Source organism: Lentilactobacillus farraginis DSM 18382 = JCM 14108 (assembly GCF_000583655.1).
Lineage (GTDB): Bacteria > Bacillota > Bacilli > Lactobacillales > Lactobacillaceae > Lentilactobacillus > Lentilactobacillus farraginis.
Window position 1 is genome coordinate 57,672 of sequence record NZ_BAKI01000005.1, and the last position, 51,211, is coordinate 108,882.

General features: G+C 40.7%; 42 protein-coding genes and 5 pseudogenes (1 of these 47 running past the window's edge). 20 read left to right on the forward strand and 27 right to left on the reverse strand.

What is annotated here, in order from left to right; all coding sequences use genetic code 11:
• Positions 1–483 carry the start of a metal-dependent hydrolase family protein gene (locus JCM14108_RS03335; protein ID WP_035178415.1) on the reverse strand. The gene continues 783 nt to the left of window position 1, outside the view, so 483 of the gene's 1,266 nt are visible here — the first part of the coding sequence; its start codon is at positions 481–483; its stop codon lies beyond the left edge, outside the window.
• A gap of 546 nt (positions 484–1,029) precedes the next feature.
• Here JCM14108_RS03335 and JCM14108_RS03340 point away from each other — a divergent pair.
• A complete protein-coding gene (locus tag JCM14108_RS03340) occupies positions 1,030–2,073 on the forward strand; it encodes a polysaccharide deacetylase family protein (protein WP_035178416.1) in 1,044 nt (347 codons plus the stop codon).
• Between the two features lie 82 nt (positions 2,074–2,155).
• Here JCM14108_RS03340 and JCM14108_RS03345 read toward each other — a convergent pair whose 3' ends face one another.
• Positions 2,156–2,965, reverse strand: a complete 810-nt coding sequence (locus JCM14108_RS03345) for a YhfC family intramembrane metalloprotease (protein ID WP_051995994.1) — start codon at positions 2,963–2,965, stop codon at positions 2,156–2,158.
• Between the two features lie 161 nt (positions 2,966–3,126).
• On the opposite strand from JCM14108_RS03345, the gene aroD reads away from it, so the two are divergent.
• Complete coding sequence (aroD, locus tag JCM14108_RS03350) at positions 3,127–3,882, forward strand: type I 3-dehydroquinate dehydratase (RefSeq protein ID WP_035178417.1); 756 nt, start codon at positions 3,127–3,129, stop codon at positions 3,880–3,882.
• Positions 3,883–3,964: 82 nt separating this feature from the next.
• Here the strand turns inward: aroD and JCM14108_RS03355 are convergent, their stop codons facing one another.
• From JCM14108_RS03355 to JCM14108_RS03380, 7 genes and pseudogenes are all read right to left on the reverse strand, one after another.
• The gene (locus JCM14108_RS03355; RefSeq protein WP_272944505.1) at positions 3,965–4,807 is read right to left on the reverse strand and encodes an MFS transporter; all 843 of its coding nucleotides are present in this window, start codon (positions 4,805–4,807) and stop codon (positions 3,965–3,967) included.
• Complete coding sequence (locus JCM14108_RS15765; RefSeq protein WP_272944506.1) at positions 4,774–5,232, reverse strand: MFS transporter; 459 nt, start codon at positions 5,230–5,232, stop codon at positions 4,774–4,776. The genes JCM14108_RS03355 and JCM14108_RS15765 overlap by 34 nt, the downstream gene beginning before the upstream one ends.
• Positions 5,233–5,629: 397 nt before the next feature.
• Positions 5,630–6,478: a transporter substrate-binding domain-containing protein gene (locus tag JCM14108_RS03360; RefSeq protein ID WP_035178419.1), complete on the reverse strand. Its 849-nt coding sequence runs from the start codon at positions 6,476–6,478 to the stop codon at positions 5,630–5,632.
• Positions 6,479–6,515: 37 nt separating this feature from the next.
• Positions 6,516–7,159: pseudogene (locus tag JCM14108_RS16190) on the reverse strand (amino acid ABC transporter ATP-binding protein).
• 88 nt (positions 7,160–7,247) lie between these two features.
• Positions 7,248–7,937 carry an amino acid ABC transporter permease gene (locus tag JCM14108_RS03370; RefSeq protein WP_035178420.1) on the reverse strand — a complete coding sequence of 230 codons (690 nt, stop codon included), beginning with the start codon at positions 7,935–7,937 and terminating at the stop codon, positions 7,248–7,250.
• Entirely contained in the window at positions 7,918–8,577 is a 660-nt protein-coding gene (locus JCM14108_RS03375) for an amino acid ABC transporter permease (protein ID WP_035178421.1), read from the reverse strand. The genes JCM14108_RS03370 and JCM14108_RS03375 overlap by 20 nt, the downstream gene beginning before the upstream one ends.
• Positions 8,578–8,942: 365 nt before the next feature.
• The gene (locus JCM14108_RS03380) at positions 8,943–9,707 is read right to left on the reverse strand and encodes an NADPH-dependent oxidoreductase (protein WP_420805523.1); all 765 of its coding nucleotides are present in this window, start codon (positions 9,705–9,707) and stop codon (positions 8,943–8,945) included.
• A 242-nt stretch (positions 9,708–9,949) separates the two neighbouring features.
• Here JCM14108_RS03380 and JCM14108_RS03385 point away from each other — a divergent pair, with 242 nt between their 5' ends.
• From JCM14108_RS03385 to JCM14108_RS03395, 3 genes and pseudogenes are all read left to right on the forward strand, one after another.
• Entirely contained in the window at positions 9,950–10,639 is a 690-nt protein-coding gene (locus tag JCM14108_RS03385) for a VIT1/CCC1 transporter family protein (RefSeq protein WP_035178424.1), read from the forward strand.
• Between the two features lie 33 nt (positions 10,640–10,672).
• Positions 10,673–11,379: pseudogene (locus JCM14108_RS03390) on the forward strand (VIT1/CCC1 transporter family protein).
• Between the two features lie 190 nt (positions 11,380–11,569).
• Positions 11,570–12,607, forward strand: a complete 1,038-nt coding sequence (locus JCM14108_RS03395; RefSeq protein ID WP_035178425.1) for an NAD-dependent epimerase/dehydratase family protein — start codon at positions 11,570–11,572, stop codon at positions 12,605–12,607.
• A gap of 867 nt (positions 12,608–13,474) precedes the next feature.
• On the opposite strand, the gene JCM14108_RS03400 is transcribed toward JCM14108_RS03395, so the two are convergent.
• The 4 genes from JCM14108_RS03400 to JCM14108_RS03410 all read right to left on the reverse strand — a co-directional run bounded on the left by JCM14108_RS03400 (position 13,475) and on the right by JCM14108_RS03410 (position 18,105).
• Positions 13,475–15,328 carry a dermokine domain-containing protein gene (locus JCM14108_RS03400; protein WP_081759839.1) on the reverse strand — a complete coding sequence of 618 codons (1,854 nt, stop codon included), beginning with the start codon at positions 15,326–15,328 and terminating at the stop codon, positions 13,475–13,477.
• A gap of 255 nt (positions 15,329–15,583) precedes the next feature.
• A complete protein-coding gene (locus JCM14108_RS03405; protein ID WP_035178426.1) occupies positions 15,584–17,278 on the reverse strand; it encodes an oleate hydratase in 1,695 nt (564 codons plus the stop codon).
• Positions 17,279–17,323: 45 nt separating this feature from the next.
• Positions 17,324–17,446: a hypothetical protein gene (locus JCM14108_RS15770; RefSeq protein ID WP_268872156.1), complete on the reverse strand. Its 123-nt coding sequence runs from the start codon at positions 17,444–17,446 to the stop codon at positions 17,324–17,326.
• Between the two features lie 83 nt (positions 17,447–17,529).
• Complete coding sequence (locus tag JCM14108_RS03410; RefSeq protein ID WP_035178427.1) at positions 17,530–18,105, reverse strand: TetR-like C-terminal domain-containing protein; 576 nt, start codon at positions 18,103–18,105, stop codon at positions 17,530–17,532.
• Positions 18,106–18,383: 278 nt separating this feature from the next.
• Between JCM14108_RS03410 and JCM14108_RS03415 the strand changes: the two genes are divergently transcribed.
• Positions 18,384–18,818 carry an Hsp20/alpha crystallin family protein gene (locus JCM14108_RS03415; protein WP_035178429.1) on the forward strand — a complete coding sequence of 145 codons (435 nt, stop codon included), beginning with the start codon at positions 18,384–18,386 and terminating at the stop codon, positions 18,816–18,818.
• Between the two features lie 112 nt (positions 18,819–18,930).
• Positions 18,931–19,365, forward strand: coding sequence for an Hsp20/alpha crystallin family protein (locus JCM14108_RS03420; protein WP_035178431.1), 435 nt, complete (start codon positions 18,931–18,933; stop codon positions 19,363–19,365).
• Between the two features lie 64 nt (positions 19,366–19,429).
• Here JCM14108_RS03420 and JCM14108_RS03425 read toward each other — a convergent pair whose 3' ends face one another.
• Both JCM14108_RS03425 and JCM14108_RS03430 read right to left on the reverse strand, forming a co-directional pair.
• Positions 19,430–21,223 carry an ABC transporter ATP-binding protein gene (locus tag JCM14108_RS03425; RefSeq protein WP_035178432.1) on the reverse strand — a complete coding sequence of 598 codons (1,794 nt, stop codon included), beginning with the start codon at positions 21,221–21,223 and terminating at the stop codon, positions 19,430–19,432.
• Positions 21,216–22,972 (reverse strand): annotated as a pseudogene (locus JCM14108_RS03430) (ABC transporter ATP-binding protein). The gene JCM14108_RS03425 and the pseudogene JCM14108_RS03430 overlap by 8 nt, the downstream one beginning before the upstream one ends.
• Positions 22,973–23,197: 225 nt before the next feature.
• On the opposite strand from JCM14108_RS03430, the gene JCM14108_RS15070 reads away from it, so the two are divergent.
• The 3 genes and pseudogenes from JCM14108_RS15070 (at position 23,198) to JCM14108_RS03445 (ending at position 26,254) form a co-directional block, all read left to right on the forward strand.
• Complete coding sequence (locus JCM14108_RS15070) at positions 23,198–23,542, forward strand: helix-turn-helix domain-containing protein (RefSeq protein ID WP_237745700.1); 345 nt, start codon at positions 23,198–23,200, stop codon at positions 23,540–23,542.
• 467 nt (positions 23,543–24,009) lie between these two features.
• Positions 24,010–25,386 carry a glutamate--cysteine ligase gene (locus tag JCM14108_RS03440; RefSeq protein ID WP_035178434.1) on the forward strand — a complete coding sequence of 459 codons (1,377 nt, stop codon included), beginning with the start codon at positions 24,010–24,012 and terminating at the stop codon, positions 25,384–25,386.
• A 128-nt stretch (positions 25,387–25,514) separates the two neighbouring features.
• Positions 25,515–26,254: pseudogene (locus JCM14108_RS03445) on the forward strand (gamma-glutamyl-gamma-aminobutyrate hydrolase family protein).
• Positions 26,255–26,299: 45 nt separating this feature from the next.
• Here the strand turns inward: JCM14108_RS03445 and JCM14108_RS03450 are convergent.
• A complete protein-coding gene (locus JCM14108_RS03450) occupies positions 26,300–27,631 on the reverse strand; it encodes a glutamate--cysteine ligase (protein WP_035178437.1) in 1,332 nt (443 codons plus the stop codon).
• A gap of 123 nt (positions 27,632–27,754) precedes the next feature.
• Entirely contained in the window at positions 27,755–29,128 is a 1,374-nt protein-coding gene (locus JCM14108_RS03455; RefSeq protein WP_035178439.1) for a glutamate--cysteine ligase, read from the reverse strand.
• Between the two features lie 150 nt (positions 29,129–29,278).
• On the opposite strand from JCM14108_RS03455, the gene JCM14108_RS03460 reads away from it, so the two are divergent.
• The gene (locus tag JCM14108_RS03460) at positions 29,279–30,136 is read left to right on the forward strand and encodes a fructosamine kinase family protein (protein WP_035178442.1); all 858 of its coding nucleotides are present in this window, start codon (positions 29,279–29,281) and stop codon (positions 30,134–30,136) included.
• Positions 30,137–30,199: 63 nt separating this feature from the next.
• On the opposite strand, the gene JCM14108_RS03465 is transcribed toward JCM14108_RS03460, so the two are convergent.
• The 5 genes from JCM14108_RS03465 to JCM14108_RS03485 form a co-directional block, all read right to left on the reverse strand.
• Positions 30,200–31,132 (reverse strand): DMT family transporter, encoded by a 933-nt coding sequence (locus tag JCM14108_RS03465; protein WP_035178445.1) that lies wholly within the window; start codon positions 31,130–31,132, stop codon positions 30,200–30,202.
• 300 nt (positions 31,133–31,432) lie between these two features.
• A complete protein-coding gene (locus JCM14108_RS03470) occupies positions 31,433–32,269 on the reverse strand; it encodes an energy-coupling factor transporter transmembrane component T family protein (protein ID WP_035178463.1) in 837 nt (278 codons plus the stop codon).
• Positions 32,247–33,980: an ABC transporter ATP-binding protein gene (locus JCM14108_RS03475; protein WP_035178446.1), complete on the reverse strand. Its 1,734-nt coding sequence runs from the start codon at positions 33,978–33,980 to the stop codon at positions 32,247–32,249. The genes JCM14108_RS03470 and JCM14108_RS03475 overlap by 23 nt, the downstream gene beginning before the upstream one ends.
• A 3-nt stretch (positions 33,981–33,983) precedes the next feature.
• Complete coding sequence (locus JCM14108_RS03480; RefSeq protein WP_035178464.1) at positions 33,984–34,547, reverse strand: ECF-type riboflavin transporter substrate-binding protein; 564 nt, start codon at positions 34,545–34,547, stop codon at positions 33,984–33,986.
• A 439-nt stretch (positions 34,548–34,986) separates the two neighbouring features.
• Entirely contained in the window at positions 34,987–36,057 is a 1,071-nt protein-coding gene (locus tag JCM14108_RS03485; RefSeq protein WP_035178447.1) for a M24 family metallopeptidase, read from the reverse strand.
• A 137-nt stretch (positions 36,058–36,194) separates the two neighbouring features.
• On the opposite strand from JCM14108_RS03485, the gene JCM14108_RS03490 reads away from it, so the two are divergent.
• Positions 36,195–36,776: an LOG family protein gene (locus tag JCM14108_RS03490; RefSeq protein ID WP_035178448.1), complete on the forward strand. Its 582-nt coding sequence runs from the start codon at positions 36,195–36,197 to the stop codon at positions 36,774–36,776.
• A 321-nt stretch (positions 36,777–37,097) separates the two neighbouring features.
• Here JCM14108_RS03490 and JCM14108_RS03500 read toward each other — a convergent pair whose 3' ends face one another.
• A complete protein-coding gene (locus tag JCM14108_RS03500; protein ID WP_035178450.1) occupies positions 37,098–38,093 on the reverse strand; it encodes a LacI family DNA-binding transcriptional regulator in 996 nt (331 codons plus the stop codon).
• A gap of 763 nt (positions 38,094–38,856) precedes the next feature.
• On the opposite strand from JCM14108_RS03500, the gene JCM14108_RS03505 reads away from it, so the two are divergent.
• From JCM14108_RS03505 to JCM14108_RS03520, 4 genes are all read left to right on the forward strand, one after another.
• Positions 38,857–39,384, forward strand: a complete 528-nt coding sequence (locus tag JCM14108_RS03505) for a hypothetical protein (protein ID WP_035178451.1) — start codon at positions 38,857–38,859, stop codon at positions 39,382–39,384.
• Between the two features lie 22 nt (positions 39,385–39,406).
• Positions 39,407–40,078: a response regulator transcription factor gene (locus JCM14108_RS03510; RefSeq protein WP_035178452.1), complete on the forward strand. Its 672-nt coding sequence runs from the start codon at positions 39,407–39,409 to the stop codon at positions 40,076–40,078.
• Entirely contained in the window at positions 40,075–41,109 is a 1,035-nt protein-coding gene (locus tag JCM14108_RS03515; protein WP_051995997.1) for a HAMP domain-containing sensor histidine kinase, read from the forward strand. The genes JCM14108_RS03510 and JCM14108_RS03515 overlap by 4 nt, the downstream gene beginning before the upstream one ends.
• Positions 41,110–41,227: 118 nt before the next feature.
• On the forward strand, positions 41,228–42,619 hold the full coding sequence (locus JCM14108_RS03520; RefSeq protein ID WP_035178453.1) for a DHA2 family efflux MFS transporter permease subunit: 1,392 nt from the start codon (positions 41,228–41,230) through the stop codon (positions 42,617–42,619).
• On the opposite strand, the gene JCM14108_RS16075 is transcribed toward JCM14108_RS03520, so the two are convergent.
• The 3 genes and pseudogenes from JCM14108_RS16075 to JCM14108_RS03530 all read right to left on the reverse strand — a co-directional run bounded on the left by JCM14108_RS16075 (position 42,616) and on the right by JCM14108_RS03530 (position 46,341).
• Positions 42,616–42,762: a DUF5776 domain-containing protein gene (locus JCM14108_RS16075; RefSeq protein ID WP_369385522.1), complete on the reverse strand. Its 147-nt coding sequence runs from the start codon at positions 42,760–42,762 to the stop codon at positions 42,616–42,618. The two genes, JCM14108_RS03520 and JCM14108_RS16075, sit on opposite strands and share 4 nt — an antisense overlap.
• Positions 42,763–42,893: 131 nt before the next feature.
• Positions 42,894–44,859, reverse strand: a pseudogene (locus JCM14108_RS03525) (glycoside hydrolase family 127 protein).
• A gap of 57 nt (positions 44,860–44,916) precedes the next feature.
• The gene (locus JCM14108_RS03530) at positions 44,917–46,341 is read right to left on the reverse strand and encodes an MFS transporter (protein ID WP_035178454.1); all 1,425 of its coding nucleotides are present in this window, start codon (positions 46,339–46,341) and stop codon (positions 44,917–44,919) included.
• A gap of 387 nt (positions 46,342–46,728) precedes the next feature.
• Here JCM14108_RS03530 and JCM14108_RS03535 point away from each other — a divergent pair, with 387 nt between their 5' ends.
• The 4 genes from JCM14108_RS03535 (at position 46,729) to JCM14108_RS03550 (ending at position 50,085) form a co-directional block, all read left to right on the forward strand.
• Positions 46,729–47,679, forward strand: coding sequence for an AraC family transcriptional regulator (locus tag JCM14108_RS03535; RefSeq protein WP_035178455.1), 951 nt, complete (start codon positions 46,729–46,731; stop codon positions 47,677–47,679).
• Positions 47,680–47,723: 44 nt separating this feature from the next.
• A complete protein-coding gene (locus JCM14108_RS03540) occupies positions 47,724–47,921 on the forward strand; it encodes a hypothetical protein (RefSeq protein ID WP_035178456.1) in 198 nt (65 codons plus the stop codon).
• A 73-nt stretch (positions 47,922–47,994) separates the two neighbouring features.
• The gene (locus tag JCM14108_RS03545) at positions 47,995–49,152 is read left to right on the forward strand and encodes a GH25 family lysozyme (RefSeq protein WP_035178457.1); all 1,158 of its coding nucleotides are present in this window, start codon (positions 47,995–47,997) and stop codon (positions 49,150–49,152) included.
• Between the two features lie 222 nt (positions 49,153–49,374).
• A complete protein-coding gene (locus tag JCM14108_RS03550) occupies positions 49,375–50,085 on the forward strand; it encodes a GH25 family lysozyme (RefSeq protein WP_035178458.1) in 711 nt (236 codons plus the stop codon).
• A 104-nt stretch (positions 50,086–50,189) separates the two neighbouring features.
• Here JCM14108_RS03550 and JCM14108_RS03555 read toward each other — a convergent pair whose 3' ends face one another.
• Positions 50,190–51,101, reverse strand: coding sequence for a metal ABC transporter solute-binding protein (locus JCM14108_RS03555; protein WP_035178459.1), 912 nt, complete (start codon positions 51,099–51,101; stop codon positions 50,190–50,192).
• Between the last annotated feature and the right edge of the window lie 110 nt (positions 51,102–51,211).

Consider the following 51,211-nt stretch of genomic DNA (forward strand, 5'->3'; position numbering starts at 1 on the left):
GCCATCAACTTCATAACTGCTCAGTGAGTCGTGACCGCCTGTAATTGAAAATGACCGCCCGGAAGTCATGACCTTTGGACCTTTGATCCAGCCCTTTTCCTGCATTTTTTTAATTTCAATATCAATATCAAATTCCGCACCGACATTACGAATATAGGTAACGCCATTTGCGATTGCATCTGCCATATTACGAATGGCAAACATCGTGCACATTTCGCGGGAGTCCGGATGACGTTTTTCCTTTCCACTCTGCCACCAATAAGTCGGCATATCCGTGATATGCGTGTGAATATTCATCAGCCCCGGCATTACAAACTGACCGTGAAAGTCAACAATTCGGTCATAAGATCGACTGGTCGCACTGCCACTACCAACTTCAATTATTTTACCGGTCTCTTCATCAACAACAATGTGCTGATTAAATACAAAATCCTGTTTATCATGATTGTAGACTGCCGCGTTTGTATAATTAATAACTGTCATTATCCGTCTCCCCTTCAATAGGTTTTCTCTTTTTCAACTCACCCATTAGCCATTCATTGTCAGTACTGCGATTACTTTATCAAGCAAAAAAGCGCCCATCAGAAAATAATCTGAAAGGACGCTTTTACGCGGTACCACCTCACTTACGGAATTTAAATTCCGTCTCTCACGTACGCCCAAAATACTTGGGATAACGTTGACGCTATAGTGGGCGTACCCGGATATGCCGACGACATCTAACTCGTCAAGTTGACTTTAAACAGTTAAGAAACCATGTCTTCTCAGATAACGACACTCTCTTTAGGCTTCTTAAAGTTGACTTCTCAACTTTTAAGCATTTATTTATCGTTTTTTAATGTTGGTGGTACTTTAACTCAAAAAAATCAGTTTGTCAATTCATTACAATGATTTATTGTCTTCTCTGTTTTGACAATGACCTCTCAAAGCCAATTAGCGTTCTCGTTGACATCCCGTGACTGACATGTGAAAATAAAAACGAACTTGAAAACGGCGTAATCATCAATTTACGGATTCGGGGGTTTTAAAATGAGTCAAAAACACGCACTATTTCAAATTGGAGCCGCGGTACTATTAGGCTTGACACTTGGGTTAATCAGTCAACCAACATTTTCTTCGGCGGCAGCGACACCTAAAAAATCTGCCAAAGCAACAAAGCATTTAACATACGGTGATCTGACAAACCATAATCTAAACCGGCTGGGGACGATTCGTCAATTAACCAGATCGACACTGGCAGAAACCCATAAATTATCCGGAAAGCAAGTCCAACGTTTGGTATATCTGCCGCTACCCAAACGATTAACAGCGAAAAACTTTACGCTTAGTCAGCGTTATTTAACCATTCATTTGACTAAAAACGAATATGGCGTAAAAAATGTTCCGATCCCGCTGAATAAACTGACCGGTATTATTTTAAACAGATACCTACCTGCCAAATATGATTTCACCAAACCCAAAACCGCTAAAAAAGTCGTAGCGCTAACATTTGACGACGGGCCCGATCCAACTTTAACACCCAAACTATTAAAAACATTAAAAAAGTATCACGTACCGGCTACCTTTTTTGAGGTTGGCAGCAGTGTCATTAAATATCCTAGTATCAGTCGATTGGTTCTTAAATACGGCAACCAGATTGGTAACCATTCTTGGAATCACCCGCAACTGACTTCTCTCAACAATTCAAAAGCGCTGCGTCAAATTTCATTAACCGATGCTGCTATTTACAAAGCTACCGGCACGATTCCTTATTACATCCGACCGCCGTACGGAGACGTTAACTCACGAATTGGCAACCTGTATGACCGACCAATTATCCGCTGGTCAGTTGATTCAAGAGACTGGTCCTACCTAAATACAGCCAAAACCGTTAGTCACGTTCTTTCAACAACTACAAACGGTTCGATTATTTTAATGCATGATATTCACGCAACTTCTGTTGCCGCAGTGCCACAAATTATTCGTTCGCTAAAAAAACGTGGCTATACGTTCGTGACATTGGCCCAGTTAAATCAAAAACCATTATTAGCTAATCTACAATATTTTGGCAGAAATGACTTTCGTGGCTTCTAAAAAACAATCCGATTTTGACAACGATTTCGACCGCACTTTCAAAGTGATCGTCGATAGCGTCAAAATCGGATTGTTTTTTAACTTAGTTCAATAAGGAGCTGCCCTTTTCCAATCTGCCAATATAGAAGTAGACAAACAGACCTAATAACAGTACACAGAGCCAGAGTAACGCATTGACAATTAGCTCATTTGAAATAAGTCCCGCTTGAAACATTGCTGAGGGAACGTCCACTATTGCATGCAATCCAATAGCCAGCGGATAAAGCCAGCTTTTTTGAACATAATTGACAGCAGCCCAGACAATTATTGACAAGAAAATCTGAATTGCAAAGGCCCCCAGCCGCTCGAAGAAAATATTTGCGGTTGTAGAACCAGCATGATTCATCAGTGATTGGATTGCCTCATTCGGCAGTCTTGATAAGATCGCTGAATCCTTAGCATTGATAGCAACGCTGATAACAATATAATTCACCATTCCCATCGCACCAACTAAAATCATCTCAACCCCACCGTGACCAATGCCATAGGCCAGTGCCGTTTGAATCCCGGAAACTCGCTTTTTTAAATATCGAAAAGCTAAAAAACGACCCGTTTCTTCAAATATGCCAGCAGCTAAAGCGCCGTAAATAACATACCAAAACGGATAACGGCTTGCCAACGCAATTGTGCCATCTGCGGACGGGTGAAGCACAACTGCATGTAAAATCCTTTCCAAAACCAACACAGCAATCACAAAAACAACGACCCCAACCCAAACCGGTTTGGAGATTAAATGATACCGTTTTTTTAACCACCAATAGGTGCCAATTGGAATAAAAAGTAACCCTAATCCAACAACCGCCATTATGATAATCATGCCACCAGAAATCGCCATAGTACCCGCTTTTTCCATATCAACCCACTCCTAACCAATCGATAGAAATCCCCTTTAATTTAATCCCAGCATACTACTAAAAAAACAGTCGTGGCATCTTTTTTATTAAATTCAATTGTTTTTATACAACCTCCTTGCTAAACTTAGAGCAATTATAGTCATCAGTAAGGAGTCTTTTCATGACGAAAAAAATCGTTCACGTCAAACACAAAACTTTTGAAACCGGAAAAACAAACATCGCGGTTCCCGTTACCGGCACGACCCAATCAGAAATTATCAATCAGGCAACCCGGGCACTTAAATACCAGCCTGATGTTTTGGAATGGCGAATTGACTATTATCAATCGATACTTGACCATTGTGACTACCTCGAAATCGTTAAGCAACTCAGACCACTCTTAAAAGAAACGGTGCTTTTAACGACCTTTAGAACTTCTCATGAAGGTGGCGTTTCCCAAATGATAGACACTGACTACTTTGCCATTTATCGCTGGATCGTGGAAAACAACTTAACCGACATGCTGGATATTGAATTAAACCGTGATAAACGGTCCGTCGATACTTTAATCAGCCTCGCCCACCACCAAAACATTTCAATTATTCTGAGCAATCACAATTTTCAAACTACTCCCAGTGCTACTGATATTTTTAAAACGCTCCACACCATGCAGAAGCGAAATGCTGATATCGGTAAAATTGCCGTTATGCCACGCAGTACCGCAGATGTTTTAACTCTGCTAAACGCAACCGAAAAAGCAAACCGCGAACTTCAGATTCCATTAATTACGATGTCAATGGGCGATTTGGGAAAAATCAGCCGGATCAGCGGGCCCCTACTTGGATCAACTTTATCATTTGCGACTGTTGATAAAGCATCAGCTCCTGGTCAGCTCACGGTTACGGCAGTCAGACAGATTCTAGCCACCTTATTTTAAAGAGTCGCTGCAATTCGAAACGCCAAAAAGCCGGATACAATCCATATCCGGCTTTTAACCACCACAATTATTTTTAAATTAATTAATTATCCTTCGTTTGATCATTGGAAACGATACCTGCCCCCAGCCGGCTTAAACCGACGAGCATTCGGCGAGCAGCCTGTACAATGCCCTTGGAGCTTAACGATACGGCTGCTAAAATTACCAGTGCTGTACCAACCAACTCAATCATAACATCAAAGTTCATTACCAACTGAATGTTGGTTTTCGATAACCAGCCCGTTACAATTGGAATGGTAAAAGTTGCAATGCTGCCAAAAGTAAAATACGTTCCCGTAATAATGCCTTTATGCTTTGGAAACATCTTCAACAAAACATTTAAAGCAATCTGCATTACACCACCGGCCGCCGTAAAACCAAACGCAAACGCGGCAATCAGTGTCACCAAGACTGCTGTAGAATGACTGACAACAAAAATTGCAAGTAGGGAAAGACTATTCATCACTATCAGCAACCTAGTTTCTGATATTTTCATTTTTAATAAGCCAAAGTTAAAAATTACACCGCTGATTGAACCGATACTGTAAAGAGACAGCAATCCGTGTGAAACCAGCGAACTGTACCCCAGGTTATCGGTGGCAAACATACTAATCCATTGCGTAAACAGAATCATAATGGCCATCGTTGTATAACCGTAAATTGCCAACGAAATTGTCGCCATCACTTTTCGTCCTCGGGACACTTTTTCATGACTCTCAATAAATGCTTCGTCGACATGGTTTATTTCCGGGAAAGTCACACCCCGCAAAATAAACAGGTTTGCTACCAATACCAATAACGTCCCGATAAATGACCAGCCAAACCATAAGCTTTTAGTTTCCAACATGGCAATTACCAATGGCAGAATAAATTCGCCAAGGGACATGAACGCTTTAATAAAAACATTGGAAGCACTTGACTGCCACCCATTTCAACAAAGGTCGGGTACGTTCCGGAATCAAGAGCCGAATTGGCCACACCGGCAATAATTGCGAAACCATAGGCGACTGCAATATTATGTGTAAACGGAATCCCAATAAAGAAAATCATATAACTAAAAACGCCGGTCAGAACCAGTTGTCGGCGACCAAACCGATCCGATAAGTATCCAAATAAAAAGTACGCAATTAATTTACCAATTCCAATTCCTGAAATAACGTAGGAAACCGTTGCAATCGGTACTTTCCAGAAATTTCCCAACGCCTGCATGTTTTGCGTTAAGATAATCAAGCCGATTCCATGGACCAGGTAGTTTAAGTAAAGACTGATTGACAGCCTTCGTTTATTGGACTTTGTCATCGTATTTGCCATTGTGTATCACATTCCTCTCGAAGTATTAAAAAAACCAGCCGGATTCAAATATCCAGCTGGCTAATTTTCTACTCGCGTAAAAGAATTATCCTATCCAGCCAGACCCGAACGTCCAGCTGGCAACAACCAATAACGGCTTTGCGGGTCAGACGCGAACGCGGCAGCGCCCGCATCTAAACGGGCGCTATCTAAACCAGGCATAGCCGTAATAGTACGCATTAAGTTGTTGAACAATTTTTGTCATAGTGAAATTCCTTTCTGTTTTATGTTGAACCTATTAAAACACATTAGAAAATATTCGTCAACATTAAAATTATCTTATTTTAAACAAAAAAATCGAGAACCAATTTGATAGGTTTTCAAATGGGTTCTCGATTAATGATTTATGCATCCAAAATTATTTGGTTGGCAATACAATGTCGGAAGGTTTAACTTCTTTACCAAAATATGGCTTTAACTCTGTATTATAATCATTTACAAAGAAACTTTTTTTCGTTAATTTGGTAATTTCCTTATTTGTCCAATTAAGAAGCGACTTGTTGCTCTTCTTCACAGCTGGTGCAATATAGGATTTAGGCCCGATACTCTTGATGCCGACCGTGTATTTTGGATTGCTCTTGGACCAAGCATACAGATACGAGTTGTCATCTGCTAATGCAACACCCCGACCATTCTTTAAAGCGTTAAACTGTTGCGTCTTTGAATCAAATTTTAACAGTTTAACCTTTGACTGCTTGGAAGTGAAATAATTCTCAGCCGTTGTTCCCTTGGTGACAATTACGTTCTTATTTTGTAGCTGACTAACTTTGGTAATCGGTTTATTCTTGGGTGAAACGACCCCGACTGAAACCTTCATATATGGTTTGGCAAAACTAATAACCTGTTTTCGTTCCGGTGTTACCGTAAAGTTGGCTAATACCAAATCAACTTTATTCGAATTCAGGGCATCAACCCGGTTATTGGCATTGACTTGCACAAATTTTACCTTAACTCCCAAGTCCTTGGCGACTTGATGGGCTAATTTTACATCATAGCCAACCCGCTTGCCATCCTTGTTAACCCAGCCATATGGTGGCAGATCGCCAAATACTGCGATACGAATGGTGCCCTTTTTCTTAATCTGGGCAACCGAGCTGGGATTATTGCTGGAACTGCTCTTGCTGTTCCCACAGCCTGCCAGGACCAAAAGTAAGGTTGCCAATACACCAATAATCGTAACTAACTTCGTTAACCAACTTTTTTTCATTATAATGCTCCTCCTCAAAATAACCCTTATTGATTAATCAAAAATCCATGCTGTCTAGAAATACCTTCGCGCGATCCGTTTGAGGATTGGTGAAGAACTTTTCTGAAGGCGTTTGTTCCAGAATTCGACCATCCTGCAGGAAAAGAACCCGGTCGGCGATCTGCTTGGCAAAGTTCATTTCATGGGTCACAACAATCATCGTCATGTTTTCCTGGTTAGCCAGGTTTTCAATAATCGTCAGTACGCCACGAACCATTTCCGGATCCAGTGAAGCCGTCACCTCATCAAACAGCATAAAATCCGGATGCAAAGCCAACGCCCTGACGATGGCTACCCGTTGCTTTTGACCGCCGGAAAGTTCCCTTGGATAAACATTTGCATAATCCGCCAAATCAACGCTTTTAAGCAGTGTTTCCGCCTCAGAACGGGCAGTCGTTCGATCCTGTTTTTGAACCTTTGTTGGACCAAGTAAAATATTGTCCATTACTGTCAGATTAGGAAATAAATCGTAACTTTGAAAAACCATTCCTATTTTTTGACGAATTTTCTGCCAATTTTTTTCGGTTGGCACAATCTTTTTCCCCTCAAAAGTGATTGTGCCTTTTGATAGGGTTCCAATCCGTTTAAACAGCGAATCAGCGTACTTTTCCCGGAACCGGATGGGCCAAGAAGCGTTACCACTTCCCCCTGTTCAACGGAAAAATTAATATCATGCAAAACGTGTTTCTTTCGATATGATTTTTCCAAATGCGCAACCTGTAAAACTTTCTCAGCCATTTGTCCGCTCCAATCTCCTTTTCTCCAATCGCTTTGCCCACCAGGATAATGGATAGTCGATTAGGAAATAAAATAAAAATATCAAACCATAAACCCAAAAGACACCCGTTGGATAAGTGTGGTTATTAGCCTCAATTATCTGCTGTCCGATATTCACCACGTCCATAACTGAAATCAACAGCAAAATCGACGTCGTTTTGATTACTCGGGTGGCCAGATTAATAGTAGCCGGTAATTCCAAGCTAATCGATTGGGGAATTAAAACATATCGATAAAGCTGAAGGCGACTTAATCCAATTGCCTTACCAGATTCAACTTGGTGACGGGGTACTGAAATTAGCGCCCCACGGACAATATCACTCATTTCCGCGCCGACCCACAATGCGAATACCAAAGTTGCCAGTTGATCAGCCGGCAAATTGAAATTCATCTGCCTTGGCAAAATATAATAAAATAAAAATAATAGGACCACTGTTGGGACTACCCGGAAAAATTCCAAATAAAGTCGTAACACTGCCCGAAGTAATCGGTTTTTAAACGTCCTTAAGACTCCCAAAACAACCCCAAGAATAATCCCCAAAATCAACGCAACTGCCGCAATTTTAACGGTTACCCAAAGTCCGCCAAGCAAGCGCATAAAGTTTGTGCCTTCAAATAAAACACTAATTCCCGAATGAGCCATAACGAACCCTCTTTTCCAATAACGTCAAAATAATTGATAACGGAATTAATATAATGGCATAGCCAATCACCAGAACAAATAAATATTCATTAGATCGGTAATACATCCCGATTAAATCCAGCGCCGTATTCGTTAATTCCGGAATTGCAATCACAGTAAAGATTGAGGTTTCCTTTATTAAAAAAATAATATTGGCAGCCATTGCCGGAACACTCAATGAAAATCCCTGTGGAAAAACAACGTATCTGGCCAATTGCCATTGATTTAATCCGATTGCTTTACCGGATTCCAGCTGACTTTTGGAAACACCGTTAAAGCCACCGGTGAAGCCTTCCGCCATGTAACTACCACCTAAAAAGATCAGGCCGATTATCCCACATAACTCGGCACCAAATTTAATGCCGAAAACCGGAAATGCGTAATATAAAAAGAATAGCTGAATCAAAAGCGGGGTATTCCGTGATACTTCAACATACACCGAAGCAATTTGGTGAAAAACCGGTACCTTAAAGTATTGAAGTAAACTGCAAACCAAACCAACAATAATTGAGCCGATAATCCCGATAAAAGACAACCAAATTGTTAATTCAAACCCCTTTGCAAACATCGGTAGGCTTTGTTGGATAATAGTCCAGCTCATTAAAAATCATCCCCTATCCATTTGAAATCATTTTACCGATTGACAAACCACCATATCACATAAAACGTCCCTGCTACCTTGGACTAAGCCAAAATAACAGGGACGTTGTTAACGTGGTTCCACCCTTATTCATGCTCAAAATAAGCACCTTCATTTGGAACTATAAAACTGGTTATAATATCCTTTTAACTTAGAGCGCACTTCAATCAAGACGATTCCATTCTTCCACTATCAATGGTCGCTGTCTAATCGTTACTCGAATTACTCTTCTCTTAGCGTTAAAGAAAAACTGTCAATCAATTACTTATAAATGTATAGTCAAACAGCCAAAAAGTCAACTACTATTCTCATTGTTTTGTAATGTATCACATTTTCGATCCGGTTTGATTAATCAAAAAGCCCTGACTTTTAATATTGTCAAGCAGATCAGCCCTAACCTGATGTGGTCGTCCCAACTCGGCAACAATGTGATGACTAAAAGTTTCAGTTCGGCGATTGGTTCCCCGTTTCTGATAGTATGCTGCCAACAGCTTATTATAACGATCTAATTGAGCATCATCTTGTGGTAACTGATAACGATTTTCAAAATGCATTTCTGATTGTGGCATTCTTGGTTTTAATTCCGGTTGGTCATCTGGATATCCGATCGCAATTCCCAAAAGTGGGAATGTCAATTTTGGCAGATTCAATAATTCGATCATCTGCATGGAATCATTTAAAATGCTGCCCATAATGGTCGCTCCCAACCCCATACTTTCGGCAGCTACCATTATATTTTCAGTCGCAATTGCAGCATCAAATACAGATGCTAAAAATTTATCGGTTGTATGGAGAATAAACGGATCAGCACCCTGTTTTTGCGCAATCTGCAAATTCCGATATTGATCAGCAATAACGACAAAATAGTGCCCACTGTCCAACAGCCATGGATGTCCAGTAATGGTTGCAATTGCTTTTAAAGTTTTCGGGTCTGTCACACTTATAATACTGTATTGCTGCGAAAAAGTACTGGTTGAGGCGTGTTGGGCAACGCTCACCAGTTTTTTCACCTGTTCAGTCGTTAAAGCTCGCTTTTTGAAGTGGCGAATACTTCGGTGTGTCAGCAGTTGATCCAGTACAGAATCGTTCATTGATACCATGTGATTGCCTCCTAATAAATAATAACAACTATCCGATGTTAAAAAAGTTATCAGTTTTAATAAAGCTTTTCCGGATAGACTATGTATTTAAGCAAATTTAAGTTAAAATTAAGGCGTGCCAAAATATTCTTTACATATTATTTCGCATTTTGATTTACATTTGTAGTAATTTGAGCTACAATAATAATCGGTATTAGATAAGAATCATTATAAATTAGAAAGCCGGTGTAATAATGGCACAAAACGCCAAGAAGAAAACTTTAGCCCAAAAGATCAACGTAATGCGGGCCGCTGTGATGGGTGCCAACGATGGTATCGTATCAGTTGCCGGAATCGTTATCGGTGTTGCCGGTGCTACTTCGAATAACTTTGCAATTTTTATTTCCGGTATTTCCGGAATGTTGGCCGGGACCGTCTCAATGGCCATGGGAGAGTTCGTTTCTGTTAACACACAAAAGGATTCCCAACGAAATGCCATCAGCCAACAAAGAGAAGCCCTTGCCAAATCATACGACCATGAGTACGGTGCGGTTCGTCAAAAACTAGTTTCGGATGGTATTTCTACCGAACTGGCAGAACAGGCTACCAAAGAAATGATGACGCGCGATCCGTTGAAAACATCCGTTCGCCAAAAATACGGCTTTAACGTTGGTGAGTTTACCAACCCGCTGTCGGCAGCCATTGCTTCGATGATTTCATTTCCAACAGGTTCTATTTTACCACTTGTTGCGATTACGATGTTTCCAAAATCAATTCGAATTATTGCAACGGCAATCGCAGTTGTCATTGCCCTCGCAATTACTGGTTATACTGCTGCGAAATTGGGGAATTCCAACACAAACCGTGGTATGCTCAGAAATGTGGTTTCCGGCATTTTAACTATGGCGGTTACTTATATAATCGGAACTTTAATCGGGTCATAATCTTAACACTATTTAATCGGGGGAAGAGAAAACATGATGAGTATTCGTTCTAAAAAGAAAGAAAAATCATCCCAAACAATGGATGAAAAACTGAACTCCCTGCGAGCCGGTGTTCTGGGTTCCAATGATGGGATCCTAACGGTTGTCGGGGTTCTGTTCAGTGTCGCTGTTGCCACTACTAATCAGTTCACTATTTTTATTGCCGGACTTTCGGATTTACTAGCCTGTGCTTTTTCAATGGCTTCTGGGGAATATGCCTCTGTTAGTACTCAAAAGGATACCGAACAATCCGTTGTAATGAAAGAAAAAGAACTCTTAAAAACAAACAGCAAGCAAAATTTACAAACCGTTTCTGATTACTACGTTGATCAGGCGTGACTAGAAAGACGGCCGATAAAATTGCGGCAGACTTGATGAAAAAGAAGCCTTTGGAAACCATCATTAACATTAAGTATGATCTTCAATTAGGACACTATATGAACCCTTGGGACGCTGCTTTTTCATCACTCTTTTCAGCAGCTGCCGGCGGAATTTTCCCGCTGGTAGCCATGACGCTGACCCCGGTTGCCTATCAATGGCAGGCAACTATTTTAGCAGTCTGCCTGTCGGTTGCCTTAACCGGTTTTATGAGTGCTAAACTTGGTAATGGCCTGGTTAAGACTGCTATGATTCGAAACGTACTGGTTGGTATTATTACGATGATCATTCACTATTCTTTGGGGATTTTACTTCAAGCTTAGTATAATAAAACAAGTAGTCTAAAAAGCCGGTCGATTATTGACCGGTTTTTCTGTTTCCTAACCTTAATGCGAACCAATAATACTTTATTATGCAACATCTTCAATTAGTTAATGGCGTTATCATTATTGACAAATTATACAAAAAGCAGTATATTTCGGCTAATGGAAAGACTAAAGGGGAAATTGAAAAATGAAGACAATCGTTGTTACTGGCGGCTCGGGATTCATTGCCGGCTGGGTTATTCGTGAATTATTGATACATGGTTATAAAGTTCGCACTTCGATAAATGATATTTCTAAAAAGGATGAAATTGGCGCTGCAATTATGACCTTGCAGCCAACAGCCCTTTCAAAAAATCTATCGTTCTTTGAAGTTAATTCCAGCAATCCCAACAACTGGAATGAAACGATGACGGGTGCTGATGGGATTATCTGCATAGCGTCAGAATATGGCCGTGGTTCTGAACCTAACAAGGCCACGATCAATGCCGCAAAAGATAAGATTCTGGCCGTGTTGCAGGCTGCTGCTAATAACCATATAAAGCGGGTAATACTAACCGGCTCGCAAGCAGCTGTTACACCATCTGCCAACGTAGGTCATAAAACCATTGATGAAGATTTTTGGCCTGATGTGAAAAATCCAGAAACAAATTCCCAAAGTATTGCCCAAGTGACAATCGAAAAAGCTGCTTGGCAGTTCGCAAAAGACAACCAACTCCAACTAACAACAATTTTACCAGGAACGGTTCTGGGGCCAATTCTTTCGCCTGATCATCTCGGCGACAACAAAATCCTCTTGGAACTTTTAAATAATGATCGACGAATGATTCCAAAGGCACCTTTAGTAATCAATGACGTTCGCGACTTGGCCGTCCTACATCAACTTGTACTGGAAAAAGATACTGCCATTGGTCATCGAATATTAGCGGCTGATCAAAAAATGACCTTGGCAGAAATTGCGCAGATTTATCAAAAACAATATGCTCGTTTAAATCTTAAATTTACTTACCTGCCTGATTGGGTAACTGTTCTTGGAGCTAAGTTCTCGCCGTTTCTACGCCAATTTACACCATTACTTAAGCAAAAGAATTATCAGTATAAAACTGAATTTGCCCAAAAGCAATTGGGCTGGCAATCACATCCAATTAACAAAACGCTAATCAACGCTGCTGACTTATTGATTTTTAACAAGTTAGTGAAAAATGTTCCAGAAAAAACATATCGTTAAAATTAAGTACTTAATTGCTACACATTTTTGAATGAGCCTTAGGAGTCTTAGTAGATCCTAAGGCTCATTTTTTGCTTTTTCTAAGTCGATCCCAGCCATTTGAAAAATATTTTCAGTCAAAGACAATTAGGTCTTACCATTGCAAACTGGAAACTAGCTAGTTTGCGGTTTGCGATTTTAGTTTTTAATTGCAGTTCAATATAGTGAACTTGTTCAGACCGACACTGGCTGTTAAAGTTAAATGGCTTATCCAACCGGTCGATTGGCCTAATTAATATAAAGAAATCCCATCAAATTTACTCTCACCCACTATTCGGTTCTAAAAGACAGCCGGAAATTTATTCCAAATCAAAAACAGCAAAAGCAACTACCAATTAGATCAATATCTCACGACTTCTAAATTCACCAGCGACCTACTAAGGAGTCAATATTACTTCCAATTAATTTTTTATATACCAAATAAAATCATTTCAAAAAGAGGGTAAAATCCAATTCCAAAATGTTAATTAGCTTATTTTAGACATGGAGACTGGTTTGCTAAGCAATAAAAGCTGGTCTAAAAATGGGTAAACTAAATAAACCTACCAAATTAAAATCATTTTTGATTTTCGCCTTTTTACTTAAACCAATTGAATAGGCTAACCCTAAACTTTAATATCAAATTATTATGACAAAGAGTCTTATCACCATGTTCTGAACATACGGTGTCTTTAAAGAAACACTTTTATTAAAAATCATATTTTTGGATCTTAAAGGCAGCCGGATTATTCGCAATGAATCGAGGGCTGACACGGACAAATAAAAGTTCTTACTGTGGGCTCGTTAAGAAGTAGTTTGCCCAATTATACTTTTCCATGGAGGTGGAGACTACGCTGCAATTTCAGCTGCGTAACTGGTTCCAGATGAAGCTGCGTTACCGCTTGTGGCACCTACATTAGTAGTTGTTGAAGCCGAATCAGTTGTTTGCTGGCCCTGATCAGCCGTTGTCGATGTTGTTGATACCTGAGTTCCTTCAGCTGTATTGCCTGTGGCATCAGTTGAAACAGTATCAGTACCAGTGGTGGTATTGTTATCGCTATTAGTAACAGACGTTGCATCCTGTGAATTGTTAGTTGTCGGGGTCCCAGTCGAACCATTATCAGTGGTTGAAGTTGGTGCCGATGTCGCGGTTCCGGATTCGGCAGTCGTTCCGGCATTGTCAGTGGCAGTGGTGTTGTCAGCGGTCGATGAGGCTGCCGGTTGGTCACTCGTATTGGTTGTTCCAGGATTAGCTGTCGATGACGCATTAGGAGCACTCGTTGGTTGGTTATTATCCGTACTTGAACTTGAATCAGTGGTTGGCGTGTTGGTCCCTGTTGTTGGCTTTCCATTAGTATCGGTGCCGGCATTAGGGTCCGTTGTCGGCGTATTTGGCGTCGATCCGGAAGTTGTGTTGTCTTGAGAACCATTAGCACCATTATTCTGTTTGTCAGTCGACTTTTGATCGGTATCCTGCTTATTCTTAGAGGTCTTTTTATCAGTCTTAGTCTTTTTCTTGTCTGCAGACTTCTTATCCGCCGGCTTCTTCTTATCTGAAGCTGCTGTATTGCGGTTCTTACGCTGTTGTTTATTCACATTCGAGCTTGAAGCGCGCCCCTCTTTTTTCTTTGAGCTGTTATTAGTCGATGGTTGATTAACAGTTCCGGCGCCCCCGTTGACGCCTGTAGACTTCCCATTATTATAAGATGCGGGCTGTGAAGAAGGCGCACCATTACTTACTGAACCATTATTTGTTTGGTATCCATTACCATTGGAAGTGGTTGGGTTCCCGCTATTTTGGTAACTACCTGTTCCCGAGTTATTTGTAGAACTGGTCTGATAAGTCCCCTGATAGCTGTCATTATAACCGTTAGTACCACTGTTAACCCGGTTGGCTGAACCAGTATTGGTCGAAGCCGTCTCATTATATGACGTAACAGGTACTGAAGTGCCCGATGTCTGATCCGTTGAACTATTAGCTACGGAATTTAAGTCACTTTGAGTACTATTTGAAGATGCACCCGGTGTTGCAGCAGAGGAAGCGCTACTGTCGTTCGAACCTGTCTTGGTGCTGGTTCGATTACGATCAGCCTGCTGCTTATCTTTCGACTTATTCGATGAACGCCCAGACTTGTCCTTAAAGCTGCTCTGATCTTTCTTAGATGCTGTATCTGCCTGCTTTTGGGCAAATTTACCGGATTTAATCTTATTGTTTTGAACTTTAATCTTTTGACCATTATAGGTGGCCTTAATTTTGGTTACTTTGGAAATTTTCTTGGTTGGAATGGCATAAGCTTGTTTATATGTACCAGACTTAACATCTTTTTGAAAGGTCAATAAAAGCTGCACATTCTTTTTTGTCGTGTGTTTAAACGGCAGGTCCTTTTCAACACTTGCCTTCATATTCTTTAAATCAACATTTTTCTTATCAAACGCAAATTTCAGCTGGTCTTTCTTCGCGAACGCATTGGTAATCGTTGGCTTAACCGTTACTTTTAGAATTGGGACGTGTTTAGAATAGACAACCGTTGCCTTCACAACTTTGTTAACATCAAAATTATCCGATTTTTTGGCTGCGTTCGCCATCTCCTGATCATGCCCAAATAAGCCGTTGGCAACTGAATTTCCAAACAGCGGTATAAATAGGATTAAGGCGGCAACTATTAAAAAGAAATGTTTAAATTGTCTGCTAAAGTGCGTCATCGGAAAATCCCTTCTTTGATAGGTCGGTTTTAAAAATCACTGAATGCGTAACGCAAACTGTAACTAAATTATAGAATAACATTTTTAACGCCATTTTTCTATGGTCTGTTAAAATTCCGTAACACGCTGTTATTCTCTGAAAATCATCTACCGCGAATCATTAATCAAAAAAATTCACCAGAATAAAATCGGTATGATCGTCAACTGAATCAATCAGTTGACGATCATACCGATTTTAAGATATTATCCAATCGTTTATTCAAACATTTTTCTGGTTGCTTTAGCTAACGTTCTAGGATCACGATCATATCGCTTATTTTTAACCAGCTTAGCCATTGGAACACCCGCAAAATGATAAGCAGCGATTTCACCGGAACGAACTGCACTTTGTTCCGTGAAGACCATTTGATATGGTTGTTCAACAAACTCACCCGTAAAGGCCAGATTGGTCGCGTGTTCCGGAATTACCTTTGGCCGATCTGACTTTGCCCGGTTGTTAAACAGCGCCGACGCATATGGCATGTAAACCGGAATACAGTTAATAATACTGTCTAAAATGGTCTGTTTTTTGTCCATAATATTGCCTGGTCCCGGATCAACTTTTGATAATTGACCGATCAATTCCTCGGCCATCTCTTTACCTGTCATTTGAATATATGGCTTTTGAATAAATTCACCTCGCCGCCTTGGATATAAGAAATATCCCCAGATAACAGCTTCATTCGACCTTTGAGTCGTAAAATGCGGCTGATGGTGAACCACAATCGACATATTGACATCCTTTTGACCCAAAGGTGTAATCGGCGTCGTCGATAAGAAAGAATTCAAAGCGTTACCAGGTACCTGCGTTGTGATTCGGGTAATTTCATTTAACAAAAGATGATTTTTAGTTGTCAGCGTGAAACTGACCCACTCACTGGCATTTCGGTCATTAAAGAACTTATCCGGATTACCCAAATTATAGAAATGGGCCGTCGCTTTCTTCCAAAGGCCGGCCGCAGCCCCATAGTCCATGTTTTCTGCTGCCGGCGTTTGATAATCACCCAAAGTAGCTGAATCGGTAATTGAACCGTTAGTGAAGAATACTGCTGTCTGAGCATCAACAATGACATGTTCCGTTTCGTTGGTTTCCGTATTGACCATTGCCAGCCCAGTAACCGTAATTTCGTCCTGCATGGCGGTCTGCTTAAATTCAAAATCGGTGACCCGGCGGTTTAAAATAATTGTTACCCCTTGATCTTTCAGATAGTTAATAAGCGGTAACATGATACTTTCAAACTGATTATACCGAGTTCGATTAACGCCAACCAAATGTTCAATCTGTGTAAACTCGTAAATCATCATGTGCATGTACCGCCGCAATTCCTGCGCCGAACTTTGTGTCCGAAATGCAAAAGTGGTCTCCCACATATACCAAAAATTGGTTTGGAATATATGTGGGTCATCCTTAAAGTAATCTGCAATCGAGACGTTATCCAGTCGTTCTTCTTTTGAATCCGGCATCAAAATTAATTCAGTCAGCTTTAACCGATCCTTATTATTCAAGCCTAATTTACCGGCATCCAAGATTCCTTTGCCACCTGCCATTAAGCGTGCTTTATCAAAGGTTCGATGGTGGGCGTCAAACTCTCTGGTATCCTCGGCAGCTGTCATCGACGGCTCGGTTGTCGAAGGAATTCTGCTTAACAAATCCATTAAATCAACGTACGTCCGGTAATTCAACATTCGGCCGCCTCGAGCAACAAACCCCTTTGTATTTTCCATTGGATGATTTTTATTCCAGTACTCTTCTGCCGCTTTATCCGCTGCCGAACCGTCATTTGAACCGTGATCATCAAGTGAATAGAAGGTAATTTGGCTGCCATGCCAATGACCTTCCTGAATTAAATAAACTGCTGCGGCCATATTGGCCAGCCCTGCTCCAATCATGATTGCTTTATTCTTTGTCATCAAGAAGTCCCCCTTGAACAATATGCCAGTCTCGCATTTCAGCTATTACTTTGCTTCGTATTCATCATATAAGTGGGTATCGTCTTCAAACCAGCCGATTGATTTCAGAAAATATAAACCAGCCAGTGTTACTCCCAAACCTGCTACCAATAATTTCTTATGTGTCATAGCTGCCACTTCCAGTCATTTTTAAGATATCCTGCTCTATGACTTTATTTTAGATGAGCGACTTCATGATTAAAATAGACAATCTACTTGGTTTGCCCAAAACGATGCATCTGCTGACCATTTCGAATGGCATTATCAATCCCTCCGGTTAACATAATGGCTGCCCGGGAAATAACCGCTTCCTTTGGTTCCTTCAAATTACCAGCCAGCCATTGAACTACCTGCATAACCAATGCCCAGCCGTAGAAGTTTTGAATTGCTTCTGTTAGTTTGATCGACACTTTTCGATTGGACCGCTTAATGACCTTTCCTACCAAATCACTGGCAACTGAATAAAGAAAGCTTTCAAGCAAATCTCTGGCAACTGAATGGAATGTATTTAAGCAAAACTTCCGATGCTTTTCAATGTAATCAAGGATCAACTCATACGCAACTTTCCAATCCTCAATTTTGGTATAAGCATCAATATTTGCCAGTAAATCCTGTTTATAGGCCCATTCCAAGAGGGAGTATATATCATCAAAATGATAGTAGAACGTATTGCGATTAAGGTGTGCGCGACCCGTCAGCATTTCAATCGTGATCTTATCAAATGGTATTGTCATCATCAATGACTTCAATGCCTCAGCAAGCTTTATTTTCGTCCCGGATTCTTTCATGCTAACAATTCCTCCAAACTTCTTCAAAGCAGACGATTCTTCAACAACACTTTTCACTTCCCAGTATACCGTTTAATAGACCCACCCAATCAGCTGTCTAAATCTTGTAAAGCCAATTTTATTAGCACTCTATGGTTGAGAGTGCTAAATGCTGGCATTTTTTTTCAAACTGATTACTATAGAAGATGAAAGGTAAGGGCGGAACAAAAAGAGTCTTAAACAGTGTTCCAACAGCCTTTACCGTTCATTAAATTCTAAAAATAAGGAGATTGGTAGTTATGGCAAATGACTTAATGAATCGTTTCGATGTTGACCCGTTCTTCGATCGTTTAGCACATCGCTTTTTCAGTCCAAGTAATTTCGATAATGATTACGCAAACTTTGGTAATCTAAAGACCGATATTCGAGAAACCGATAAAGATTACACTTTAAAAGTCGATGTCCCAGGCGTTGACAAGCAAAATATTCATCTGGCCTATCAAAATGATACGTTGTCATTAAATATCAACCAAGAACATTCATCCGAGCAAAAAGATGAAAATGGTCGGGTAATTGCCAGTGAACGCAGTCATGGTGTTATGTCACGAAGCTACACACTGCCAGGTGTTGACCGCGACCACATTGCTGCTTCTGTAACTGATGGTGTCTTAAATGTTACTTTACCAAAGATTACCGAAAGCAATGATCAAGACGGCCACATTGAAATTAACTAATAATCATTAAACTTCATGATTCAACAAAACTTGGGGGAACAGGAAACTTCCTGTTTCACCGATTGGGACGCTTCATAATCCAATAACTTTTTATAAAAGGGGATTTGGTATTATGGCAAATGAAATGATGAACCGTTTTGCAGTAGATCCGTTTTTTGATCGTTTAGCACGTCGCTTTTTTAGTCCAACCGAATGGGATGCCAACTCAATGAATATCGATGACCTTAAGACCGATATTAAGGAAACCGATAAAGACTACATGCTTAAAGTTGATGTACCAGGCGTTGATAAGAAGAACATCCACCTAGCTTATAGCAATGGTGATTTGTCTTTAAACATCGACCAAGCTCAAGCCGCTGAAAAGAAGGATGAACAAGGTCGGGTAATCGCCAGTGAACGTAGTCATGGCGTTATGTCAAGAACTTATGAGCTGCCTGGTGTTGATCGCGATCACATTTCAGCAAAAATTGACAATGGCGTTTTGAACATCATTTTGCCAAAGGCCGCTGAAAGTAAAGATAACGGTAGTCAAATCGAAATTCAGTAATTGTTATTTGTCATAATCAAAAAACGGGAACCGATTTTTACCGGTTCCCGTTTTTGGCATCTACCTAATTTAAATGAGCTGAATTTTGAAGTTTAATCATATCATAATAATAACCCTTCTTTTTAAGCAGTTCATCATTGGTTCCCCGTTCGACAATCCGCCCTTGTTCCAGTACCAAAATCAAATCAGCATTCTGAATTGTCGACAACCGGTGAGCAATTGCAATGGTTGTTCGACCTTCCTGAAGCTTAGCTAATCCTTTTTGAATAACCTGCTCGGTTTCGGTATCAATATTTGCAGTTGCCTCATCCAAAATTAAAATCTTTGGATCGGTAACCAGTGTTCGGGCAAACGAAATTAATTGCCGCTGACCACTCGAATAACTGGCCCCTCGTTCAATTACTCGGGATTCATATTGATCCGGTAATGTTTCAATAAACCGATCAGCTTGAACGAACCGAGCTGCCTGGCGAACTTCTTCATCGCTAATTTGGTCGTTAAACATACGGATATTTGACGAAACCGTGCCGTAAAACATAAACGGTTCTTGAAGTACCAGTCCCAACTTGGCACGGAGCTCTTTAATGTCATAGTCTCGAATATCTCGATCATCAATTAAGATTTCACCACTGCCAAATTCATAAAACCGCATTAAAATATTAATAATAGACGTTTTACCGCTACCGGTTTCGCCAACCAGCGCAATTGTTTGGCCGGGTTCGGCTACAAACGAGATATCGTGAAGAACCGAATTCTTTCCATCGTAGGAAAAGGTTACATGACGAAACTCAATTTTCCCCCGGGTAATTGTCGCGCCTTTTACGGGATGCTGCTGAGGTTCAACTGTCTGATCATCCATAATTCGAAGTACCCGCGAACCGGCAACCACCCCGTCTTGAAAATCTGATAGTCGATCCATCATATTTGACATTGGATTATAGAAATTACTCAGGTAGGTTACAAATGCGTAAATAATACCGGCAGCTACGTAGCCATGAAGGCCTCGAATACCAAACATCCCCAGCACCAAAACACTTCCCAACGCATAGAAAAGATTAATAATCGGATTGAGTAATAACGAATTGATTCTAATCATGGCGCGTCGAGTGTTAAAATACTGATCATTTGTTTCGTTGAATTCATGATTAATTCGCCTTTCCTGTCGAAATTGTTGAATCACACTGATGCCCGTGATTCCTTCGGCCAGCTTTGCGTTCAACAGACTTAACCGTTCACGCATTCGCCGATAGACCCGGGTACTGTATCGCTGATAATACCAGACCGTCACAGCAAGAAACGGCATGAAGATCAGTAACCAAAGTGCGATCGTCGTGTCAGCCAGCAGCATGGCAACAAATGAAGAAATCATGGCTGAAACAGTTACCACCAGACTGCTGAATAACGCCCAGAAATTCGCAAAGGCCATTGTATCGTTGGTTAACCTGGAAAGAATGGAGCCGCTGGGCGTTTGATCAAAATAGCGCATCCCCAATCGATGCAGTTTTGAGAATAACTGCCGACGGGTATTTTCCAGCATATACTCGGCACCCATTTCATATAGATAAGTTTGTGAAAACTGCATAACCGCTTTTACGACCATCCCAAAAAAGTAGAGACCGGCAAAAAACCACATTACTTCAAAGTCGGGATGGCCGACAATCAAATGGGCATCCATGTAGGTCTGAATAATCCTTGGTAATAAAATATTGACAATGGAAACCGCAATCGCAAAGAAAACTGAAAAGTAAAAATACCATTTGTATGGTGCCGCATAGTGAAACAGCCGACCGATAATGTGAATTTGTTCTTTTACCGGGATGCTTTTGGACCACGCCGATTGATGTTTCGAACTAGCCATTTTTCTGGCCTCCTTTCACTTGGGTTTCCAATTCCTGACGATCAAACATTTCTCGATACCAACCACCAAGCGCCATTAATTCTTTGTGAGTCCCCCGTTCCGTGATTTGACCATCATTGATCACCAAGATTTCATCTGCGTTCATAACCGAGCTTAACCGGTGAGCGGAGATAATAGTAGTCTTTTCTTTTCGTTCAGCATGTAAGTTATCCAGAATCTGGGTTTCCGTTTCCGCATCAACCGCTGAAAGTGCGTCATCTAAAATCAAGAGTTCCGGATTAATCAGTAAAGCTCTGGCAATTGCCAAACGCTGTCGCTGACCACCGGAAAGTGAAATGCCTTCCTCACCAACCGCTGTGTCATAGCCGTCCGGCATTTCTTTAATCTGATTAAATAGATCACTCTTAGCGGCTGCTTGCTCTACCTGTTGCTGACTGGCCTCAGGCTTGGCAAATCGGATATTTTCACGAATTGATTCTGAAAACAAGAATGTATCTTGCGGAACATACCCAATTGCCGGAATTAGCGCGTCCATTTTGTAATGACGGATGTCAACCCCACCAAATTTAATTGAACCGGTATAATTATCAAACTGCCTTAAAATCAAACGCAGAATGGTACTCTTACCTGAACCGACTTTACCAACCAAGCCGACCGTCTTTCCAGCAGGAACTTGAAAGTTAATGTTTTGCAACGCCGATCGAGCATCTCCCGGATAAGCAAACTGCTCGACATTGTAATCAATTTCACCTTTTGGCGTTCTATCAACCCATTTGGATCATCGATAACCGTGCTTTTTTGCCGCAGCAGATCCATGACCCGATCATAACTGGCATTACCCCGTTCCAAAGTATTAAACAGCATGCCAACCGCAAACATCGGCCAGATCATCATTGCTAAATAGGAAACAAACGAAACCAGCGAACCGATTGTAATCTGTCCGGTTGTAACCAAATAACCACCATAGACAATTGTAATAACGTAAGACAGGGAAATAATCATTGTCGTCATAGGGTCAAATAATGAGTCCAAGCGGTTAACCCGGCGGTTAATGTCAATTGTCCGGGCAACCTGGTTATCAAAATCGGCCATATCTTCTTTTTGCTGGCCCAGCCCTTTAATAACCTTAATTCCGGTGATGCTTTCTTCTGCTTTATTATTTAACCGAGAAAAAGCAGCCTGTGAATCACGAAAGGCAATGTGAATTTTAGATCCCATATAACGGGCCATCACGGCAAGTAAAGGAAATGGTACAATTGCAATAATCGTTAACCGCCAATCAATTAAACTGACCATGGCAATTAACGTTGTTCCGCCCGTAATCATTGAATCAGCAAATTGAAGAATACCACCACCGGCAACACGCTGGATCGCCGACAAGTCATTAGTTGCGTGAGCCATCAAATCCCCAGTCCGATATTTTTGAAAAAAGGCCTGATCCATTTGAGTATAATGCCAAAATAAGCGATTTCTCAGCACCTTTTCAAGCTTAGCTGCTTCGCCCCAAATAGCAGTTCGCCACATATAGCGACTGCCATACTGGGCAAATGCGACAACTGCCAGGACGATTAATAAAACAAGTAGGTTGTCAGCTGCCAATTTTCCATTATGAATTGCATCTACCAAAACACCAATAATTCTCGGTGGAATAATTGCTAATAACGCTGTTAGTATTAAGCCGAAAACACCTATCAGATAGGTTTTCCATTCTCGCTTAAAATACCAACCAAGCTTTATAAAGATACTCAATCGGATTCACCTCTTAAAGATTAAAAATTAATTAAACAGGAACTATGATAGCACAAATCCTTATCGTTGTTGGCTAAAAGAACTATTGCTGTTTCGCCGAACAAGCTTGATTCGCTTCTACCGTAACCCACCCGTTATAATTAATTGTCGTTTATCAAGATTTTAATGTATAATAAAGTTGAAAACAGTAACGTAACGATACATAACATAACGGTGGTGATTCAATTGAGTGAACAGGAAAAACAGGGTTGGACAATGAAACAGATTGCTGATGACCTCGGCGTTAATAAAATGCGGATTTATCGAACAATCTCTCGACTCAACCTGAAAGAAGCATATAAGAAAGGTCAGACACTTTACTTTGACCAAGCAGCCAAAGACGCCGTGGAAAACGCGATCCGGCCAAATACATCTCAAAGTGTCCGGACAAACCCACAGTCCCGTCAAACCAAAACCACCGACACTTCGGCAAACCAATTATTGGTGTCTTTAAATGACCGGGTAAAAGCGCAACAGACCCAAATTGAAACACTAACCGGCTACTTGACCAGTCACAACGTCTTCAATTAGTCGCTGAGCAGCGCACTCAAAAGGTCGAAAAACAGGTTGCCGATTTACAACAGCAAATTGGTTCATCGACGGCCGTCGCAACGCTCACCAAACCATCTCAAATCGGCGAACGTAATTTGGATCCGGACTATTTCGACAAAGAACAAACTGAAGCAAACAACCAAGCCGCTAGTTCGCAAATGGGTGAAACACCCAAGGTAAAGCTCATTCCCAAACCCGAAAAACAAGCAGGCGGTTTCTTCAAACATTTTTGGCAAAAGCCGTTGCTATAAAGATAATTTTGTAATTTAACGGAAGGTAACGACAATCCAATCGTTACCTTCTTTTTTCAGTGAATTGCAACGGCAACTCAAGTCAGGCTTTAATCACTCACCCTTATTGAAGTTCGATTATAATAGTGTTAGTATCTTATCATTAATTATCATCGTTTTTTAATGATTAAAATGATTCTTAGGAGGTAGATTGAGATGTTTAGTGAAATTGGTCAACTAATTTTTGATAATGAAGCTGTCGCAAAAACCTCCGATTTTACAATGGGCTTGGAAATCGAAATGCAACGAGTTGATGAAACCGGTGCGTTAAGTCAGGAACCCTATCCTGCAGGAGCCGGTGATGAAAAGATCAACCCTTGGATTACAAATGACTTCCTGGAAACCATGTCAGAGGTCGTCACACCGCCGGCCGCCCACGCTTTGGATGCCATGCACTATTTGTATGGTATCAATAACGCGCTTCGGACTGCACTTTCTCCAGGAGAACTATTGTGGCCGCTATCAATGCCGCCACGATTGCCAAAGGATAAAAGCAAAATTCCTTTAGCCAAGATGGGGCCAAAGAAAGAGGCCTACTTAAAAGAATGGCTGAAGCGACATGGCTTTTCAGAAGGAACCCCTTGTGGTGCCCACATCAATTTAAGTATTGATCCCCATGTTTTCAACTTGGTCTATGATCACATGCATGATCAATTTGATTCCGAGTTGGATCTGCAAAATTATCTTTATGCCAAAATTGCCCAAGGCTTCCTGCGATATCGGTGGGTCATTACTTACTTATTCGGTGCCAGCCCAATCGCCGAAGCAAACTACTTTGACGAAGGGGTGGGTCCCAAAGCACCCATTCGAAGTATTCGTCAAAGCTCATACGGTTTTGGCAATAAATTTACTGGCGATTACACAAACATTCAACGATACGTTAACCGAATTGAACAGGGCGTCGCCGAGGGGAAACTAATTTCCGATTATGAATTCCACGGTGCGGTCAGATATAAAGGAAACACAAACTTGAAAGAACTACCAAAAACCGGTGTTCAATATTTGGAACTGCGGATGCTTGACCTCGATCCCAGCAGTTCGGTTGGCATTCGAACAAATACACTGCGTTTCTTCCGGCTGATGGCCAGTTATTTCATTATGTCACCCGCGTTAAAACCCGAACAGGTCAATGCCGTCGTCGCTAGGGCTGATAAAATAAACGAAGCGGTTTCCGAAGAACATCCAAATGACGTTTCCAAATATCAGGCCAGCGCCAGAGCCTTCTTACAGCGCTTGGAAATGTACGCTGATAAAATTCAGCTTGGCCCCGAATATCAGGAAGAAATCGAAGACCTTCAGGATCGCGTCGAAAATCCACTATCGACACCGAGCGCTAAAATGATTACGCATATCAAAAACCATTCTTTAACTGATTATGCTTTACGGCGTGCTAAACATTATCAGGCTTCGGCTTTACAATCGATTCGACCATTTAAAGGTTTTGAAACCAACCGAAAAATTTCGGCCAATGATTTAAAACATAACTTATTTCAAGGCAGCTGGGAACCTGACCAGGATAAAAATCAGGATTAAATCTAAAAAATGGTTTCGAGTCAAGTTTTGTCCAAAATTTTCTTTTTAGGGTACAATAATGGGCAGCAATCAACCAGACTAATGACGAAATCAATAATTAACGAAGACAAATACGAGGAGGAATTACTTTGCGCCCAAGAATCGCACTGCCAGCCGATACACTCGCTGAAGCAACCAATATTATTAATGAAAGAAACGCTGCCTTTGCCCCCAGACCGGCAATTGAAGCCATTGTTAAATCAGGTGGGGTTCCCGTTATTTTCCCAAGCGTCAACCCCGAGGATGTCCGGGACTACATGACCCTTTTTGACGGCGTCTGTTTTCTGGGCGGCGCGGATGTGGACCCGACATTTTACGGCGAAGAGCCTTTTCAAAAACTGGGAGCAACCTACCTCAAACGAGATCTCTTTGAAATCGAATTATTGAAGCAGGCAGTTACTGCCGGAAAAGCAATTATGGGTATCTGCCGAGGCCTTCAGCTGATTAATGTCGGCTTGGGAGGTACATTATACCAAGATCTGTCTCAGGACCTGCACGCGACCTTAAAACACTCTCAAGAGGCTCCGGGAAATATGCCGTCACACCATATTACTGTCGACCCCACCAGTAAACTATATAAACTAATCGGCGGCCGGCCATATGTGAATTCACGACATCATCAAGCCATTAAAGATGTCGCACCATACTTGAAAGTAACTGCCCGGCTGATGATCAGGTCATCGAAAGTGTCGAATCTATTAAAAGCGACCAAATTTTAGCCGTTCAATGGCATCCTGAAAATATCTTCAAGCACTATGACGATTCCAAAAAGCTATTCAAGGATTTTGTCGAAAGAAGCCAAAAGGTAGCTGAAAAAAGTCGCACTTAGCCTACTAAAAAAGTGTCATCCAAAATTTGGATGACACTTTTTTAGTCAGTTTGAAGATAGCTGATTTCCCATCTTCAACTGCTGCAAAATTCGTTGCTGTTCAGCAGCCGAACGGTCCTCAAAACCATAAACAGGATGGGTTAAAAAGTCACTTTGATAGCATTTGGCCATTAGCAACAGTTTCTCAAATAATTGCTGAGAATCCCGATTGGTCCAGCTAATCAGTCTAGCGCTGGGTGTCAGTAACGGATTATCAATTCTTTCAAGCATTCGCAAGCAAAGTTGTTGCGCATTAAACGGCAGTGAAATTCCCAGACTAAACGTTTTTAGTTTGTTAATAAAGGTTGCCGCCTGATCATGAAATTGCGTTATTGCGAAAGGATTTTCCATTGCTACAGCTTCATTTTTATCAGCCGCCACTTGAATCTCTTCATTTACCTGATCCAAATTAAACGGCTGATTGCTCGCAAAAAATGCAAACATCAGTCGAACCAGATTAACCGCGTCGGCTGAAACACCAAGCGGTGCAAATGGATCGAGATCATAAATCCGCAATTCAATGTAAAGAATGCCTTCGGACAACAGATCCGTTAAGTGCGGGGTTCGTTTTAATCGAACCGTTCCATAGTATTCCCGCTCCGCAATTATTTTGTGATCGCGAACCGCGGCTTCAATATCATCTACGTAATCAGAAACACTTCGGTAACTTGCTATGAATCCATTTCCAAAGCCAAGTTTTGAATTTCGAATCGAACGAACGGGCCGTTTAGGTGAAGTTGCTGTCGATGAAAAATAATTTTTAAACGCAACCGGTGTTGCACCGAAAAGATACGTTAACAACCAGCGATGCGTCATGAAGCCAACCGCGGCCTGAAGGTATAAATTATCCAAGTTTTCAGGAGTGCTGTCTTCAGCCATTAACTGCAGTGCTGCCGGTGTCAACCCAACGTTGACGTGAACGCCGGTTTCTGCCGTTCGTTCAATTTTTCGAAGTTTGGCCACTTTTTGTCGATAGATGTAGTTTTTATAATCGGTTTGCGCAATTTCAATATCGGTATGATCGGACCGCAATTTGGGCGGCATACTATAAGGCCATAAATATTCACTACTCGCAAGCTCGCTTCGCAATGCCTGATGATAGGCACCCAAATCCGTCAAGCCCTGCTTCGTATTTAACTCGGGCGGTGTGATTAACTCTGATTGGGTTTCCAAAAAGTCATTCTTGATAAAGTGATGCTTCTTCTCATCCAACAATCCCGTTGGATAAGGATGCTTACTAAGACCACCTGTCCCATTTATTCGATGGGTTTCCACTTCCAAGCCAACAAACGAATTAATTAAACTTGCAATATAATTGGCACTTTTCATTCTAATCATGAGACCGCCATCCTTTGAAAATCAAAAGGTTCAATTTTATCTGCCAAAACACTTTTTAAGTTGGGGTGCGATAGTTATTCAAAATCTTAAGTCGAGCCGACCTAAGCCGTCAACTATTTAAACTCACAAATTTTCAGGTTTCCCCATTACACCAAACAGCCGCTGTCGAAGTTCACTGGCAGTCATATCCGGCTGCTCTTGAAAACCGGTAAACGGGTGTGGATTTTCATGAGCCCGGTTTTGATAACGATTGGCCATTGCCAAACCATAAGACATTAATGAACCGTCAACTTCATGATCACAAAGCGTAGCTGCCGGCGTTAGGTTAGGATTATCCAATCGATCCTGCATTGTATCCAAAACCTCTTGATATTCCGGCCCCCACTGAATAGTGGCACCAAACATCTGCAGCTTATCTAAGAAGTTCTGGGCTTCATGATGATATATTGTCTGCTGATAAGGGTTCTCCAACGCAACTACTTCGTTCATGGAAATCCCCTGGGCCAATTTCAAATTAATCTTATCAGAATCTGCTATCGGCGGTGTCATCATAAAGTAGCTCAACATAATCCGAAAGAATCTGATAGTAGTTGTCCGAATACTCAACGCAGTTGTCGGGTCAAGGTCCAGCATCCGCAACTCAATGTAATCCACCCCATTTTTAACCATGTTCGTTAAGCCGTCATGATCCGATTTCAGCCGGACACTGGCATGATACTCAGCCTCGCTGAACAATGTGCCGTTTTTAATGTTGTTTTCAATATTTTCAACATAATCGGCAACCGAGCGATAATCCTTTTTAACCTCGGACGTCAACCCATAATTTGATGATCGAATACTGCGCACCTGATGTTCTGGCTGGTCATCTTCGGGTTTAAAGAAGTTCTTTTCGGCAATCGGACTGTTCCCAAACAAATAGGTAATCAGCCAACGATAGTAAACAAATCCCTGGGCAATTTTTATATAAACATAGTTAACAAAATCCGAATAGGAATCATATTTAGTTTTTTCAACTTCCCAAACCGTTTTCAAGACGGTCTCGTTCACACTGACGTTTAAGTGAACCCCAACAGGAATCCCTTGCGTATCACTTCTGGTTTCAATCCAACGCTCATAGTAAGCCCGCTGCTCAGGCTCAACGTCGGCAATTGGAATTTTCTTTTTGTCCTTCGGTAGAATGGGCGGCATACTCAACGGCCACAACATTTCGTTTGGTTCCAAAGCATTTCTCAGCGTATCATTAAGCGCCATCAAATAATGCATGGCATCCAGCGATTTTCGTGTGGCCGGTGTAATCACTTCACTTTGAATTTGATAAACATCCGTTTTTATAAAATGATTCTTACGCTGATTTCCTAATGCCTTGGGATATGCCTCCTTTGTCAACCTGCCAGAAGCATCAATTCGAATTGTTTCAACCTCAATTCCCATATTAAAATCGCTGGCTTTTGCCACAATTTCATTATTAAATATAATCTGACCTATTTTATCAAACATACTTCTTCATCCCCCTATATGTAAATGTTACACATACTCTAACGCAATTCGATTGTCAATTCAAAGGAAAATTTAATATTGTGGATTAACCATTAGAAAACAGTCCGTGATACGATAAGACCATAATACAAAAAGGGGGAGAAAGCTATCATGAATCCAGAATTACTCGATCAATTACCAATTCCGAAGATTGTGCATGATCGACCTGTCGGTGGTGGTGATATTAATGAGGCCTTTAAGTTAACAGATCAAAATGGCGGCCGCTATTTTCTACTTATTCAGCCCAATCATTCAAAGGATTTTTTCAAGCATGAAGTTACCGGTTTGCAGTTGCTGGCACAAACCGTTCTAACACCCAAAGTTCTCGCTTGGGGATCCTTTGGCAAAGACGCCTACCTGCTGCTCAGTTACGTTAACCATCAGCCGGCGGGCGACCAATTTGAGATGGGCAGACAGCTTGCTAAGCTGCATAAACGCCGAAGTCCCAATAAACAATACGGGTTTAATGAAAACTTTACAATGGGAACCTACACAGCTGATAACACCTGGCAGCCGGAATGGGAAAGCTTTTTTGTCAACCAAAGGCTGGCAGCCCTAAAGAAACTCATTCAACAACGCAATTTATGGACCTCGGAAATGGAAACCCTCTATGCAAGGGCAATCAAAGTCTTTAAGAAGCTTATGAAAGATTACCACCCCTTACCTTCGCTTCTTCATGGTGACTTATGGTCCGGCAACTTTATGTTTAACCAGGATGGGAAACCTGTCTTTATTGACCCGGCCGTTTTTTACGGGGACCGGGAATTTGATTTGGGTATCACCCACGTCTTTGGAGGCTTCACTACGGACTTTTATGAGGGATACAAAACCGAATATCCATTGGAAAGGGGCTCTGCTAATCGACTCCCATTTTACCAGCTTTACTACCTGATGTTTCATTTATCGCAATTTGGCGCCGGTTATCAGGGCAGCGTCCTTCAAATGCTGGCATTATGCGCTGGTAAATAATTGTCCTTACAAAATGAGTGGTCGCAACCTTATCGTTGTGACCGCTCATTTTTGTTCTTTAATTTATTTTTTAATTTGATCAGGACTTTCGGGTGCCGGCAGTACCCTCATAGTTGCCCATGACTGGACAAAAACCGTTCCAATAATCAAAACAGCCCCCACAGTTTCCGGAAGACCAAATTGAACTCCCAGAAAAATAACGGACAGAAACGTTGCCGACAACGGCTCAAAGCACCCCAGTACGCTGGCTGTTGTAGCCATAATAAACTGCAAACTTCCCAAAAAGAATAAATAGGCTAACATCGTGCCAAAGATAACAACAAATCCAATCCTGGCATAGGACTCCCAGCTAAATACCGGCAAATGACGCCAGATTTTATAGTAACCACTAAAGGCAACCCCGCCGATTAACATTGACCAGCCAACGATTGGAATGGAACCATATTTTGCCAATAACGTTCGAGGTAATAATGTATACAAGGTCGCGCTAACAGCAGTTAACAGCCCCCATGAAAGCCCCTTCATTGGAATTGCCAATGTCGTTAGTTGCCCATGAGTAACTAACAAAATTGTCCCCGTCAGTGCCATCCCCAATGATAAAATATCCACTCTGCGCGGCCAGTTTCGTGTACTAAACGCTAAATAAACAATAATAATAGCCGGTGATAAAAACTGCAAAATGGTGGCTGTCGCGGCATTCCCATAATCGATCGCTTTAAAATATGTATATTGCGAAGCCGCCATACCAATAAAGCTGAAAAAGATTAAATAAATTGCGTCCCGCCAATTGGACCACACCGTTAAACTTTGCTTATGCTCGGTGATCAATCCATAGATAACCAGTAGTACCCCTGAAATCAACATTCGTACAGACACCAACCAGTTTGCACTCACAGTTTCACTGGTAAATAACGCTTGGGCAGTTGTCCCCGATATTCCCCATAACAAAGGCCCTGAAATCGCCAGCACAATGCCCTTAACCTTCGAATTCCGCAAAACAACTTTCCTCCACTTCAATCACTTTGATAAATCACTTAAAGTTGGCATTAGCACTGTTTCCCGGCAGCTGGCTTAAGCTGATCTTTAACGCAGTGAGATCATTATATAGCATTTCCGCTGAAAAAAGACGGAATGATTGTCAATTTGCGTTCACAAAAAGCATCCCGTCACGTTCAGTAACTATTTTCAATCATTATCTTATGCCGCCAAGGCTTTTTCAAATCACCTGATACTAATAACGTATTACAGCGCGCGTCTCTTTATTAGCTGTTTTTGTCTCTAATTCCCGTCAATTAGTTATTTAAACGGATTATAAAAGCGGCCGCCATCAACCCAAAACAAACCGATCCCAACTGCTATCAACAAGCCAGTACTTACCAAAACAAGATAATCAATTTTGCCCAGTTTTTGCGTCATATACCACGTCCGCCGCTGTTTCGTACCAAACCGGCGCAGTTTCATGGCTCGAGTTGTTATTTCAATTTTATCCATAGAAGAGAAAACAAGCGGAATTAAGATTTGTGTACTCCGTTTGAGTCGATTCCACAAACCCGCTTTTTTCGACATTTCCAAACCACGAGCTTGTTGAGCTAAGCTGATCTGTTTGAAATCCCGAATAACATCCGGAATATATCTTAATGATAATTCGACCGCATAACTGATTTTATATGGAAAACCAATTCGACTCATGCCGGCAGCCAGTTCGGAAGGATTAGTTGTAAACAGAAACGCTAAGATCAGTGGCACAATAAAAACATACTTCAACAACATATTCAGCAGATAGAACAACTCTTCCCACGTTAATGCAAAAAAGCCACGCCCAATTAAAATGTGGCTGCTGCCATAAACCTGCGAGCCGTATGCCGGGTTAAATAAATAAACCAAAATCAAATTAAGTGCGGTAAAGGCCGCAATTGCGTATAGCAACCCGCGAACCTGATGCCACTTTAAGTGTGCCGATTGATAAAAAAGAACCGCAAATACGGTTAGAACAATTAAGTACCAGGTATCGTAGCTAACCATGCCGATAATCGATAAGCTCAGCAGCACCAAAATTTTAGTCATACCGGTTAATCGAGTCACCCAACGATTTTCTTGAGATTTGCCCACATCATACGAGATTTGCTGATTCATCATCCAGATGCCTCCTCTCTGCTGAAATAAACTTTTCGGCAAAACCGATTGGGTCGGCCAGGCCGGCCTTTTTGGCTAATACCTGCAGGCTTAATTGCGATAAGTGGGCTTTTTCGATAACCGCCGAATTAGTTAGAACTTCAGCCGGAGAAGCATCCGCCAAAATTTGCCCCTGGTCCAATACAATCGTCCGATCAGCGTAGGCCATCATTAAATTCATATCATGCGTGACCATGATAACGGTTGTGTCACGCTGTCGATTAAGCTTTTCCAAAAACGCCATCATTTGTGAGTAATGGGCTAAATCCTGACCAGCTGTTGGTTCATCTAAAATTAAAATTTCCGGTCGCAGTACCAACGCAGCCGCAATAGTGACCCGTTTTTTCTGACCAAAACTTAAAGCCGAAATCGGCCAATTTCGATATGGATACAAGCCAGTGATTTTTAGTGTTTCGAAAACCCGTTTCTTAGTAGTTTCCGAATCAATCCCCCGAAGTTCAAGCCCCAAGGCTACTTCATCATAAATCATTGTTTTTGAAATCATCTGATTGGGGTCCTGGAGTACATAACCGATTCGATCAGCCCGCTGCTTAACCGAATCACCACTGGCATCGTTTTTACCAAGATAAAGACGACCGCCTGCCGGTGTTAAAAAACCAGTGATCAGGTTAATCAGGGTCGTTTTGCCGGTCCCGTTTTTACCAACCAAAGCAACCATCTCTCCCTGATTAATTGTTAAACTGAAGTCTTTAAAAATTGTTGGCTCGCTGGGATACCCAAATGTCAATTTCTTCAGGGAAATAATTGGCAGCCGTGAACTTTTCTTAACAAGATTGTCTTGTTGAGCCGCCCATTGTACCAGTCGATCCCGATTAATTTGCGAAAGCTTCAGCGTTTCCAAATTACTCAAATGATTTATTTGCTTAACGTTAACACCGGCATTTTTTAAAGCCGTGACATAAAGCGGCTCCCTTAATCCATGCTTCAGTAACAAATCCTGCTTTAGAATGTGATCAGGGGTCTCATCAGCAACCACCCGGCCGTCTGCTAAAACAATCATTCTATCGATTGGAATCTGCAAAACTTCTTCTATCCGATGATCAATGATAATAACTGTCAAATCCTGTTGTGCGGCCAACCAGTTTAAAAGCTTCATTGAATCACGACCCGCTGCCGGATCCAAGTTGGCAAGCGGCTCATCAAGTAATAAAATCGGCTCGTCGTCAACCAAAACACCAGCCAAGGAAACCCGCTGTTTTTGACCGCCAGATAAGTCCTGGGGATGCTTTTTCAATAGCGTCGTTAAATTCAGCCGCTGGGCCCACTTTGCGACCTTTTGATGCAAAACATCATCCGGTTTGGCGTCGTTTTCCAAGGCAAACGCAATGTCTTCAGCAACCGTTAATCCAACAAATTGTGCATCCGGATCCTGAAGAACCGTCCCAACAACAAAGGAAAGATCGGTTAAATCCAGTTTTGACTTGGGCTGCCCACTAATTGTTACCCGTCCCGTCAGCCTACCCGAAAACTCCTCGGGAATGACGCCATTAATTAAATTGCCAAGGGTCGACTTCCCAGAACCGGATGGCCCGGTAATGAATACTTTTTCGCCTTTTTGAATCGCCAAATTAATATGCTGCAGTGTCGCAGCATCCTGGTTTTGATACTGAAACGAAACGTCTGAAAATTGAATAATCGGTTGTTTATTCATAAGCTAATCCTTTGTCAACCGTTTCTTTTGGGTTTGCGTTTTGGCATACGCGGAAATAAGCAGTGTCCCAACAATGCCGACAGATAAAATATCAGTAACGGTAGCCGTAATACCTTGAAGAAAGACTTTTCCCGCCGGCTGCGAATAGACCAGGATATCTCCAAGCGGTGCAATAATCCCCCAGCAGATCACGTTAGCGATAACTTGCAATAAATTAAATTGAAACAGCTTCTTCTTGGTAAGCGGCGTTGTCTTCAACTTTAAGAAGCGCTGGCTGAACCCAATAAAAAAGCCAAAAATAGCGTCAGCGACAATCCACGTCCACCAAGGATCACCCCATGAAAGATCGTTAAACAGATGGGCAAAAAAGGCTACCAGTGCGCCGACTGCAGGACCAAAAACTGATCCTAAAAACGCAATGAACGCTTCTCCCAAATCAATTGTTGTATTGGGAACACCCGTTGGAATTGGCAAAAAGCGCTTCAAAAGAAACACAATCGCAATTCCGACACCGGTTGCAACAACTGCCTCAACCGACAACCCTTTCGTACGTTTACCTGATTTCATAAAAAACATCCTTTCGAAAAATTGCAATTCACTGGAATAAATATTTTCTGCGACAATCCAACTGCCCATGAACAAATAAAACCGGCTTGCGTAAACAAGTCGGTTTTAAGAACGTTTGTTTTAAATCAGGGCCGAATAAATCGCGGTACCACCCTTATTTAGAATTTTTTCACAAAAATCCCCTCACTTGGTTATTGACATAACCACGGACGATATTGAGTCCACCACGATAGCCTTACCTCACCATTCAGCTTGGCTGTCTTCGACTCCTGAACCATATTCATCAGCGCCTCCGGCTTGTCTTTCACCTAAACTGACAGCTCTCTAAACAGAAGCAAACCAACTACTCATTCAATCACAGTCGCATCACACAGATTGTTTATATTGTACCGCCAATTTTCAATGCGTCAACCTATTTTGCTTAATTTGGCTGCTGGAATTACAGCATAATCAAGTTTCGATTAGCAGTGGTCAGTCGTTGATACCCGGTTTTGGTGATTAACAAATCATCTTCAATTCTAACGCCACCTTTATCTGGCAAATAAATCCCCGGTTCAACGGTCATCACGTTACTTTCAGTTATGACATTTGACTGCCATCTGGGACCAAAATTGGGGCCTTCATGAATCGCCAAGCCAATTCCATGGCCACTGCCATGGTTATAGAAGCTGCCATATCCCTGTTGATCAATATAATCACGTCCAGCCGCGTCGACTTGCTGACCATTAGCACCAGGTTTAATAACATTAAACATTTTTTCCTGAGCCTCACGAACAATGTCGTACACCTTTTTTAATTCGTCCCCGGGATCGCCCAATGCAAAGGTTCGGGTCATATCGGAAGTATACCCGTCCACATAATAACCAAAATCAACTGTCACAATATCGCCCTGCTGAAGCTGCTTATCCGAAGCAGAACCATGAGGTAATGCGGATCGATAACCGCTGGCAACAATTGTATCAAAACTTGGCTTTTCCGCACCGTGAACCAACATCCAATTATTAAGCCAATTGGAAACCTCACGTTCCGTTTGGCCAACCGCAGCATAGTTTAATAGCGCCGCAAAACCGTCACTTGCCAAGGCGGTGGCTTTTTTCAAAGCGGAAACCTCGTTTGCGTCTTTGACTTCCCGCTGCTTTTCAACCAAGCCGTTTTCCGGAACCAGTTTCTCGCCAAAAAGCTGATAAAGGGTCCGATATAGCTCATAACTCGCAGACGTTTCAAAACCCACTTTTTGATATTTTTGATCAGCCAATACCTTTCGGGCAACCTGATAGTAATCCCGAGTAATTTCCAATTGGAAGGATTTCGGCAACGATTGTTCCAGTGCCTCTTGATAGCGGGCATCTGTAATTAGCGTGACTGCATCTGGTGTCACAACCAGACAGCCGTCACCATCCAAACCGTCAAAGCCACTTAGATATTTCAAACTAAGGGCGTTGGTAATCAAAAAGGCATCCAAGCCTAATCCCTGAATCGTTGTTTGTAATGCTGTTATCCGCTTATTCAAATGATCACTCCTCTTTAATATCGTTAATATCATTATAGGACAATAAAAAAACAAACCCGCTATTTAAAATTCAAGCAACTGATATATAATAAGCACATTACAATTATTTCAATTTCCAAAGAAAGGATTTTTTAGCTATGAAACGAATTGCTGTTTACTGCGGCGCCTCTTCCGGCAATAATCCCGCCTTTGCTCAAGCCGCCATCAAACTCGGTGACTGGCTGGTCGACCATCATCTTGAATTGGTTTATGGTGGTGGTGGCATCGGTTTAATGGGCACCATTTCCAAACGAGTTATTGAACGTGGCGGCCAGGTTCATGGCATCATGCCCAAAGAACTAGTTGATCGAGGTGCTGAACTGGTCGAATTAGCCAAGCTATCCGAGCTGACAGTTGTTAAAAATATGTCCGAGCGAAAGGAACAGATGATGGCCCTTTCCGATGGTTGTATTGCGCTCCCCGGTGGAATCGGTACATTGGAAGAGATGTCACAGGCATTTTCGTGGGCTCGCTTGGGAAACAATCCCAACCCATGTGTTTTTTACAATGTTGCCAACTATTACGACCCGCTGAAAACCATGTTTGATAAAATGGTTGAAAACGACTTCTTAACAAAAAATGATCGCAATAAGTTGCTATTTTCGACCTCTTTAGATAAAATCTACACTTTCATGACAACCTATGTGCCACCCAAAATCAGGAACTACGAAACTAAGTAACGATAAAAAGCGGCTAACCGTAACAGGACGTTATTCTGTTACGGTTAGCCGCTTTTTATCGAGGTCTTGCGGTCAAGCAAGTTAATAGCATCCAAAACATACTAGCCTTTCTCAACCTCAGTTTCCGTTCGATATCGGCCTGCACCCCCCAAGCTTGTATCTTTTCTGTTTGGACTGTTTTGGTATTTTTCGAAAATCATCTGTCGAAGAACGTTTTTAATACCTAAAATAAAAAGATCGCCCTTTTCCAAAATAAAAAAGTCGGCATCAACCAATGTCCAATACATTGATTAGTACCGATCTTATTGATAAACTCATTTTCTAAAGACTGCTTTCCCGAAGCATTAATTCCGTTCCAATGATAATTAACTCAGGAATCTTTTTAGGATTCTTGATCCGTTCCAGCAATAGTTCAAGTGCCCGCTCACCCATCAATTCAGTGTGCACGTGTACCGTTGTCAACGCTGGGCTGGTATACTTGGCAATCGCAACATCATTAAAACTAATTAAACTAACTCTGCCTGGAACATCAATATGATGCTGTTGTAACGCTCTTAAAACACCGACAGCCATTGCGTCACTGCCAATCATAAAGCCGTGGGGAAGCTTCTCTCCCAGCTCTTCAATCGCCTGATTCATCAAATTGAAACCCGATTCCGGTCCAAAGGGTCCCTGATAGATAAACTTATCATTGTAAAGTTCCTTGCTTTTCAGGTACTGATTAAACGTTGTTACCCGGGGATCACGAACGCCCTGCTTTTCGGTAACTGTAAGTTCCTCTCCGGCGATCATGCCAATATCATCAATTCCATTTTGAATAAACCGATCGATAATTTTTCTAACCGGTGACTCAAAATCGCTTCGAATACAATCCAAGTTATAAGGTAGATAATTTTCACCAATACAAACCACCGGTAAACCATATGATTTAAGTTGGGTTACTTCAGTATTATCAAATTTACCCACGGCAATAATCCCGTCAAACTTCTTAATCCGCTGTTTATCAATTGATTCATATGTAACTCTTTCAACAGCAGTTCCAAGATTGGCAGCTCTATTCTCAATACCGTATTGAATTTGAAGATAGTATAAATCAGACAGCTCTTCCTTATCAGTATGCCACTGAACAATAGCAATCTGATTCTCAGATTTATGCACCCGCCTATTACGTTTCTTATACTGTAATTTTTCGGCCACTTCCAAAACCCGCCGTCGGGTGTCCTCGCCGACCGAGAGTGTCTCATCAAAATTTAAAATTCGTGAAACTGTCGATATTGAAACACCAGCTTCATTTGCAACATCTTTAATTGTTGTCATTATTATCACCCATTAACATGCTAAATTTTACAAATTTAATTATTGTTCATTTAGCTTCTTTTTCATTAAATATACTGCCTTAGTTTAACACTAGCCACAAACTTGATAAATAATTAGGCCTAACTCCTTTTATTTTTGGCTAAAATTTAATAATTTGACCAATCTTCAGCATTCTTTATTAAAAATGCTCCTAATAAAAAAGCACCAGTCATTGTCTTGCAAAACAATAACTAGTACCAATTTTATTATCACGAATAGTGTCGAATGGGGTTTCGATTAACGCCATGTCAGAAATAACGCCTACCTATTCGTTTTGATAACTTGGATAGTGTAACACGGGGTGATATAAGGTTCAAATACATATCTCTGATAACACTGAAATTCATATTTAAATAATTCACCACAGCCTGCCATTCCAAGTATTAAAAAACCCTTTTCAAACGACTCAAATGAAATCGTTTACAATTATTATATTACCTGTTTTTTTCACCATTCATAAGGGCTATAATGGTAAAAAAAAGTATTGATTTCCGACCAAATATTTTACTGTTTTTGTCCAACGATATCTAACTTGTTCCTAATTTTTAAGGCAATAATACACAACCATTCTTTTTAACTTAAATCTATTACCCTAAGTAAATTGAGATATGGTGATCATTTCCGTTATGGCGACTTTTCTAACATTTTGGCAACATTTACTCAACAACTTGCCAATAATTATCCACTATTATTAAGATAATTAAATGAAATGGGGACAATTGCAATGAACAATCACACACATCACTTTATTGGATACGACTATTTGGACATTTCTACAAACTCAAAATATAAAAACATTTATCTAGACGCATTACCAAATTTTGGTTGGCTGTTTATCGATATTGAAAAAGTAGCTCACAAGCGTAATGTTGTCATTCTTCACTACAAAAGGAATCGGGAAATGATGAACAAATCTGAATTAACTCGCCTTTTTCACCAATTTGAAGCAACCATTAAAGAAATCGACTATTTGGAAAAAAAGAAAAACTTCATTCCAACATTTTCTGCAATTTTAATAGGTCTTACTGGCTGCGCATTAATGGCTGGGTCTGTCTTTACACTAGAGGCACAGATTATTGGGGTAAGTGTTATTCTTGGCATATTAGGATTCGCTGGTTGGATAATTTCTTACTTTAGTTACGTTAAATTATTCCAAAAATACACTCACAAGATGCGGCCTGAAATTGAAGAAAAATATGATTTGCTCAACAGGATCGCCAAGAAAAGTAGTCGATTAATACTAACCCAATAAAGTAATCCAAGGAGGATCAGGCATGGTTAAAATCTTAATTGTAGAAGATGACGAACGTTTGAATAAGGTTATAAGTGCTACCTTACGCCAAGAATCCTATGATATTGTGAGTGTTTTAAATGCCTTTGATGCACTGACACAGTTATTTGAACAGTCGATTGATTTAGTCATTTCAGACATTATGATGCCCAAAATGGATGGTTTTCAACTTGCAAGTAAAATTCGAGCAATCAATTCAGACATGCCCATTATTTTCATGACTGCTAAGGATGATCTGCTATCCAAAGAAACTGGTTTCCGACTGGGGATCGATGATTATCTCGTAAAACCAGTTAATATGTCGGAACTTATCTGGCGCATCAAAGCAATTCTGCGCCGAGCAAACATTTCGGAACAGAATCGAATTCAAATCGATCAATTTGTTTTAGATAAACGGGGAATGACCGCAACAAATAATCATCAAGAAATTTCGCTGACTGCCCGCGAATTTAATTTACTTTATAAATTACTTTCCTATCCCAACCAAGCTTTTTCTCGCGAACAATTAATGGATGAATTTTGGAAATTCGACAGCAATTCCACTTCAAGATCCGTTGACGTGTATATCACAAAGCTTCGCGATAAACTTCATAATGTGCAAGCCTTTCAGATTAAAACAATTTATGGAATCGGTTATAAGGCGGTGATTAAATGAGAAAAAGTCTATATCGGGTAACAATTCGTAACTTTTTCGTAACCTTTTTAGTATTAATTATAATTGCCAGTCTACCTGGCATCTTTTTCGGCTTAAAAACCTTCCACGATTTGCTCTCTCGTTCGGCCCCTATCATTATTTATTGGTTAATTATTGCTTTTTTCTTTTGTGCCTTCACTTCCTACCAAAAATACCGTGCGTTTGACCGACCAATGCAGCAGTTATCAAAAGCGGCTAAAAAAGTAGCAGCAGGCGATTTTTCCATCTATATCGACACCACGATTAGTGGTCATCAAAAAAATTACATGACTCAAATGATAACTGATTTCAATAAAATGGTTGCCGAGCTGGGAACACTCGAAACAATGAAATCGGATCTTATTTCAAACGTTTCACATGAATTAAAAACACCACTGGCCGTGATCCAAAATTACGCAACTGCTTTACAAGATCCAAATTTAAAACCGGATATCCGCCAATACTACCTAAATGAAATTATTTCCGCAACTAACAACCTAGCGAAAACTGTTTCAAATATTTTATTGTTAAATAAATTTGAAAACCAGCAAATTATTCCAGATAAAGAACCATACAATCTAACTGCCCAACTAGGTGAATCACTTTTATCCTTCGAAACAAAGATTGACGAAAAACAACTCGATGTCCATGCCAACTTTGATGATAAAATTATCATTAATTTTGATAAAAATATTTCTGAAATCATTTGGCGTAATCTACTTTCAAATGCAATTAAGTTTTCTCACAAAAATGGTAAATTAATTATTAGTGCTACTCAAACGGCGCATTACGCTGTTATTTCAATCATTGATAATGGTGTCGGAATGACAGAAGAAACTTTAAAACATCTCTTTGATAAATTTTATCAAGGTGATATTTCACACATTAAAGAAGGCAATGGTCTTGGGCTGGCGCTAACTAAAAGAATTGTTGAGCTGGCTAATGGCACCATCACGGTTACCAGTGAGCTTAATAAGGGTACCCAATTTATTGTTAAAATTCCAACCTCATAGCGTCTTTCAGATACAGCCACATGTTCTCTTTTAACATTTCAGCAATACTTTGTAAACAAGTGTTAAACAAAATAAATGTAAATTGCTCTTATTCTATAAGTTTAAGGAGCAAATTATAATGGATAAAACACTTGTTAGTAAAAATCGTACTCGAAATTTATTGTTTTTAGCCTTAATGATTGGAACTGTGGTTTCAGCATTATTGCAAACCGCATTAACAACTGCACTACCTAAAATTATTGCGGATTTTTCAATCTCGGCTCAAACGGGTCAATGGTTAACCAGTGCATTTTCATTAGCAATGGGTATCATGATTCCAGCAACAACCTTCTTAATAAAGCGAATCCCTACTAAATGGCTTTTTATTGGCAGCATGACACTATTTGGGATTGGTGAGTTATTATCCGCCACTGCAACAACATTTATCATATTACTTATCGGTCGAATTTTACAGGCGATGGGAAGTGGCATCCTGTTATCGCTCACACAAGTAGTTGTTTTAACTATTTACCCATTAGAAAAACAGGGAACGATGATGGGCATTTATGGGTTGGCTGCAAGCGCTGCGCCGGTCGTTGCACCAACAGTTACCGGATTGATCATTGATACTTTTAGCTGGCGCTTCATTTTTTGGGCAGGGTTACTACTAACTGTTGTTGACATTTTATTCGCTTTTTTAGCTGTAAAAAACGTTCTGCCTACAGAAAAAACAACCTTGGATGTAAAGTCATTGCTACTGAGCAGCATTTCTTTTTCGGGAATTTTAGTTGGCTTTGGTAACATTGGTTCCGGACCACTCTTAAGTATACAAATTGGTCTGCCAATTATCATCGGCTTACTATCCGGATGTCTATTTGCATATCGACAATTTCATATTTCTGAGCCATTGCTAAACTTGAAAATTTTTAAAAACAAACAGTTTACGATTGCGGTTATTATCAGTATATTACTATATTTTGCTATGATGTCGGGTTCAACCCTTTTTCCACTGTACATTCAAAGCGTTCATCATTTATCCGCAACCACTTCTGGATTAATTATGCTGCCTGCCTCCTTGGTAATGGCCATTCTAAGTCCAATAACCGGTCGGCTTTATGATAAATTTGGCATTCGACCACTGGCAATCCTAGGGTCTTTTGCAATGCTGATTAGCTGCCTAACAACCATCCATTTAAATGTTCAAACCTCAATTTTATACCTTGTATTAGTATGGATCATCCGTTTAGTTTCCATATCTTGTGTCATGATGCCAATTGTTACTTGGAGTGTTAGCACATTGGATACCAAGTTCACATCTCATGCAACGGCATTATTAACAACTTTACGTACCATATCTGGTGCCATTGGAACAGCGGTTTCCGTTTCAATTATGCAATTTGTCACCAACCTGACAACTCACAACGGTCCAGTTATCGCAAATAGTTCAGGAATTAACGTCACCTTTATTGTATTAGCGGTGATAGCGGCAATTCAGCTTATTGTTTCACTATTGTGGGTTAAGAAGAACTAAAAATCAGGCAATAATTTGCTTGCACTAATATAGTTCCCATTTGTTAATTGAAATTGCATTACCGTACCAACAGTCATCACTTCTTTTATCTTCACGTGTGAGCCCTTTTTCAAAAATTTCTCCCGTTGTTTTTTTGTAGCCAGGCGCTCTTAACTTACCGATAAACACGCCAACTTAACAAATCCAAAATAATTATAAAAAAGTAAGCAAAGGTTCAATGACTTCAAACCTTTGCTTACTTTTTTTGCAGTTTACATATTTTTTGATACTAACACTATCTATTTAACCAAACGCTCATTTGACCATTTTCCCGATTAGCCCATGCATAGTATGGAATCATCGTCAGGTCAACGTTTTCAGTTTCTTCCGATTTAGCTTCTGTATACAAGTTAGCTTCATCAGAATCAAGCTTTTCACGTTTAGCGGCAACTTTAACGACGCCGACACCATCAAGCAGCTTCTCATCGAAGTGATAATCCGTCTTGGCATCTGGTGAAACTTGATACAGCCAAAGTGGTGCTTCATTATCAGCCTGTTCAGCAGCGTAAACCACTGGTCCGCGTTGAACAGCAACTTTACCGAAGTCATGGCTGACCCGATTGTTAGCCCGCATAATCTTGGTGCTCATGTCCAGTTTCAAATCAAGCGTTAATGACTTACCATCAACATCAAGATAGATGAAACCATCCTTTACGGGAAGCGTCTTTGCGCCACCGTTTACTTTCAATTCATAACTGGCTGACCAGCTTGGAATCCGAATTCCGAACTTAAATGAAGCATCGTTAGGATTTTCGATTTCGTAATGGATATCGCCGCTCCATGGGAAGTGGTTGGTTTGCGAAACCTTAATGCCATCATCAAACTCAGCGTCGTTAGCAATAAACTGATGTGACAAAATTGTGTCGCCACTTTCAGTGTAAAGATATTCATCAACTGATGCGATTAAACGTGCCAGGTTAGCTGGGCAGCAAGCGCAGCCAAACCAATCAGCGGTGGGTCAAGACGTGTGACTTGCCCGGATTTCCTTTACTTGCAGCTGGATCTGCCTCTAACGGGTTCACATAGAAGAAATGTTTACCATCAAGCGACATGCCACTTAAGGCACCGTTAAAGAGTTCCTTTTCCAAAACGTCGGCATATTCACCCTTAGCGTGGATATTTAACATCTGACGAGCAAAGAATGACATTCCAACCGAAGCACACGTTTCGCCATAATCGGTATCGTTAGGCAAATCATAGTCGTAAGTGAAGGCTTCACCAGTCGTTGTTTGGCCAATGTTACCGGTAATGTACATCTGGCGTTTAACAATGTCGTTCCAGAAACGATCACAAGCAGCTAATAAGTCTTTATCACCTGTATAACGAGCAACATAGGCCATTCCTGTGCAAAGATAGACAACCCGGACAGCATGTCCGTGAGGAACCTTTTGATCTTTGATTGGTTCCGCAGCTAAATAATATTCCCGTGTAAAATCGCGCATCCCAGGAATCAGGTCACGATCAACACTATCACCATCTGCTTTGATTTGTTTTTCAAAGAAAGCCGGGTCTTGTCCACGCTGAGTCAGGAAGTAGTGAGCCAGGTCAAGATACTTCTTGTCTTGAGTTACCTCATACAGACGCGATAATGCCAATTCGATTTCAGGATGACCATCGTATCCCGGAATTTTGCCTTCTTCCAAACCAAAGTTATTGTCAATGCAGTCAGCCATTCGCTTGGCAATATCCAAAGCTTTTTCATTACCGGTAGCGTTGTAATAAGCAACGCCGGCTTCGATATAGTGACCCATTGTATATAGTTCGTGTGATTGTTGAAGACGCTTGAATTTACGTTCTGGAGCATCAATTTGGAAGTAGGTTGACAGATAACCGTCGTCATCTTGTGCCTTAGCGATTAAATCAATTAGATTGTCAGTAATCTTCTTCAAGTCAGGATTTGGATGGTAGCCAAATGAATATGCAGCAGCTTCCAACCATTTATAAACATCGGTGTCTTGGAATGGGAACCCATAATGGTGGCCCTTCATTTCACCGGCCGCAATCTTTAAATTGGCAACGGCATGACTATTCTTATCCTGACCATTATTTTGTGGATCTTCAGCAATGGAGATATCAGCCTCATCATTCATTACCTTCCATTGATAAGGTAATACTTCCTTGACAACGAGTTCTCGATAACGCTTCCAAAAGTCAGATGTCACCTTGACTTTATTTAATTTAGGAGCTGTATAAACTTGCATAAATGGACCTTCCTCTCGAAAAAATACAGTGATTAGTTAACGTCAATAAGCAGCGTTTTAAGCTTCACTTGCTTGAGCAGCCTTAGCTTCTTCAGCGTGACGCTTTGCCAAATCAGCCTTAACGATTGGTTCGTGGTTTTCCCACTTACGGTAAACAATCATCAAAATCAAGCTGATTGCGTAAATGATAATTGGTGCCCAAACAAAGGTAAAGTTGATTCCTGAAAGACTGCCGGCACTTTGAGTTGCCTTAGCAGCATCAAAGCCGAAGCCTTTAAGTAACATTGAAGCGATGAAAGAACCAAAACCGGTTCCCATTTGGATACAGAATGAAGCACCGATAGCAGTTAAGAAACCGTTGGCACGGATACCATTCTTCCATTCACCAAAATCAACAGTGTCACCAACCATGGCGAAGAACATTGTGCAGGCAGAACCTGAACCGATACATGCAACACACCAGCCGATTAAAGCAGAGGTCGTGTTAGCACCAGCAAAGCCGATCCATGCCTGGCCAACCATTGTCAACAAGAGGAAGAAGACGGTTGTGCCCCATTTGTGCATAAACTTAACGAAGAATGGAACTGAAGCCATTCCGATAACCTGGATAATCGTGAATCCGTTAAAGAATGAAATCAATCCTTTACTGCCCATGTTGTACTGGAAGTAATAAGGCATTGAGGAATTACGGATAATGAAGGCTGTCCAGTAAGCCAAGTTGGCAGTAACGATTAATACCCAAGGCCAATTACTCTTGGCAGCTTTGAAACTTTCCTTAATACTGATAACCTTTTCACTTTCAATATTCTTTTCACGCATATCGAAGAACGCAATAAGCAGAAATACAAAAGCAACAATTGAGTAAATTCCAACAGCTAGTGACCAGCCCTTTTGCTCATTACCGCCACCAAGCATACCGGCAAACGGAATGATAAACGTAACGGCAAAGAAGTTACCAACATTACCAAGAACTAAACGAATTGAGTTGGCTTGCATCCGGCCATCGGTATCAGAAGTTAAGTTTGGCAATACCGAAGTAATTGGTGTTGAAACGGCCGTGTAGGACAAATCGGCTAAGATGTACATAACACCGGCATAAATAACTTTAGCACCGGAACTGATCGATGGTGTGGTGAACAGCAACCAGACAAAGATAGCAAATGGTAATGACATCCACAGGAACCAAGGACGACTCTTCCCATACTTACTGTGGGTGTGGTCAACCAAGATTCCCATAATCGGTGCACCGATTGCATCGAAGAAACGAGCAATCAAACTAATAACACCGGCCATTGCAACCGACAAACCAAAGACATTGGTGAAGAAATAAAGCATGTAAGAACTAATGATACAGTAAAGCAGGTTACCAGACATATCTGTAAAACCATAGGTTATTTTACGATGCCATGGCAGCTTATCATTTGCCAAAAGTGCCTGCGCACTCGCAGTATTGGCATCAACATGACTTGCATTTGAACTCATGATCCTGACCTCCATTTATTTATAAATACAAACGCTTACAATATTTTGGAAATTATTGCAAAAAATCGATAAATGAAATGACGTTACAACTCGCGAGCAATAAACATCTTCAGGCAGCCGTCCTTGGATATTTATTTTTGTATCTCATTTACGATTTCTATAGTAAGCGTTTGCAAGAAGAAAAAAAAGGGCTATAATAGCAAAAGAAGTGATAATTTCCGACTAGTTTTAAAAAGGGGTTGGCCGGAAAGGTGCTTCACAAGCGGTTTTGTATCACGTTTGGGACATTTGGTGATTATTTCCGATATGATTGATTTTTAGTTACATGATCTAGATTTACGGATGTCTGGTGCTTATTTCCGACATTTGAATGGGAGGCTGTCAAAAATGTTATTTTCAACATTTAACATTGCAAAAACACTTCTGTACTATAAGGGAGGTGAATTTCTTGCACATGGGCCGTGGAAACACCGCAGAATGTATCATAAAGGAGATTATGAATTAATTTTATGTATTAAAGGGCCGATTTATTTACAAATTGGTGACCGTCGGATAACACTAAATGATCATGAAGTCTTATTTGTACCGCCTTTTACAACAATGTACGGCTATCAAAACTCGAAGGGAGATGTTGATTTCTATTGGCTCCACTTCTTTTCACAGTATCGAGAAGATGTTTTTGAATCAGAAGAGGAGCAGATGGTTTCGGAGGTTAAAACAAACAAACAATCGAAGCGAAAGATTTTCTTGCCAATGCACTTTAAACTATCTGACTACGAAGAGGCAACTATTTTAATCCATCAGATTTTATCCATTCACAATGAGCTTTCATTTATTGAAGAACGGGACTACCTGGTTTCAGCACTTTTAATTCAACTTTATAAGTCTTACTTCAATCATCCTGATTCAAGCGATGAAAGTTCACGAATCAATGCTATCAAGGAATGGATTCGGGCTAATATGTCCAGTACGTTAACAGTCGAAGAGATTGCGGAAAACGTTAATCTAAACGCTGATTATTTAACCCGCCTTTTCAAGCGCTGTACCGGTATGACAACGCTTCAATATCTTAATCACATCAAAATTGAAGTTGCAACCCTACTCTTAATTCGAACAGAGATGCCGGTTAAACAGGTTGCTTTTAATTCGTACTTCAACGACCCCAAAGTCTTCATGCGCCGCTTCAAGAGTTCAACCGGGCTATCACCCAGTGAGTATCGAAAATCATACAACCTGATTCACCTTAACAATCCCCACGTTGATCCGCAAATCCCGATTCCAAAACGAATTGCAGATTCAATCGACTATATTCCGGAAAATGGTGATATCCCAGAATAACACCTTAGAAAAAACACAAAGAAAATTTTTAGGAGGATTTTATTATGCATTTATTAACCAAAAAGTTTGCTGGTCAATCAATTATTTCCTGGTTTTTCCAAATTATCTTAATTTGGCTTGCTTGGGCTGTCCACGATGGTACATTACCCAATAATGTGACAACTATTACATTCGCGGCTGTTATATTACTGACAATTTACTGGAGTTTTTCACTTGATCGAAAAAGAAGTAACAACAAGTGAATTCGCTTTTGTTAACCCCGTATTCATGTTAGTATCGCAAGTGAACACATGAATATGAGGGGTTGAGAATCAGATGAAATTTAATCGTAAATCCAAACTGGCAATTTTAACAATGGTTGCTGGTGGTATTTTGTTGGGAAGCTCAACAACGGTCAATGCCGCTTTGACGCCATCAAGTACCTTACCTAAAACAGACATGGTCGATGTTTCCAGTTGGCAGGGAAATTTAACTGCAGCTGATTATCAGACAATGGCAAGTAATGGCGTTAAAGCTGTCACAATTAAAGCAACCGAAGGTACTAACTATACAAATCCTTATTTGTCGCAGCAGGTTCAATATGCCCAACAGGCTGGGCTAAGCATTAATTTTTATCACTTCGTTCATTTTACTTCTACCCAGCAGGCTCAAAGTGAAGCTCAGAATTTTATTAACGCTGTCCAATTGGTTACCAGCTCCAAGGATGTCGTTATGGTGGCCGACTTTGAATCATCGGAATTAGCAGGTATCTCAAAATCTCAAAACGATGCCAACCTGGCCGCTTTTGATGCTACCTTAAATCAGGCCGGTTATAATAAGACGGATTTGTATACCATGGCAAGTTGGCTGGGTGTTCATATCGATACAAATTCTTCAAATAACGGTTGGATTGCTGATTATCCAAATAACCCAACCGGCAGCAAATACAATTCGGCCAATGCCTGGCAGTGGGCTTCCGACTATCGCTTCCCATCCATTAATCAGAATATGGACGTTAGTCAAATGAACAATGACTTTTACTTGAATTCGACTACCGGGACTTCAAGCAGCTCATCAACACCAACAACCGAAACCGGTACAAGCAGCAGTTCAAGTCTTTCCGGTTCATCAAGTTCAAGTTCGTCAAGTTCATCTACTACTAGCAGCGCCACTTCAAGCAAACCTGGCGAAATCGTTAAAGTACCAGGACCATCTGGTAAACAGTATTCTGCCAGCCGTTCCAACTCTGTTAAATTGATTTGGCGGCGTAATATGGGTCGTCACGCTTATAAAACAACGGACGGTGCTCGCTACTCCAAGCACTTGGGCATGCGTTACGGTTATAATTCAGACATGCCGGATGTTACTTGGTATACGGATGCTCATGAAAAGCTATACATGAAGAACTCCGGCCACTACGCAATTTACTATCACGTTAAAAGCGCCGATGGCCAACATGGTGGCTGGATATGGCGCGGTTACTTAAATAAATAACTAAAAACAGTTGGGACACCAAAAAATTAAGTTGGTATCGCCAACTGTTTTATATTACACTTCGTTACCTGATTGTTGTCCGAATGTAAATAAGTCGATAAATCCCTGCCACTACAGGGATAACGTAGATTATCACAATTTTTAAAAAGTGAAAAATTGTGGTACGCTTCGCATTATATTATTAATACGAATTTAGAATTTAATTACAGGAGAACATTTAGAATGAAAAAATCTACCCTTTTAAAACTTGCCGCACTGACATTGGCCACATTTGGCGTCTTGGCTGCAGGTAATACCGCGCAAGCCAATACTTATTCATCCAGTCACCCCAATGCCGACATGGTTGATATTTCGGCCTATCAGGGGGCCCAAACCAACTTGGGTCTCCAGGGCATGAAGGACAAGGGTGTCCAAGCAATGACGATTAAAGCGACTGAAGGGACTTATTATACAAATCCGCTGCTTGCCCAGCAGACAGCCACCGCCCAGTCGGCTGGTCTTAGCATTAATTTTTACCATTATGCGCAATTCACTACCAAAGCGCAGGCTAAAAAAGAAGCCAAATATTTTGTTAAAAAAGTCAAAGGCGTTACCGATCAGAAAAACGTTGTTATGGCAATCGATTTTGAAGCACCTAAGTTAGCATCCCAATCGATCACCAAGAATGATCGTAACATCAAAGCATTTAACAAGGTGGTTAAAGCTGCTGGTTTTACTAAAACTGATATCTATACTAACGCTAACTGGGTAGACAGCTACGTCAGCATGACCAGTGATAATTTAGGATGGTTGGCCAACTATCCAAACAACCCTACCGGCAAAAAGTATGCCGCTGCCAACGCTTGGCAATGGACATCCAATTTTAAGTTTGCCGGTCAAGCTGGCAAGTTAGATGTTAGTCAGCTGAACAACGATTATTATTTAAATGATTAATGAAAAAGAGTGTGTTGACAAATTAAGGAATAATGAGATGTATCCCTAATCTATCAACGCACTCTTTTAAAATGCAATTATTAATTAGCCGTCGCTTGAGATGATTACTTTTCCAAGATATTCAGTAAGTTATTATATTGGCTTAACATCCAAGTTTTATAATTTTTACCGTTCGGCAGAGTTTCGGTTACCTTAAGTACTGGCACATTGTTCTTATGAGCAAGTGATACCAAATTATTTACAGTCTTATCATCAACTTGTGAGTTATAAACAAAAAAGGCAATTTTGTGATTCTTGATACCATTTTGCATGCTTCGAATTGTCTGTGGTGAGGGATCAATATCTTTTTCGGTATCATTTTCAAATTGTGGATTGCCTACCTTAAAGCCCATAGCTTTAAGTGCATAATCAAAAACCGGTTCACTGACATAGACGTTCTTATTTTTACTTTTTGTCGAAACTTCTTTTAATTTGGAAATCTTGGTATTTACCGGTTTTAATGAAGCAATGTACTTTTCAGCATTTTTCTTGAAATATTGCTTATTCTTGGGCTGAATCTTTCCTAATTTAGCGGCAATTGTATTTGCTAATTTCGGCATTGTCTTTGGATTATACCAAAGATGTGGATTATCACCACTCTTTTTATTCATCAAGTCTTCGCCAACTTTTATGTAGTCAGCTTTTTTGTTACCATTCATCAACTTATCCATCCAACCATCGTAACCAATGCCATTGGCAATGACCAACTTTGATCCGGTTAAGTCTTTGGCAACTTTAGTTGTTGGCTCGTAGTCGTGAGGGTCAACATTCGGATTAGTGATAACAGATGTTACGTCACCTTTGTTTCCCGCAACCTTTTTTGCAACCTCACCATAAAAATCAGTGGTTGCCGTAATTTTTACTTTACCATTACTGCTGGACGATGAATTGCTGGAACAACCGGCTGCGACGACGCCAAGCGTCACAACCAAAAACGCTAATAATACATATTTAAATCTAACTATCTTTCGTAACATTTGTTTACCTCTTCCATTCTTTAAATAGTAACGATTACTCTTTTAATAATAATATAAAAAGAATCACTTGTAAACGTGAAAAATAAAAATATTTATATAAAAAAAGATCT

Excerpts from the sequence above, each read along its gene's own strand:
- JCM14108_RS03340 (WP_035178416.1), top strand. The coding sequence starts at position 1,030 with ATGAGTCAAAAACACGCACTATTTCAAATTGGAGCCGCGGTACTATTA.
- JCM14108_RS03345 (WP_051995994.1), bottom strand. The coding sequence starts at position 2,965 with ATGGAAAAAGCGGGTACTATGGCGATTTCTGGTGGCATGATTATCATA.
- aroD (WP_035178417.1), top strand. The coding sequence starts at position 3,127 with ATGACGAAAAAAATCGTTCACGTCAAACACAAAACTTTTGAAACCGGA.
- JCM14108_RS03355 (WP_272944505.1), bottom strand. The coding sequence starts at position 4,807 with ATGTCCCTTGGCGAATTTATTCTGCCATTGGTAATTGCCATGTTGGAA.
- JCM14108_RS15765 (WP_272944506.1), bottom strand. The coding sequence starts at position 5,232 with ATGGCAAATACGATGACAAAGTCCAATAAACGAAGGCTGTCAATCAGT.
- JCM14108_RS03360 (WP_035178419.1), bottom strand. The coding sequence starts at position 6,478 with ATGAAAAAAAGTTGGTTAACGAAGTTAGTTACGATTATTGGTGTATTG.
- JCM14108_RS03370 (WP_035178420.1), bottom strand. The coding sequence starts at position 7,937 with ATGGCTCATTCGGGAATTAGTGTTTTATTTGAAGGCACAAACTTTATG.
- JCM14108_RS03375 (WP_035178421.1), bottom strand. The coding sequence starts at position 8,577 with ATGAGCTGGACTATTATCCAACAAAGCCTACCGATGTTTGCAAAGGGG.
- JCM14108_RS03380 (WP_420805523.1), bottom strand. The coding sequence starts at position 9,707 with ATGAACGATTCTGTACTGGATCAACTGCTGACACACCGAAGTATTCGC.
- JCM14108_RS03385 (WP_035178424.1), top strand. The coding sequence starts at position 9,950 with ATGGCACAAAACGCCAAGAAGAAAACTTTAGCCCAAAAGATCAACGTA.
- JCM14108_RS03395 (WP_035178425.1), top strand. The coding sequence starts at position 11,570 with ATGAAGACAATCGTTGTTACTGGCGGCTCGGGATTCATTGCCGGCTGG.
- JCM14108_RS03400 (WP_081759839.1), bottom strand. The coding sequence starts at position 15,328 with ATGACGCACTTTAGCAGACAATTTAAACATTTCTTTTTAATAGTTGCC.
- JCM14108_RS03405 (WP_035178426.1), bottom strand. The coding sequence starts at position 17,278 with ATGACAAAGAATAAAGCAATCATGATTGGAGCAGGGCTGGCCAATATG.
- JCM14108_RS15770 (WP_268872156.1), bottom strand. The coding sequence starts at position 17,446 with ATGACACATAAGAAATTATTGGTAGCAGGTTTGGGAGTAACACTGGCT.
- JCM14108_RS03410 (WP_035178427.1), bottom strand. The coding sequence starts at position 18,105 with ATGAAAGAATCCGGGACGAAAATAAAGCTTGCTGAGGCATTGAAGTCA.
- JCM14108_RS03415 (WP_035178429.1), top strand. The coding sequence starts at position 18,384 with ATGGCAAATGACTTAATGAATCGTTTCGATGTTGACCCGTTCTTCGAT.
- JCM14108_RS03420 (WP_035178431.1), top strand. The coding sequence starts at position 18,931 with ATGGCAAATGAAATGATGAACCGTTTTGCAGTAGATCCGTTTTTTGAT.
- JCM14108_RS03425 (WP_035178432.1), bottom strand. The coding sequence starts at position 21,223 with ATGGCTAGTTCGAAACATCAATCGGCGTGGTCCAAAAGCATCCCGGTA.
- JCM14108_RS03440 (WP_035178434.1), top strand. The coding sequence starts at position 24,010 with ATGTTTAGTGAAATTGGTCAACTAATTTTTGATAATGAAGCTGTCGCA.
- JCM14108_RS03450 (WP_035178437.1), bottom strand. The coding sequence starts at position 27,631 with ATGATTAGAATGAAAAGTGCCAATTATATTGCAAGTTTAATTAATTCG.
- JCM14108_RS03455 (WP_035178439.1), bottom strand. The coding sequence starts at position 29,128 with ATGTTTGATAAAATAGGTCAGATTATATTTAATAATGAAATTGTGGCA.
- JCM14108_RS03460 (WP_035178442.1), top strand. The coding sequence starts at position 29,279 with ATGAATCCAGAATTACTCGATCAATTACCAATTCCGAAGATTGTGCAT.
- JCM14108_RS03470 (WP_035178463.1), bottom strand. The coding sequence starts at position 32,269 with ATGAATCAGCAAATCTCGTATGATGTGGGCAAATCTCAAGAAAATCGT.
- JCM14108_RS03475 (WP_035178446.1), bottom strand. The coding sequence starts at position 33,980 with ATGAATAAACAACCGATTATTCAATTTTCAGACGTTTCGTTTCAGTAT.
- JCM14108_RS03480 (WP_035178464.1), bottom strand. The coding sequence starts at position 34,547 with ATGAAATCAGGTAAACGTACGAAAGGGTTGTCGGTTGAGGCAGTTGTT.
- JCM14108_RS03490 (WP_035178448.1), top strand. The coding sequence starts at position 36,195 with ATGAAACGAATTGCTGTTTACTGCGGCGCCTCTTCCGGCAATAATCCC.
- JCM14108_RS03500 (WP_035178450.1), bottom strand. The coding sequence starts at position 38,093 with ATGACAACAATTAAAGATGTTGCAAATGAAGCTGGTGTTTCAATATCG.
- JCM14108_RS03505 (WP_035178451.1), top strand. The coding sequence starts at position 38,857 with ATGAACAATCACACACATCACTTTATTGGATACGACTATTTGGACATT.
- JCM14108_RS03510 (WP_035178452.1), top strand. The coding sequence starts at position 39,407 with ATGGTTAAAATCTTAATTGTAGAAGATGACGAACGTTTGAATAAGGTT.
- JCM14108_RS03515 (WP_051995997.1), top strand. The coding sequence starts at position 40,075 with ATGAGAAAAAGTCTATATCGGGTAACAATTCGTAACTTTTTCGTAACC.
- JCM14108_RS03520 (WP_035178453.1), top strand. The coding sequence starts at position 41,228 with ATGGATAAAACACTTGTTAGTAAAAATCGTACTCGAAATTTATTGTTT.
- JCM14108_RS03530 (WP_035178454.1), bottom strand. The coding sequence starts at position 46,341 with ATGAGTTCAAATGCAAGTCATGTTGATGCCAATACTGCGAGTGCGCAG.
- JCM14108_RS03535 (WP_035178455.1), top strand. The coding sequence starts at position 46,729 with ATGTTATTTTCAACATTTAACATTGCAAAAACACTTCTGTACTATAAG.
- JCM14108_RS03540 (WP_035178456.1), top strand. The coding sequence starts at position 47,724 with ATGCATTTATTAACCAAAAAGTTTGCTGGTCAATCAATTATTTCCTGG.
- JCM14108_RS03545 (WP_035178457.1), top strand. The coding sequence starts at position 47,995 with ATGAAATTTAATCGTAAATCCAAACTGGCAATTTTAACAATGGTTGCT.
- JCM14108_RS03550 (WP_035178458.1), top strand. The coding sequence starts at position 49,375 with ATGAAAAAATCTACCCTTTTAAAACTTGCCGCACTGACATTGGCCACA.
- JCM14108_RS03555 (WP_035178459.1), bottom strand. The coding sequence starts at position 51,101 with ATGTTACGAAAGATAGTTAGATTTAAATATGTATTATTAGCGTTTTTG.